General features: G+C 37.8%; 57 protein-coding genes and 1 riboswitch (2 of these 58 only partly in view). Of the genes, 41 read left to right on the top strand and 16 right to left on the bottom strand.

Going from position 1 to position 57,671, the window contains the following annotated elements; translation table 11 throughout:
* A protein-coding gene (locus DOK79_RS13530; RefSeq protein WP_206858951.1) for a GNAT family N-acetyltransferase crosses the window boundary here: on the top strand, positions 1–211 show its 3' portion. The gene continues 239 nt to the left of window position 1, outside the view; only the last 211 of its 450 coding nucleotides appear in the window; the start codon falls outside the window, past its left edge; it ends in the stop codon at positions 209–211.
* A 63-nt stretch (positions 212–274) separates the two neighbouring features.
* Here the strand turns inward: DOK79_RS13530 and DOK79_RS13525 are convergent, their stop codons facing one another.
* From DOK79_RS13525 to DOK79_RS13510, 4 genes are all read right to left on the bottom strand, one after another.
* Positions 275–637: a TIGR02328 family protein gene (locus DOK79_RS13525; protein ID WP_206858952.1), complete on the bottom strand. Its 363-nt coding sequence runs from the start codon at positions 635–637 to the stop codon at positions 275–277.
* Between the two features lie 35 nt (positions 638–672).
* On the bottom strand, positions 673–906 hold the full coding sequence (locus tag DOK79_RS13520) for a helix-turn-helix domain-containing protein (protein ID WP_206858954.1): 234 nt from the start codon (positions 904–906) through the stop codon (positions 673–675).
* A gap of 534 nt (positions 907–1,440) precedes the next feature.
* Positions 1,441–1,932, bottom strand: coding sequence for an isochorismatase family cysteine hydrolase (locus DOK79_RS13515; protein WP_206858956.1), 492 nt, complete (start codon positions 1,930–1,932; stop codon positions 1,441–1,443).
* A gap of 13 nt (positions 1,933–1,945) precedes the next feature.
* Entirely contained in the window at positions 1,946–2,758 is an 813-nt protein-coding gene (locus tag DOK79_RS13510; protein WP_206858957.1) for a Cof-type HAD-IIB family hydrolase, read from the bottom strand.
* A 325-nt stretch (positions 2,759–3,083) separates the two neighbouring features.
* Between DOK79_RS13510 and DOK79_RS13505 the strand changes: the two genes are divergently transcribed.
* The 11 genes from DOK79_RS13505 to DOK79_RS13455 all read left to right on the top strand — a co-directional run bounded on the left by DOK79_RS13505 (position 3,084) and on the right by DOK79_RS13455 (position 16,338).
* Positions 3,084–3,941, top strand: a complete 858-nt coding sequence (locus DOK79_RS13505; protein ID WP_206858958.1) for a glycosyltransferase family 8 protein — start codon at positions 3,084–3,086, stop codon at positions 3,939–3,941.
* The gene (locus tag DOK79_RS13500; RefSeq protein ID WP_206858959.1) at positions 3,934–4,836 is read left to right on the top strand and encodes a glycosyltransferase family 8 protein; all 903 of its coding nucleotides are present in this window, start codon (positions 3,934–3,936) and stop codon (positions 4,834–4,836) included. The genes DOK79_RS13505 and DOK79_RS13500 overlap by 8 nt, the downstream gene beginning before the upstream one ends.
* A 45-nt stretch (positions 4,837–4,881) precedes the next feature.
* The gene (locus tag DOK79_RS13495; RefSeq protein ID WP_206858960.1) at positions 4,882–5,232 is read left to right on the top strand and encodes an iron-sulfur cluster biosynthesis family protein; all 351 of its coding nucleotides are present in this window, start codon (positions 4,882–4,884) and stop codon (positions 5,230–5,232) included.
* Positions 5,233–5,258: 26 nt separating this feature from the next.
* Entirely contained in the window at positions 5,259–6,200 is a 942-nt protein-coding gene (locus DOK79_RS13490; RefSeq protein ID WP_206858961.1) for a magnesium transporter CorA family protein, read from the top strand.
* A 64-nt stretch (positions 6,201–6,264) separates the two neighbouring features.
* Positions 6,265–7,158 carry an SDR family oxidoreductase gene (locus DOK79_RS13485; RefSeq protein ID WP_206858963.1) on the top strand — a complete coding sequence of 298 codons (894 nt, stop codon included), beginning with the start codon at positions 6,265–6,267 and terminating at the stop codon, positions 7,156–7,158.
* Between the two features lie 30 nt (positions 7,159–7,188).
* Entirely contained in the window at positions 7,189–7,752 is a 564-nt protein-coding gene (amaP, locus tag DOK79_RS13480) for an alkaline shock response membrane anchor protein AmaP (protein WP_206858970.1), read from the top strand.
* A gap of 12 nt (positions 7,753–7,764) precedes the next feature.
* Positions 7,765–7,953, top strand: coding sequence for a DUF2273 domain-containing protein (locus tag DOK79_RS13475; protein WP_206858972.1), 189 nt, complete (start codon positions 7,765–7,767; stop codon positions 7,951–7,953).
* Positions 7,954–7,964: 11 nt separating this feature from the next.
* Entirely contained in the window at positions 7,965–8,735 is a 771-nt protein-coding gene (locus tag DOK79_RS13470; protein WP_206858974.1) for an Asp23/Gls24 family envelope stress response protein, read from the top strand.
* 83 nt (positions 8,736–8,818) lie between these two features.
* Positions 8,819–9,061, top strand: a complete 243-nt coding sequence (locus DOK79_RS13465) for a GlsB/YeaQ/YmgE family stress response membrane protein (protein WP_153829806.1) — start codon at positions 8,819–8,821, stop codon at positions 9,059–9,061.
* Between the two features lie 501 nt (positions 9,062–9,562).
* Positions 9,563–14,752 (top strand): putative mucin/carbohydrate-binding domain-containing protein, encoded by a 5,190-nt coding sequence (locus tag DOK79_RS13460; protein WP_242543340.1) that lies wholly within the window; start codon positions 9,563–9,565, stop codon positions 14,750–14,752.
* A gap of 149 nt (positions 14,753–14,901) precedes the next feature.
* Positions 14,902–16,338 carry a helix-turn-helix domain-containing protein gene (locus DOK79_RS13455; RefSeq protein WP_206858979.1) on the top strand — a complete coding sequence of 479 codons (1,437 nt, stop codon included), beginning with the start codon at positions 14,902–14,904 and terminating at the stop codon, positions 16,336–16,338.
* A gap of 78 nt (positions 16,339–16,416) precedes the next feature.
* Here DOK79_RS13455 and DOK79_RS13450 read toward each other — a convergent pair whose 3' ends face one another.
* Together DOK79_RS13450 and DOK79_RS13445 are read right to left on the bottom strand one after the other, a co-directional pair.
* The gene (locus tag DOK79_RS13450; RefSeq protein WP_206855186.1) at positions 16,417–16,632 is read right to left on the bottom strand and encodes a helix-turn-helix domain-containing protein; all 216 of its coding nucleotides are present in this window, start codon (positions 16,630–16,632) and stop codon (positions 16,417–16,419) included.
* A gap of 8 nt (positions 16,633–16,640) precedes the next feature.
* On the bottom strand, positions 16,641–17,114 hold the full coding sequence (locus tag DOK79_RS13445; protein ID WP_206855188.1) for a DUF2975 domain-containing protein: 474 nt from the start codon (positions 17,112–17,114) through the stop codon (positions 16,641–16,643).
* A gap of 580 nt (positions 17,115–17,694) precedes the next feature.
* On the opposite strand from DOK79_RS13445, the gene DOK79_RS13440 reads away from it, so the two are divergent.
* The 8 genes from DOK79_RS13440 to DOK79_RS13405 all read left to right on the top strand — a co-directional run bounded on the left by DOK79_RS13440 (position 17,695) and on the right by DOK79_RS13405 (position 22,883).
* The gene (locus DOK79_RS13440; protein WP_206855191.1) at positions 17,695–18,978 is read left to right on the top strand and encodes a GHKL domain-containing protein; all 1,284 of its coding nucleotides are present in this window, start codon (positions 17,695–17,697) and stop codon (positions 18,976–18,978) included.
* Between the two features lie 2 nt (positions 18,979–18,980).
* Complete coding sequence (locus tag DOK79_RS13435; RefSeq protein ID WP_206855193.1) at positions 18,981–19,733, top strand: LytR/AlgR family response regulator transcription factor; 753 nt, start codon at positions 18,981–18,983, stop codon at positions 19,731–19,733.
* Positions 19,734–19,835: 102 nt separating this feature from the next.
* Positions 19,836–20,402 (top strand): accessory gene regulator B family protein, encoded by a 567-nt coding sequence (locus DOK79_RS13430; protein WP_206855194.1) that lies wholly within the window; start codon positions 19,836–19,838, stop codon positions 20,400–20,402.
* A gap of 2 nt (positions 20,403–20,404) precedes the next feature.
* Complete coding sequence (locus tag DOK79_RS13425) at positions 20,405–20,569, top strand: cyclic lactone autoinducer peptide (RefSeq protein ID WP_206855197.1); 165 nt, start codon at positions 20,405–20,407, stop codon at positions 20,567–20,569.
* 701 nt (positions 20,570–21,270) lie between these two features.
* Positions 21,271–21,837, top strand: a complete 567-nt coding sequence (gene amaP / locus DOK79_RS13420; RefSeq protein WP_206855199.1) for an alkaline shock response membrane anchor protein AmaP — start codon at positions 21,271–21,273, stop codon at positions 21,835–21,837.
* A gap of 12 nt (positions 21,838–21,849) precedes the next feature.
* Complete coding sequence (locus DOK79_RS13415; RefSeq protein WP_065096371.1) at positions 21,850–22,038, top strand: DUF2273 domain-containing protein; 189 nt, start codon at positions 21,850–21,852, stop codon at positions 22,036–22,038.
* 12 nt (positions 22,039–22,050) lie between these two features.
* On the top strand, positions 22,051–22,605 hold the full coding sequence (locus DOK79_RS13410) for an Asp23/Gls24 family envelope stress response protein (protein WP_206855201.1): 555 nt from the start codon (positions 22,051–22,053) through the stop codon (positions 22,603–22,605).
* Between the two features lie 35 nt (positions 22,606–22,640).
* Positions 22,641–22,883 (top strand): GlsB/YeaQ/YmgE family stress response membrane protein, encoded by a 243-nt coding sequence (locus DOK79_RS13405; protein ID WP_010735387.1) that lies wholly within the window; start codon positions 22,641–22,643, stop codon positions 22,881–22,883.
* A 320-nt stretch (positions 22,884–23,203) separates the two neighbouring features.
* Here the strand turns inward: DOK79_RS13405 and DOK79_RS13400 are convergent, their stop codons facing one another.
* A complete protein-coding gene (locus tag DOK79_RS13400; protein WP_206855204.1) occupies positions 23,204–23,989 on the bottom strand; it encodes an ankyrin repeat domain-containing protein in 786 nt (261 codons plus the stop codon).
* A 453-nt stretch (positions 23,990–24,442) separates the two neighbouring features.
* Between DOK79_RS13400 and DOK79_RS13395 the strand changes: the two genes are divergently transcribed.
* The 5 genes from DOK79_RS13395 to DOK79_RS13375 all read left to right on the top strand — a co-directional run bounded on the left by DOK79_RS13395 (position 24,443) and on the right by DOK79_RS13375 (position 30,717).
* Complete coding sequence (locus DOK79_RS13395) at positions 24,443–25,789, top strand: lytic polysaccharide monooxygenase (RefSeq protein ID WP_206855207.1); 1,347 nt, start codon at positions 24,443–24,445, stop codon at positions 25,787–25,789.
* 149 nt (positions 25,790–25,938) lie between these two features.
* The gene (locus DOK79_RS13390; protein ID WP_206855210.1) at positions 25,939–26,553 is read left to right on the top strand and encodes a flavin reductase family protein; all 615 of its coding nucleotides are present in this window, start codon (positions 25,939–25,941) and stop codon (positions 26,551–26,553) included.
* A 164-nt stretch (positions 26,554–26,717) separates the two neighbouring features.
* A riboswitch (M-box (ykoK) riboswitch) is annotated at positions 26,718–26,884 on the top strand.
* A gap of 275 nt (positions 26,885–27,159) precedes the next feature.
* Positions 27,160–28,041, top strand: coding sequence for an LCP family protein (locus DOK79_RS13385; protein WP_206855211.1), 882 nt, complete (start codon positions 27,160–27,162; stop codon positions 28,039–28,041).
* Between the two features lie 256 nt (positions 28,042–28,297).
* Complete coding sequence (locus DOK79_RS13380; protein WP_206855214.1) at positions 28,298–30,331, top strand: penicillin-binding transpeptidase domain-containing protein; 2,034 nt, start codon at positions 28,298–28,300, stop codon at positions 30,329–30,331.
* A gap of 101 nt (positions 30,332–30,432) precedes the next feature.
* Entirely contained in the window at positions 30,433–30,717 is a 285-nt protein-coding gene (locus DOK79_RS13375) for a hypothetical protein (protein WP_206855216.1), read from the top strand.
* Between the two features lie 87 nt (positions 30,718–30,804).
* Here the strand turns inward: DOK79_RS13375 and DOK79_RS13370 are convergent, their stop codons facing one another.
* The 4 genes from DOK79_RS13370 to DOK79_RS13355 form a co-directional block, all read right to left on the bottom strand.
* Positions 30,805–31,956, bottom strand: coding sequence for a cation:proton antiporter (locus DOK79_RS13370; RefSeq protein WP_206855217.1), 1,152 nt, complete (start codon positions 31,954–31,956; stop codon positions 30,805–30,807).
* Positions 31,957–32,136: 180 nt separating this feature from the next.
* Entirely contained in the window at positions 32,137–32,664 is a 528-nt protein-coding gene (locus DOK79_RS13365; protein WP_206855219.1) for a DUF308 domain-containing protein, read from the bottom strand.
* Positions 32,665–32,733: 69 nt separating this feature from the next.
* A complete protein-coding gene (locus DOK79_RS13360; RefSeq protein ID WP_206855221.1) occupies positions 32,734–33,084 on the bottom strand; it encodes a DUF2200 domain-containing protein in 351 nt (116 codons plus the stop codon).
* Between the two features lie 102 nt (positions 33,085–33,186).
* Entirely contained in the window at positions 33,187–34,743 is a 1,557-nt protein-coding gene (locus DOK79_RS13355) for a helix-turn-helix domain-containing protein (RefSeq protein WP_206855223.1), read from the bottom strand.
* Positions 34,744–34,872: 129 nt separating this feature from the next.
* Between DOK79_RS13355 and DOK79_RS13350 the strand changes: the two genes are divergently transcribed.
* The gene (locus DOK79_RS13350; RefSeq protein WP_339092329.1) at positions 34,873–36,141 is read left to right on the top strand and encodes an LPXTG cell wall anchor domain-containing protein; all 1,269 of its coding nucleotides are present in this window, start codon (positions 34,873–34,875) and stop codon (positions 36,139–36,141) included.
* Positions 36,142–36,269: 128 nt separating this feature from the next.
* Here the strand turns inward: DOK79_RS13350 and bsh are convergent, their stop codons facing one another.
* The 5 genes from bsh to DOK79_RS13325 all read right to left on the bottom strand — a co-directional run bounded on the left by bsh (position 36,270) and on the right by DOK79_RS13325 (position 39,796).
* Positions 36,270–37,244 carry a choloylglycine hydrolase gene (gene bsh / locus DOK79_RS13345; protein ID WP_206854230.1) on the bottom strand — a complete coding sequence of 325 codons (975 nt, stop codon included), beginning with the start codon at positions 37,242–37,244 and terminating at the stop codon, positions 36,270–36,272.
* Between the two features lie 118 nt (positions 37,245–37,362).
* A complete protein-coding gene (locus tag DOK79_RS13340; RefSeq protein ID WP_206854220.1) occupies positions 37,363–37,803 on the bottom strand; it encodes a MarR family winged helix-turn-helix transcriptional regulator in 441 nt (146 codons plus the stop codon).
* Between the two features lie 56 nt (positions 37,804–37,859).
* Positions 37,860–38,270: an organic hydroperoxide resistance protein gene (locus DOK79_RS13335; RefSeq protein WP_206854218.1), complete on the bottom strand. Its 411-nt coding sequence runs from the start codon at positions 38,268–38,270 to the stop codon at positions 37,860–37,862.
* A 160-nt stretch (positions 38,271–38,430) separates the two neighbouring features.
* Positions 38,431–39,279 carry a YitT family protein gene (locus DOK79_RS13330; RefSeq protein ID WP_206854216.1) on the bottom strand — a complete coding sequence of 283 codons (849 nt, stop codon included), beginning with the start codon at positions 39,277–39,279 and terminating at the stop codon, positions 38,431–38,433.
* A gap of 157 nt (positions 39,280–39,436) precedes the next feature.
* Entirely contained in the window at positions 39,437–39,796 is a 360-nt protein-coding gene (locus DOK79_RS13325; RefSeq protein ID WP_206854214.1) for a PaaI family thioesterase, read from the bottom strand.
* 122 nt (positions 39,797–39,918) lie between these two features.
* Between DOK79_RS13325 and menB the strand changes: the two genes are divergently transcribed.
* The 15 genes from menB to DOK79_RS13250 all read left to right on the top strand — a co-directional run.
* A complete protein-coding gene (gene menB, locus DOK79_RS13320; protein ID WP_206854212.1) occupies positions 39,919–40,734 on the top strand; it encodes a 1,4-dihydroxy-2-naphthoyl-CoA synthase in 816 nt (271 codons plus the stop codon).
* 34 nt (positions 40,735–40,768) lie between these two features.
* Positions 40,769–42,193 (top strand): o-succinylbenzoate--CoA ligase, encoded by a 1,425-nt coding sequence (gene menE, locus DOK79_RS13315; protein ID WP_242543224.1) that lies wholly within the window; start codon positions 40,769–40,771, stop codon positions 42,191–42,193.
* On the top strand, positions 42,174–43,532 hold the full coding sequence (locus tag DOK79_RS13310; RefSeq protein WP_242543223.1) for an isochorismate synthase: 1,359 nt from the start codon (positions 42,174–42,176) through the stop codon (positions 43,530–43,532). The genes menE and DOK79_RS13310 overlap by 20 nt, the downstream gene beginning before the upstream one ends.
* Positions 43,529–45,241 carry a 2-succinyl-5-enolpyruvyl-6-hydroxy-3-cyclohexene-1-carboxylic-acid synthase gene (gene menD, locus DOK79_RS13305; RefSeq protein WP_206854207.1) on the top strand — a complete coding sequence of 571 codons (1,713 nt, stop codon included), beginning with the start codon at positions 43,529–43,531 and terminating at the stop codon, positions 45,239–45,241. Before DOK79_RS13310 ends, menD begins: the two co-directional genes overlap by 4 nt.
* Positions 45,241–46,071 carry a 2-succinyl-6-hydroxy-2,4-cyclohexadiene-1-carboxylate synthase gene (gene menH, locus DOK79_RS13300; RefSeq protein WP_206854205.1) on the top strand — a complete coding sequence of 277 codons (831 nt, stop codon included), beginning with the start codon at positions 45,241–45,243 and terminating at the stop codon, positions 46,069–46,071. Before menD ends, menH begins: the two co-directional genes overlap by 1 nt.
* Positions 46,068–47,180, top strand: coding sequence for an o-succinylbenzoate synthase (gene menC, locus DOK79_RS13295; RefSeq protein WP_206854240.1), 1,113 nt, complete (start codon positions 46,068–46,070; stop codon positions 47,178–47,180). Before menH ends, menC begins: the two co-directional genes overlap by 4 nt.
* Before the next feature lie 160 nt (positions 47,181–47,340).
* Positions 47,341–49,107 carry a glycoside hydrolase family 13 protein gene (locus tag DOK79_RS13290; RefSeq protein ID WP_206854202.1) on the top strand — a complete coding sequence of 589 codons (1,767 nt, stop codon included), beginning with the start codon at positions 47,341–47,343 and terminating at the stop codon, positions 49,105–49,107.
* Between the two features lie 99 nt (positions 49,108–49,206).
* A complete protein-coding gene (locus DOK79_RS13285) occupies positions 49,207–50,466 on the top strand; it encodes an extracellular solute-binding protein (protein WP_206854199.1) in 1,260 nt (419 codons plus the stop codon).
* Between the two features lie 149 nt (positions 50,467–50,615).
* Positions 50,616–51,914, top strand: coding sequence for a carbohydrate ABC transporter permease (locus tag DOK79_RS13280; protein ID WP_206854197.1), 1,299 nt, complete (start codon positions 50,616–50,618; stop codon positions 51,912–51,914).
* 2 nt (positions 51,915–51,916) lie between these two features.
* Entirely contained in the window at positions 51,917–52,768 is an 852-nt protein-coding gene (locus DOK79_RS13275) for a sugar ABC transporter permease (protein WP_206854194.1), read from the top strand.
* A gap of 12 nt (positions 52,769–52,780) precedes the next feature.
* Positions 52,781–53,602, top strand: a complete 822-nt coding sequence (locus DOK79_RS13270) for a maltodextrose utilization protein MalA (protein WP_206854191.1) — start codon at positions 52,781–52,783, stop codon at positions 53,600–53,602.
* 176 nt (positions 53,603–53,778) lie between these two features.
* The gene (locus tag DOK79_RS13265) at positions 53,779–54,945 is read left to right on the top strand and encodes a class I SAM-dependent methyltransferase (RefSeq protein ID WP_206854186.1); all 1,167 of its coding nucleotides are present in this window, start codon (positions 53,779–53,781) and stop codon (positions 54,943–54,945) included.
* A 182-nt stretch (positions 54,946–55,127) separates the two neighbouring features.
* Positions 55,128–55,781: a PepSY domain-containing protein gene (locus tag DOK79_RS13260; protein ID WP_206854184.1), complete on the top strand. Its 654-nt coding sequence runs from the start codon at positions 55,128–55,130 to the stop codon at positions 55,779–55,781.
* A gap of 83 nt (positions 55,782–55,864) precedes the next feature.
* Positions 55,865–56,806: a dihydroorotate oxidase gene (locus DOK79_RS13255; protein WP_206854181.1), complete on the top strand. Its 942-nt coding sequence runs from the start codon at positions 55,865–55,867 to the stop codon at positions 56,804–56,806.
* 145 nt (positions 56,807–56,951) lie between these two features.
* Positions 56,952–57,671, top strand: partial view of an amidase gene (locus DOK79_RS13250; RefSeq protein ID WP_206854178.1) — the beginning only. The gene runs 738 nt beyond the window's last position; 720 of the gene's 1,458 nt are visible here — the first part of the coding sequence; its start codon is at positions 56,952–56,954; its stop codon lies off the right edge, out of view.

Below are 57,671 nucleotides of genomic sequence, written 5' to 3'. Positions count from 1 at the left end.
TTGTATTGATGAATTCAATGTTGCCGCACAGCTCCAAAAGCAAGGTGTTGGTAAAAAATTAATGAAATTCACTGCGAATATTTTGGAAGAAGAAGGAATAAATAATCTATTTCTGATTACTGGAGGAAAACAAGCAGCTGAATTTTACAAAAAAACTGGATTTGTAAAATCTGATGATGGGACAATGATGGAGTACGTAATAGAGAATTGATTAAAAAAGCTCTCGATCCTTAGATCGAGAGCTTTTTGCTATAGTTTGATCGATAACGCTTTTTTACAAGACGATTCCTTTTTGTTCAAGATTCGCCACGCATTCTGCTAAATAGATTTGATCATGCTCGGGGTAGAGTGGAGAGGTCCATTCTACAGGTGATAAAGATGTATAAGGTTCACAAATTTTCCCGCGATACAAAGGATCGAACCATTCTTCACCCGGTTTATAATTTTGCTTCTTCATTTCTTCCATGACTAACAAATGGTATTGAAATAATTTATAAGGAGAATGGGTGAAAACATAATCTACAGTAGCGTGTTTTCGGCCCCAACCATTACCTCGTAATGCACAACACTCGCGATGTTGTCCTAGTAATTGTTGGCGTGGCAGAGAGCTTAGTAAGCTTTGGTGCCATAATCGCATAAAATTGTTCCTTCCTTCTAGACATGTTCGAACTGTTATGAGGCTTCTGTTCGACCAATCAGGTAGTCGACAGTCGTGTCATAAAAGTCTGCTATAAATACTAACTCGATGACGCTGGGAATGTGACTTCCTTCTTCGTATTTTTTATATCGTTCAATCGGTAAGTTTACTTTTTCGGCAACTTGCGGAGTAGTCAATTGTTGTTTTTCTTTTAGAAAGTTTAAACGGCAATGCAACGTGTCTAATAAAATTGCTTCTTCAATCGTCATTTTCCATCACCTTTCTCTGAATAATCGTCTAAAATCTTAGTGTTTATTTATTCGATTTAAATAAAATAAATATGCGATGATAAAAATTATGGAGAGAATAAATCCGACTAAATTAAAATAAAAATGCTGTGTTGGTTCAAAAAACTGGTAATTTAATATTTTGTACATAAAATAGATTGCAGGCAAACTAGCCAAAGCAATTTTTTTACGTTCCTTTGTCCATTTGATAAACGAAAAAACAATCGGTGCAAATATAAACACAGGAAAAATAAAGGCAAGTCGACTCAATTCTAACATAATAAATAAACTCCCATAGCTATATTTTATTGGTGCATTGATGATGTTTTGAGTTATTAAATTTGAGAATATACTGGATTTATATTCACTAAATAAAAGATAGCATGTTATGCGATTCTGAACAAATATTTTGATAAAAAACGTTATTAAAAATTTGACCTTTTATCAACGGAAATAAATACTCAAAAAAAAGATGGAATTTTCATTCCACCTTTTTTTGAGTATAGCTTGAAAAGCTTATTCTTTTACATAAACATTGAAATCTTTCAAAAGCTGCAAAGCGAGAGGCTCGTGATCTCGGCTACTTACCATCGATGAATCAATAATAAAATCAGCTTCTGGAAAGGCGCTTTGCAAAGCAATAGTGTTTGATAAGACGCATAGATTGGTTTCGATCCCCACGACTTCGATTATTTTTTGCTCATCTTTACTTTCGAATAAGGAATGTTTGATTTCTGTCAGTGTTTCTGGCGGCAAGGTGAAGTAATATTTTTTTATCTCTCGCTCATTCGGCAGAGGGGAGAGTTCAGAAATGATTTTGAGATCTTTGCTCTCTGATTCGTCTTTTCGATCGACAGGAATATCACGGGTAAATAGGACATATTCATTTGCTGAGCGAGCTTGCTTCAAACGCGTACTGATTCGTTCAACTAAAGTTTCTGCATCCTCTATATAAAATTCACTGTTCGGATCTAAAATATGGTTTTGCATATCGATTATGACTAACATCAGACATTTCTCCTTAGATAGAATGTTTGTTCAAAAAGTCGGCTACACCAGCTTCGTCATTGGTGGTAGTCACTTCATCGGCTAACGATTTGACATGTTCTTGGGCATTTCCCATAGCAATACTCAATCCACTGAATTCCAACATGGCTAGATCATTTTCTTGATCCCCAAATGCCATCACATCTTCTGCAGTCAAACCTAAGTATTCAGTTAAAAATAATAAAGAATGAGCTTTAGTAATATCTTTAGGCGTGATTTCCAAGAAATGTGGATCTGAAAAGACGGAATCAATGGATTCTTTCTTCAATTCAGCTTGGATATGTTGCAGTTTTTCCTCATTTTTATCCGTTAACGCTAATTTCAAATAGCTCAATGAAGGATCGTCCAGCTGAGCTGTAATCTCTTCGAAGGAATGGTTTTGTAAATTAAAATGTTGATAATAAGGATCATCTTTTACTAAAGCGGATTCGTCAAAAGTGATTTGATCATCTTGCGTTTCTCGACTTGCAATAATCGATATTTTTGCTTCTTTTGCTAAATAAAAGGCCTTTTTCAGTATAGGAACTTCTATTTTTGATCGTCTTAATACATGATCGATTTTTCCATCTTTCATTTCAGAGATCAATGCACCGTTTGAAGAAATCAAATATCCGCTAATACCTAGCTGTGCAAAGACATCCTTTGCGGAGATACTATTTCTTCCTGTGGCGATCGTAACGATTCCTCCATTAGATGCGAATGATTTCAATGCTCTGATATTTTCTTGTGGGACTAATCCTTGTGAATCAAGCAAGGTCCCGTCTAGATCGATTGCTGCTAATTTCATCTTTTTACGCTCCCTTAGTCTTTTTTCTCTCATCCTTAGATTAAATGAGAAACTTCTAAAATAAAAATAAAATGCTTTGGCGCTTTGAATTTTTTCAAAAAAGATTTTTCATGAAATGAGCAAAGTATATAGGTAAGAAAATGGTCAAGACCGCTGAATAAAAAAGCATAACAATTCAAATGTTTTCGTTTTCATTTTCATAAAAAAGGTCAATTTTTGGGTAATATTCATAAAAAACAAAGCATATCTTTTGCTTTCAGGAAAAAGTAGGCATATTGTAGATGTAGAACAGGTTAGAAAAAGATTAAAAAAAGGAGTGATTTTGATGGAGATTAAGTATGGAACTGTACCGGTTGTGACTGCTTCAGATGAAAATTATGCTCCTTATCTAAGCGTAATGATTGCAACGGCACTGGAAAATGCGAATAAGATGAGACATATATATTTCTACGTAATCGACGATGGAATATCAGAATATAGCAAAGAAGGATTGCGCCAGACAGTTGCACAGCATTCGGAGCATGCAAGTATTCAATTCTTGACTGTTGAGAAAGATGTCTATGAAGATTTCTTAGTCAGTGACCATATTACAACAACTGCGTATTTAAGAATTTCTCTACCTAAAATCTTAGCAAAATACAATTATAAAAAAGTGTTGTATCTAGACGCGGACGTTTTAGTGTTGGATGACATCGTTGCATTATATGACGAATCATTAAATGGTAAAACAATTGGGGCAGTAATCGATCCAGGACAAACAAAAGCATTGAGACGCTTAGGAATCGATTCAGATGAATATTATTTTAACTCAGGAGTCATGGTGATCGATATCGATCAATGGAATGAAAAAAATATTACAGATAAAACGATCCAATTCTTAAAAGAAAATGGCGATCAGATCATCTACCATGACCAAGACGCATTGAACGGCGTATTGTACGGAGATTGGGAACAGCTTCATCCAAAATGGAATATGCAATGTTCATTGATTTTTGAACGCCACCCAGCTCCAGATGAAAAATATGAAGAGCTATACAAAAGTGGGAATAAAGCTCCTTCAATCGTTCATTTCACAGGGCATGATAAGCCTTGGAATACATTGAAGGATCATCCTTATACACAGATCTATCTAAAAAATCTAGCGCATAGCGTGTTAATGAAAGTAGGCGAGGTAAATGAATAGAAGAAAAGAAGTAGCAGTCGTTTCAAGTTGCAATACAAAATTTGTGCCTCATCTAGCAGCACTATTTGTGTCGATTTTAGAAAATAGTGACCCGAAAGTGTTTGTACGTTTTTACGTAATTGATGATGACATTGATACGGAAAGCAAAAATCTTTTACGTTTTTCAGTAAAGAATTCACGAATGAATACAGATGTCGAATTTTTGAAAATCAATAAAAAATTCTTCAAAAACTTAGTAACAAGTGATCGTATCCCTGAAACAGCATACTATCGTATTGCGATCCCAGAATTATTTAGAGGGAAAAATGTGGAACGTATCCTTTACATGGATTGTGACATGATCACGTTGAACGATATCAGCAAATTATGGGATCTTGAGTTTAACGGTGCAATCATGGCGGCAGTTGAAGATGCTGGTTTCCACCAACGTCTTGAAAAAATGGAAATTGAAGCAGACTCTATGCGTTACTTTAACTCAGGGTTGATGCTGATCAATGTTGAAAAATGGTTAGAGCATAACATTACTAAAAAAGTGCTTAAATTCATCGAAGACAATCCAGAAAAACTTCGCTTCCATGACCAAGATGCCTTGAATGCGATTTTACATGATCAATGGATCGCGTTACATCCTAAATGGAATGCACAAGGCTACATCATGGCGAAAGCAAAACAACATCCAACTGCTCAAGGAGAAAAAGAGTACGAGGAAGCACGTCGCGACCCTTATATCATCCATTACTCTGGCCATGTCAAACCATGGAGCGAGGAGTTTAAGGGAGAAAGCAAAAAATACTATGAAAAGTATGCAAATATGACAGCTTTTCGATGTGTGAAAAACTTTCCGAAATATCCATTATATGCCCGTGTTCAACGTAACACAGAATTGAGTCGTTGATCGATAATAGAAAAAACTTACTATTATATAGAGGAGATGAGCGATATGGAAATTACATTGACTAGAAATGCGATGGATATCTTGAAAGAAAAAGCAGGGACGCATTCAAAATTAGCCCTTGCATTGATCGATAGTAAAGATCCTTTTCTTAGAGATAAGGGCGCCTGTGCGAAAGGAAGCTTTTTTCAAATCATTCCTTTTCTTACAGAATTTGGCCAATACGTAACAAGGATCGAACATCCTTCGCTTGATATCTATACGTCTCAAAACGAGCAATGCTATTTAGGAAAGTCTTTGATTATGGATTATGACCAGCGATTGAATAGTTTCTCACTAGAAAACGAAATTGCTGTGTTGGATCATAACATCAAATTGAACAATTGCTTCTTTAGTTGAGAGCATACTAGAAAGGACGATTCACCATGCTGGAATATTACTTGATTGATAAAAACAAGAAAGTAATAGCCGCAGATGAAAAACATTTTAATTGGCTTGTGATTGATACGAGCGATACTGAGGAAATCGAAAAGGTTACTCGAACGTATCAGCTTCCGGAGGATATATTTGTCGGGATGACTTATCCAGAAGAGGTCTCTCGTTTAGAACATCTTTCAGGAACGAGTTTGAACAACCCGATTTCCTTAGTACTGCTCAACCTTTCAAGTAAAAAAGAAAAAATCGAACATCGTCTGACGCCATTGTCTTTCGTCTTATCAAATGACTTATTGATTACTTGTCGGGATGAGAAAACCAATTTTATCGATCATTTGATTGACCATCATGGAGATAAAATCGATTCTTTCGAAAAGGTGATTGTTTATGCGGCATTAGACATTTATACACATTTTGTCAAAGAGCTTCGAGAAATGAAAACGCGTATTGATTCGTTGGATCAAGAAGCTCGAAAAACGACAGAAAATGAAGAACTCTATAAGCAAGCCGATTTAGAAAGAGATATTGTTTATATTGATCATACTTTGCGAGATCAGAAAGAGACGATGGATCTATTATGGGAAACAACCGAATTTAGAGAACGTGTGAATGACGAACAGTTACTTTATGATGTCCATCTGAGGCAACGTCAAACGGAGAAGATGATATTGATCTATCGTGATCTCTTAGAAAGTATTGGCGATCTTTTCAATGGGATGATGGACAATAATCTGAACCATCTCATGAAATATCTGGATTCTACGGCCTTGATCATCTCTGTTCCTGCAATGATTGCTGGTATCTGGGGGATGAATACCGGTGGTCTCCCAGGAGAAGACTCCGCGACTGGCTTTCTTTTAGTATTAGGCGGATCGATCTTAGCGGCTGCGGCTTTAGGTTATCATTTATTTAGAAAAGATTATACAAAGTAAATAGTATGGGTTTTTTTACCCAAATTTATAACGATAGTTATGACTAAAAAATAGGAGGATCATCATGACAGAACCAAATTTAATCGACCCAAGAAAACTTTATCATACGGAAGAATTTCCAAAACAAGACCAAGAAACACCTGCTTTACAAAAGGACATGAAACCAGTACCTGATTGTGGCGAAGAAAGCTACAAAGGGACAGAGCAATTAGAAAACCGTCGTGTCTTGATTACAGGAGCAGACTCTGGGATTGGGCGGGCAGCTGCCATTGCTTTTGCAAGAGAAGGGGCAGACGTTGCTATTCAATTTTTCCCAGGTGAAGAAGAAGATGCTGAGCAAGTGGCTCATTATATCGAAGAAGCTGGACGTAAAGCTTTACTATTACCTTATGACTTGCGTGATGAAGCAGCACCAAAAGAAATCATTGAAAAAACTGTAGCAGCATTTGGCGGATTAGATACTTTAGTTCTTAACGCTGCACAACAAATCTCTTCTCCATCCATTGCTGAAATTCCATTGGAACAAGTGAAAGATACGTTTACTGTAAATATCCTTGCGATGTTTGCTTTAGTAAAAGAAGCAATCCCACATATTCCTGCTGGAGGAGCAATCGTTACAACAACTTCTGTCCAAGCATTCAACCCAAGTGAACATTTATTAGACTATGCAGCAACAAAAGCATCGATTGCCAACTTTACAATCGGTTTAGCGAAACAATTAGCACCAAAAGGAATCCGCGTCAACGGTGTAGCGCCAGGACCAATCTGGACACCATTACAATTAGATGCAGGTCAACCAAAAGAAGATCTACCTGAATTTGGTCAACAAGCATTGTTGGAACGTGCGGGTCAACCAGCTGAATTAGCACCTGTCTATGTCTTTCTTGCATCAAACAAAGCAAGCTACGTCACTGCACAAATTTACGGTATTACAGGTGGAGAAGCCATCAATCTATAATCTGTGACAATATGCGAGGAGGGCGAAACAATGAACAAAGGAGCGAAAACGCTAGGGGCAATCTTATTGATCATTTTACTATCGGTATTAGTATTTGCTATGTTGCTGACTGCAGTATATCCATTGCCGTTTAATTTGGAAGAATTCCGCTTTTTGTCATTAACTAATTTTTATGTTCAGCAATATGTATTTTGGGTCACTGCGGCTTTTGCTGTATTGACACTGATACTCATTCTAATCTTACTGTTCTATCCCAAAACATACCGTTCATTTTTACTTAAAAAAGGTGACGGTGAATTGACTTTAGACAAAAAGGCGATTGAAGGAATGGTTCGTTCACGTTTGACGAAAGAAGATTTTGTTTCTTCCCCGAAAGTAACGATCAAAGCGACTAAAAATAAAATCGATGTAAAAGTAAAAGGTGAATTAAAACGCACGTCATCATTAATCGGTAAAACAGGAACATTAATGACAGACATTGAGCGTGAAGTAAAACAAATCATCGGTACAGACGAACCAGTGAACGTATTGGTCAATTATACAGGCTTTGACTCACCACAATCAAAAAGAGTCGAACAATCACGAGTACAGTAAGGGGGAGAGAAAATGAACGAGATCTTTTCGACATACAAGCTCCCAATTATTTGTGGCGCGCTTGGATTGATACTAGCTATTTTACTGATAGCTGTCGGTTTTTTCAAAACATTGCTGATCGTGATCATGGCTGCGATTGGCGTAGCCATCGGCATGTATTTGCAAAGAACCGGAATTTTAGAACATTACTTTAAATCCTAGGAGGCATTACCATGGAAAACAATCATACAAATACTAACGGAAATACACCAAAATCTGCGCATCCAGATCCAACAACACCAAACCAAGCGCAAGGAATCAAAGACGAAAAAAATAAAACAGCGCCAGTATCTGCACATCCAGATCCAGTCGTACCACATGCAGAAGAAAAGGTTGCTCATGATCAAAAAGAACATCATGATCATCCACATCATGACCCAAAACCTCATGATGGACACGTAACACCGAACGAATGCAATAAACAGGCAAATGAAGTGAAGGGCAGTGAAGAAACAATGAACGGTGAAGTAACTTATGATGATAAAGTCATTCAAAAAATTATTGCGATCGCATTAGAACGTATCGACGGACTATTAACAGTTGACGGAGGATTTTTCTCTAATGTAGCTGGTAAGTTAGTCAATACGGACAATGAAACAGCAGGAATCGAAACAGAAGTAGGGAAAAAACAAGTGGCTGTTGATATGTCGATCGTCGTTGAATATGGCAAAGACATTGAAGACATTTTTAAACAAATGAAAGAGATCATCAGTGAAGAAGTCGCAAATATGACACATTTAGATGTCATTGAAGTAAACGTCAATGTCACAGACATCAAATCAAAAGAAGAATTTGAACAAGATCAAGTGACTGTACAAGACAAAGTGACTGATGCTGCAAAAGCAACTGGAGAGTTTGCTTCAGAACAAACAGACAAAGCAAAACATGCAGTAAACAAAGGAACAGAAAAAGTAAAAGAAGACAACGAGCCAAGAGTACAATAAGAAAACTTAGCGAGTCAAAACTTTTAAAATAAAACTACTTGTCGCATTAGAAAATCGGCTAGACACTATAGGAGGAAATACAGATGGGATTTATTTGGTCATTAATCGTTGGTGGAGTTATCGGAGCAATTGCAGGAGCAATCACAAATAAAGGCTCTTCAATGGGCATCATCGCAAACGTCATTGCAGGACTTGTTGGTTCAGCAATCGGACAAGCGTTATTAGGAACTTGGGGACCAGTTATTGGTGGTATGGCAATCGTACCTTCATTGATTGGAGCGATCATTTTAGTATTGATCGTGTCGTTCTTTGCTCGTAAATTGTAATAATAGGAAGGGAAATTTGTAATAAATACAAAAATTCTTCTACTTTGAAATAATCGGTAACGTTTAAACTTAAGTAATTTAAAAGAAGGATCTTCTCAAATTGACACGTTCAATGTTGAGAAGATCCTTCTTTTTCGTTGTTATCTCGCGTTTTGTTAAGTTTGATGAATATAATTCATTTTCTTACAGATTTTTTTCTGTCAATTTCTCCAAGTTGATTGGGAAAAATTGACGTTTTAAGTCTTTTCTATGACCGATAAACTTGAATCAGTAAAGCTTTTCATTGCTTTTCTAAATGATTTGAAAAAGGAGTGAATAGTAAAAAGAAGATTAAGAAACGGAAAATACATAACGTTTTATACAAGGAACATTCATGATACTACGAACATCCTTTAAGTAAAAAAGTAACGATTATCATATGGAGAGAAAAAATGACAAAAAGAAATGATTCAAGAATAAACGTTTTTTCTCTTGTTGATTGATAAAGAGGGAGGAAATGATTTGAGAACAAGAAAAAAACTGTTGAACAGTGCCTTGATCCTGGGTTTGACCTTAGGAAATCTCAATGGCACAGTTGTACAGGCAGTGACGGCAATGAGTTCATTGAGGAATGAATCTATAATATCTGGAAATTCCAGTACAAATCAAGAAACTAGAAGAACTCGCAGAGCAAATAGAGCTGAAAAAACAAAAGAACAAGAAAAACGTAAACAACAAGAACGTGAACAACAAGAACTCGAAAAGAAAAAAACTAAGGAATTAGAAGAAAAAATTGCTAACTCAAGTTTAACTATGGATGATCTCCTAAAAGATGATTTGTTAAGCGAGTTATTATTTAGAAATAATAATCCAAGAACAAATATTCCAACAAGTGCTTCAGAAGAGCCTGTAGGTACAGAAAGATATAATCGAATGGTAAGATATATGGAACCAATAGCACAATGGCTAGCAATTCGTGATAATATTAATTTTACCGATTCAAATTTTTTTATTGGAGAAGAAATAACTTTTGTGACGAATGTTCCTGTGAGGTATTCGCGATCACATCCCTTTAACTCAAATGGCGATTATATCATGAGGGATCGGGGGGCAGGCAGGGACCACTGGGCAACAGTTACTTCGAATACAGGCAATTGGGATATGACTATTCGTGCGAACTTCACTCGTGATCGTATTGAAGTCGTTTTTAAACGATTAACCAAAGAATCTCTGTCAGCAGGGGAAAGCTTCGTGTTCCCAAGAATTCATTTCGATAATAATGGTACTCATCGGACAATTAGACAGATATATAGTGTTAATTTGCCTTCAGTGGAATCTGTGGTTGGTCAATTAACCACTTCTGTTAAATCTGGAAACCATAGTTTAATGCAGTTTGCAACGGATATACCTAATCCATTAACGTATATAAATGTTCAAAATAGTCGTGGTACTGTAACAGGCCGATGGACACAAGCTCCTAATACATCAATACCAGGATTACAAACTGTCAGAGCTGAGTTTAGTGATCAAACAGGTAGAGCAACTGAACGTAGCTTTGATATGATGATCGTTCCACATGCCGTTTCTATTACCCCTAGGCCAGGGAATTATGAAATATACCAGTTTGATCTAATGCCAGATCCTTCCGATTTTTTTGACGTAGATAACGGATATGGAACACATCGTATAGAATGGATTCATGGAGCGAATACAAATGTCTCCGGAACACATACTTGGGAAGCAAGAGTTACAACTGAAGACAATCGTACAGCAACAGCATCTATTCAAATGAATGTAAGGGCACATGAAGGTCTGAATGTTCAATTGAAGCCAATAGAAGATCGATTCGTTGGTAGACAATATACTAATTTTGCTTCAAACTTTAGAGATTATGTCGATAGAGTGACGATGCATGGCGTTGAAATCAACAAAAACAATTTAGAATTCATTCCAGCGGAATCAACTGATATCCAATCTGATGTTGCTGGTCAACAAACAGTTAGGATGACTGTTCAAACTAGACATCCGAATAGTGGTGTAATGATCAAAGGCTCTGCAGAAGCTACAGTAAACGTTTTGTGGGGAGAATCGATTGTCATGAAATCGACAAATGGTGAATCAGCTGGTACGTTCTCTTTATTATTAGACAACACAAACTCGCTCAATATTCCATTAGTTGTCTCTCGTGGATTACCATCAGGAATGAACACTCCTGTAGGACCTGCTACTTCGCCGTTTTCTCTTTACTACTCTTTTGAAGTCTTAAGAGACGATCAAGTAATTTATCAACAAGATGTCTTTAATCGAACGACGTTACAACAAATTAGGAATGAATTTGGAGACACGTCAAATACTGTTAATGTTCGAGCGAATGATATTATTAGAATCCACCATCCAGAAAGAACTGCGAATAGTTCAGTCGTGATGATCGAAGAAAGAGAACATGATTTTACTTACGGTTCTGCATACGCATATTACCGCGTCACTAACTCTGGATTTATTCCAGTTCCTCAGATGGAAGCAGAAGCAGCTCAAAAATCTTTTGTTCTGGGTGAAGATACTAAATCAATTGATTCTAATAGTCTGATTGGTCGTGTAACTATAAATGGGCAGACAATCGATAGTAACCAATATGATGTTGAGTCCTTAATTGATTTCGACACAAGTACGATCGGTACACGTAAGATGCGTTTAAGAATCAACATGAAAGATGGACTTGCCTCAAATGAAATCGAAGTAGAGTATGATGTGAAGTGGGGAGATACCTTTGTCTTAAGAGGATTAAATGAAGCCACAGTCGGGGCATTTAGTTTGCATAAAGAAAACGGTCAATTTGCACTCTATGCTTCACAAGGAGTAAGCGGCACGAATCTCGCCAACCCAGTCAACAACCATTTTGGTCGAGATACGTATTATTCGATCGAAGTTATGGGCGGATCTAGTACGAATTATACATACGAAGTAGCGGGTAATTCTACGATCAGGGATGCCATCAACGGTTTTAATAATGGACAGCCTCTTCCAGTTGAAAAAGGTAACGTGATCAAAGTATATCATGCAGATCCACGTGGTCCCTCACAAGGACGTAACCTTCTAATGCAAGATGAATTGGTTCGTGATTACACGATCGGTTCAAACTACGCCTATTACGAAATCACAGATAATGGGTTAGAACCGATTATTGCCGTAGCTGCAGATTCATCACCGCAAGAGTTTACTTTAGGGGATAGCACGGCAGGAATCAATGGAGCAAATCTGATCGATCATATCACAGTCAATGGTATCGAATTAGCTCCAAATCTATACAGAGTGACGCAATTAGAAGAGTTTGATACGTCAACTGCTGGCAAGAAAGATTTGCGCATTCAGTTTGAAACGACAGATGGCTTAGTTTCTAAGGAAATCACCGTTCCTTATGAAGTCAAATGGGGGAACACAATCGTTATGCGTTCGGCGAATGGCGGAGCAGCGGGTGCATTTTCTTTAAGAACAGGTAGTAATAACTCGGTACGTCAGTTAACCATGTTCCCTGGGATTGATTCGCCACTAAATGAGCAGTTAAGCCCTAACTCTTCCTTGTACTATTCAATGGAAATCATTCGTGGCGATCGAACAGTCTACTCTCAAGAAATGCCAGGCCGAGCAACTCTACAACAAGTCTTGGATAATTTTGGAACGAATCGTGCGGTAACCGTTCAATTTGGTGACGTGATCAAAATCTATCATCCGCAACGTTCAGAAGGAAGTTCAGTGCTGATGGTTAATGAAGAAGAACAAGACTTCACACATAATTCATCTTATGCTTACTATGAAGTGACTGCATACGGTTTTGAACCAATGGCAGTGATGGATGCTTATACAGCTAATAAAGAGCTAGTTTTAGCACAAGATACCACTAACTTTGAGTTGGAAGAGTTACTAGATAGAGTCACGATCAACGGTGAAGCTGTCGCTGAAGATACGTATACGATCGAACGTTTATCTGATTTCGATACTTCGACGGTCGGTGAAAGAGAAGTTCGTTTGAGAATGGAAATGAAAGATGGATTAGCTTCTGTGGAATTAGAGATTCCTTACGAAGTGAAATGGGGAAGTACATTCTTGTTGAAAGGTCTTGAAAATGCGACAGTTGGTGCTTTTAGTATCGTCGAACAAGATGGCGTATCAAAAATCCATGCGACTCAAGGGGAACAAGGCACGATTTTGAATAATGCGGTCAATAATGTTTTTGGACGAGATACGTATTATCGAATTGAGATTTTAGCTGATCCTGAACAACCTGAAAGCCACTTGTTCCCTAATAATGTCAAATACAGCTATGAAGTAACAGGACATATGACAATTAGGCAAGCGATCCAAGGCTTCAACAATGGGCAACCATTAGAAGTGAACGAAGGAGATATCTTCAAAGTGTATCATGCAGAAACGGAAAATCGTAACTTACTGATGCGAGATAACTTAGTCAGAAACTTTACGGCCGGGTCTAATTATGCACATTACCGTATCCAAAATGGTGAATTTGAGCCAATCACGATGATCCATGCGGAAAAACAAAATCAAAGTCTCGTTTTAGGTGAGGATGCTAGTGAATTGGATGCGACAAAACTGATCAATGAAGTTCGTTTCAACGGACACCAGTTGTCTAGTTCGTTATATAATGTAGAACAAATCGATGAATTTGATACACAAACTGCTGGGCATAAATCGGTGACAGTTCGAGTATCGACCGCAGATGGTGTCACAGCAACTGATATCGAAGTGCCTTATGAAGTGAAATGGGGAAGCACGATCCATCTGAAGAATCGCCAAAATGAAACAGTTGGCTCATTCGGATTAGTGAAAAGTGGCCGTCAAATCGAAATCCAGTCGATCCAAGGTTCAGATCGTACGATTTTAAATAATCGTGTGACACAAGTAGATGATAATAATGTCTACTATGGCATCGAGATCATTGGTCAAGATGGTCGTGCGAAATACCAATACGATGTTCGAGGAACACAAACGATCCAACAGGCAATCTCACGTTTTAATAGTGGCAATGCCTTCCCAGTTGTTGAGGGCGATGTGGTGAAAGTGTATCATCAAGATGCAAACAACAATATCTTGATGCACGAAGAACAGGAAAGAAACTTTACTTATGGCGGACAATTTGCTGTTTATAATGTGACTGAATATGGCTTTGAGCCGACAGGCGAATTAGATGTCAGAACAAGAGAAGCAGCGATTGCAATTGGCACAGAAAGAGTTGATCCGAAATCATTGATCGATACAGTCCGAGTGAATGGCCGTGAGATCTCCAATAATTCTTTCACCGTTCAATTACAAGAAGATTCACAGATCGATACTTCTCAACTTGGAAGTAATAATGTGGTAGGCTTAGATATCCAAGTGGATCAAGCACATGGCGGATTTACAACAAGTACGGAAGGAAGATACTCAGTTGTCGAACAAGGTCAAGAAGATACACCAGGAGCGGGTGACGAAAATTCTGGCGGAAATGCTGCTGGAGAAAACCCTGGAGAAAATAGTGGTGAAAATGAACTGAATGAAGAGGGCGCTCTTGGAGAAGATATGGGCAACTTGCCACAAACCAATGCGACTAGAAACACACTCCTTTCTGTATTAGGAACCATGCTACTCGCTCTAGTTGGCGGTATCTTCTTCTGGAAGAAACGATCAATTGAAGAAGTAGAAGAAGAATCGAAAGAATAAAGTGAGTTCATATCCACTTTTTATAAGTAACAGAAAAAATAGTTTTTAGAGAAGAACAAAGACCACTAAAATAGAATAAGGGAAACACTCAAAGGAGGGGAGACCCGAATTTGAGTGTTTTTTGCATTTGTTTGTGAGGTGAATAAAAAATGTTGAAGATTTTGTCGAAAAAGTTAAAAAGACAATTAAGATTACTGGAATACTTATTTGAAGGCGATAGCTATCGGTTTAATGATTTAGAAAATTTACTTGGCTGTTCAGCAAAAACTTTGCGCAACGACTTACTTGATATTCATTCTTACGCTAGTGATATCAAGATCAAAATGACCCGAGGAGAGGGAGTAAAGGCAACGATCTTACCTCATGTAACAGAAGATTATATTTATCATGTGATCAAGCAAGAATCCATGGAGTATCGCTATTTAGAAGCGATTTTATTACATAAGTTCAAAAATTATCTGGAGTTAGCCGACTATTTATTTATTTCTGAAAGTACTTTGCGACGAATTGTCGATAAAATCAACCCAACGTTGCATAGATATGGGATGAAAGTACAAGCATTGATCAAGCTTACTGGAAACGACCAAATCATCACTGAAATGACGGTCCAGTTTTTAATGGAGAAATATCATTATTTCGAGGACGCATTTCCTGAAAATTTTCGTTCACTTATTCTTCAACTCATTCAAGCATTTATTGAAGAAAATGGGCTGCAACCACAATTCACTCATTTAGAACCGCAAGAGGAAAAACTATTTTATTTTTGGGTCGCTAGCCGTATTCTGTTACTTCAAAATGAGGAAAGCATAAGTTCGATAAGTAAAAAACAAAAGAAATTTAGGTATGAACAACTATCTGTGGAGCGTTTGCGCCTGCCGAAAACGAACGACTTGATCAACGAACAGTTAGCAACTTACATATTTGACAAGCCATTTGTCCATCAGTTATTCGATATTGAGTCTGCAAGTATGAAAAATCCAATTATTCTTGCATTGAATAATTTTATAAAAGAGGTAGAAGAAAAGTACGGGATCATTTGTGAAGATAAGCAAAGGATTTTCCGGAAAGTGAGCATTTTATTACAACAAAATACAGTCCCATTTACTGTTTATTATAAAAAAAACTCTCTTTTTTTTAAAAATAATCACTCAGAAATGAAAGAAATCCAGCTTAGGTTTTGGAATAAGATGAAACATGCCATGCATAATCATTCGATTTTATTAAATGATTTTGAAGGATTTACTACAACGGTATTCACGGAAATATTATTATACTGGCCAGTTTTGTTAAAAATGTTCGAAGAAAATAAACAGGTTCGCGCATTAGTCGTAACTAATGCTACGCTAAAATATGATGACTATTTACTTAGTAATTTAGAGCATCAACTAGGTAATCGCTTTGAATTTATTCTCAGAAAAAACAAGACAATCTCTCAAGCGCTGATCAACTATGAGAATTATGATTGCATTATTTCAAACATTTCAATAGATAAAAGCTATAATATTCCTGTATTTGGTATATCCGTTTTCCCAAAAGCTAGAGAGATCAATAATCTGATCCACTTTTATCAAGAGTTGCTCGCATAAATAAGAGAACTGAAAAAGCCCACAAGACATAAAATGTTCACCATTTTATGTCTTGTGGGCTTTATAAAATAAAAATATTTAGTTTTCTATATCTTTCTCAAAACTAAGAAGATCACCGGGCTGACAATTTAATACTTCGCAGATTTTATCTAATGTGGTAAAGCGGATCGCTTTTGCTTTTCCGGTTTTTAAAATGGAAAGATTCGCCATAGTTATCCCAACTTTATCACTTAGTTCAGTCACTGACATTTTTCGTTTTGCTAACATCACATCTAGATTTACAATGATTGCCATCTTGCACCTCACACAGTCAATTCATCATTTTTCTTAAGACGAATCGCTTCTTCTAATATTTTGATCAAGACATTCATCAAGACAAGACCAGCAAATGGTAAGAAAACAAGTGCCAAGCCTAAAAGCATCAATCCGGGTGCATCATCTGCATCAGCTAATAGATAAAATTTTGGTAAAATGCCAAAAGAACTGATAGATAAGAAAATCATCACTTTCCGGATATAACTAACTAAGTGGTGAGAATCATCAGAAAATGTTTGGTCAGTAGAAATGTTGGTCAATAATTTGAAAATAATGCCACCGATTAGGATACCGGAAAATAGCGTAATGTAGATGACTGCGATGAAGAGAGCGGTTTGCCAATCGAATGGTCTAGTTCTTTCACTTGTTAACAGTTGTGTAGCAAACAAAAGGCCGAATAGAACGAATACAGCACATACGCCAATAGTAGTTGTTTTTAAAAATAGTGAATGACTTTTCATATGATTTCCTCCTATGTGGATATATTGAAAAACAAATATTTTTTATCGTTTATCGATAAATACGAAACTGAACGATTGCCTTTTCCGCAGAAAAGGCAATCTAACGAAGCATTGGTGTTACTTAAAACCTCTTACTTGAGAGGCGATTACTCTATATTAACTCTTTCTCATTTAAACAATGTATTCCCTAACCACTAATACATCCTTGTAACCCTTTAGTTACGCCAGTGGGATTAAATTTCATAAAAACAAATTAAGATGTCGCATAACATATGATTCGTAATAAAAATAATTATAACATATATAGTTACAAATGTAAACGAAATGGTAATTTTCATAAAAAAACATTGATACCGAAAAAATGATAAGTTCTACTCAGTATATTAATCAACATATAATCCAAATAACTAGTGAAATATGCTACAATCTTTTTTGGTGATAAGGTGGAAAATTTTTGATTAAAAATACATAAAATAATTTCGTTACGCTTCATCCAATAAAAGTTTTGCACGTAAAGCAAAACTTAACTGTTATTTTTACATTGTACACAAGAGGATTTACTCAAAATAGGGGGGTTTTTGTGAATTTAAACACGCTGGAAAGCTTGTTGATAGTCATCGTTCAAACGGCTTGTATCTTTTTTGTCACTAGCTTTTTGGATACGTATTTGAAAAGTTGGTATTATGTCATTATGTCGATCATTGGAATAGTTTGCTATATGGCACTTTATTTTGTGATCAATGTTTTTGCTACGATTGTTCTATGGATAGGGCTTTGTATGATCACTTTTTATTTTAGGAGAAATATTTATACAGCCTTATTTATCCCTTCTGTCACTTTCTGCTTATATATTTTTTCTGATTATCTCATCAATTTCAGCTATTCTATTCTACACTTAGATCTAAGTATAAGATTAACCGTCATTTTAGGAACTAGTCTTTTTTTCCTCTTTGCCTATATTTTCAAAACTTGGTTATTAGAAAAATGCTACAAGGATTTATTAACGATAAAAATCAGTGGGGTCATTGCTACAGCAACGATCTTGGTCTATTTTAGCCTGTTAGTCATGGAAAGGTTTTCTAATTTACGAGCCTACTTGATGGATGCGCATGAGCTATTTGTGATCCTCTATGGCCTGTTATCAACGGTCCTTTGTTTTTCTTTCATTTTCATAAAAAGGACGGAATATGAAAATAAAGAACAAAAACGACAAATGAATTATTTGATCGAATATAGTGAGCAAGCAGAAAAAAATTATCTAGAGATCCTGAAATTCAAACATGACTACAAAAATATTCTGATTTCTTTGGAAGAATATATTGAATCAGAAGATTTGTCAGGTCTAAAAGATTATTTTCGAAATAGTATCAAAGCTACTGGAACGATTTTTGATCAAGAAATTTTCAAGATGTCTTCGATTTCAAATATAAAAATAAGAGAAATCAAAAGTGTCATTTTGAGTAAGTTGTACATGGCTCACCAAGAAGGAATCCACGTAAACATATCTGTACCAAAAGTGGTGGAGAAGATCGAAATGCCCACGATGGTCCTAGTAAGAATGTTGGGAATCATTTTGGATAATGCCATTGAAGCTTCGAGAGAGATCGAACAGCCGGAGATCGAAATAGCGATCGTAGCTGATCACAAAGATTGTACTTTCATGTTGATCAATAAATGTAAAAGTAACTTACCTAAACTACATGATTTAAAAAAACCAAATTTTACGACAAAACCAGGGAATTCTGGTATCGGGTTAGCCAATTTAGATGATTTAGTCAAATTGAATACCAATGTCTTTTTAGATACGAAAATCCAATCGGATAAATTTATACAAATCATAACTATATGTGGAGTAGAGGGATAATTATGTTAAAAATTTTTATTTGTGATGATCAAGAGATCCATCGTAATCGAATCGCCAGCATTGTTAAGAATTACGTCATGATGATGGATTATGATGTTGAATTTCAATTAGCGACAGAAAATCCTTATGATATTTTGTCTTATCTATCGAAGAATAAAACAGAAGGTATCTATTTTTTAGATATCGATCTAAATTCAGATATCAATGGTGTGGAACTTGGAAAACAAATTCGTCAATATGATCCAACAGCTAAAATCATTTTTGTCACAACATATACGGATTTTGTTTATCTTACTTTTCTTTATAAGGTAGAGGCATTAGATTATATAATCAAAGATAACGAAGAACAATTGCAACAGAAAATCATCAGCTGTATTGATATTGCGATTGAACGATATATGAATACTGCATTGTCTACAAGAGAACAAATTTGGCTGAAAAGTGGGGCAGTCGATGTCAAACTGTATGTAGATGAGATTCTATTCTTTAGCTCAAGCCCAACTCCGCATAAATTGATCGTTCATTTAGACAATCGGATGATCGAATATGCTGGGAAAATCAAAGAAATCGAAAAACTAAGTGATTCTTTATGTCGGTGTCATCAATCTTTTGTCGTCAATTTAGCTAATATATCAGAAATCAATAAAAAAGAACGCAAAGTGATCATGACCAATGGGGAAGAATGCTTAGTTTCCACCAGATATTTAAAAAAACTAGTCACACGATTCGAAAATGATCTTTCAACGAGTGCATAAGCGCATGTTTTTTTGCACTTTTGCTAAGATTCTTTACACTTTTGAAAAAATAATCCATCAAATTATAAAATAGGTATAATAAACTGCGAAGGAGCGTGAGAAATGACTGAAGAGTATATTTCTATAGAGGAAAAATTATCGAAGAAAATAAGCGGACATTTTGCTGCACAATTAGGTCTTTCACCGATTGAACAAGCAAAGGTGGAGTATGGGTTATCAATTCTATTTGTGGATCTATTCAAAATGATGGTGATGTATGCGATTGCATTTCTACTACACATCATGGGCGCAGTATTCATCACACACCTTGTTTTCATCTCAGTTCGCTTTACAACAAAAGGGTTTCATGCAAGTAATAGTGCAGTTTGTACGATACTTAGTGTGCTTTTCTTGGTTGTGTTGCCATGGATCACCGCTTCCATTGGGTTTGAACTGACCCGTCCTTTGTTTAGTCTCGGTATTCTATTAGTTGGTCTGGGAGTATTCGTGAAAGAGCGAACGATCAACAAAACAAACGGACCATTCCAATTGAAAAAAACAGTTCTTATTATTCTGTTCATCACAACGATCGGTTTGCTTTTGCCTAGTGACAGTATCCGTACATATCTCTTATTAGGTTTAGCGATTGCTACATTGTTGATGTTTATAAAAAATAAAGGGGTAGATTAAATATGTTAACAAATCTAAAAACAAAAAAATTACAAATGATGCACGTCATCTCAACTATGGCGATTGCTATCGCAACATACGCAATGGGAACGATCGGAGCAGATTGTACATTCGTTATCTATGAGCCAAAAATGCCTGAAGCTTTAAAAAATGAAATGAATAAATAAAAACAAAAAAGCGATTTAGATTTTTTCTAAATCGCTTTTTTATTTTTACGAAAGAAGCAATTGTCCATTTATTTTTTTCGATAATTTTGTAGCAGAAGTATAAATAAAAAGAAAAATAGGGATTCCCATAACGTAGTCGTCCAACTAAATTCTTTCGACACTCCAAAAAATAGATTTCCAGCATTGGAAACAATCAGATATATAATCGTTATTATAAATGCATAAAGGGATTTCTTTAACATGCTGACACCTCTTTCTAAGAGTAATAGTTTCTTTGATTTGGATCACTTTTACTCTAACATTTCCTTCTCTTATTATAAAATATTTCCATGCTTTTTGAAAAGGGTATCATCCTTTCTATCAAAAGATTAATAGAATCCGTAGAATAGACAATCTTTTTAACTGTCAGATCTGTTTTGTCATTTATCCTTTTTGTTTTGTAATAATAAATGAGCATTATCTTTGCAATTTTTAATCTTGAATACTATTCTTGTAGTATAGCCAGCAAGAAACAATGGAAGTTATATAATAATTGTTTCTGTTATTTAAGAATTTAGCAGGGAATTAGGAATCGATGTTATTTTGAGGCTGTTCGCTTTGGTAGCGCTTTCTTATTTCGGTTGTCTTTCTAGTTTCCTCAAGGGAATTTCTTGTTGGTCAGGTGTTTAAAACAGAAAAATAAGATAATTAGGAGGTGGAAAATGAATAAGGGGGTAAAGATCATCGGTGTAATTGTAAGCATAGTGTTACTTTCAGTACTTTTGATCATCGCTCTAGTTAATGCACCATATGTCTTACCTGAACAATTGGAACGTTTTCGCTTTTTTACGATAACGAATTATTATATGCAACAATATATTTTCTGGGCTGCTGTCGTATTTGCAATTGTTGTCGTTCTCATCTTATTATTCGTTCTTTTCTATCCAAAATCGAAAGGAACTTTCGTATTAAAGCACAAAGATGGGAAATTGACCTTAGATAAAAAAGCAATTGAAGGACTCACTCGCTCGTATTTACACGAAGAAGAGTTCATTCAATCTCCTAAAGTCAAAGTACGATCAACAAAACAGAAAATCAATATTCATGTTAAAGGCGATTTAAAACGTACTTCTTCTCTGATTGGTAAAACAGAAATGTTGATGCAAGAAGTCAGAGATCAAGTTGCCAATGTCCTTGGTTCAGAACAAGAGATCAAAGTAGCTGTCAATTACAGTAGTTATCAAGAAGAAAAAGATCAAGAGGACAACCAGCATTCACGTGTAGAATAGGAGGGCAAACAAATGAAAGAATTCTTTTCACTCTATAAGCTCCCTATTATCTTTGGGGGTCTTGGGTTACTGTTAGCCGTTTTATGGTTGACAGTTGGATTTTTCAAAACTCTTTTAATACTGATCATGACTGCCATTGGGGTAGGGATTGGTTTTTATTTAAAAGAAACAAGATTGTTAGATGAATATTTTAAATCATAGGAGGAATTTATCATGGAAAACAAAGATTTCAAAAACGTAAACACTACTACAGGTACAAACCCGGTTGCTGATACTTCAGCTAAAGGTGAATTGACTTATGAAGACAAAGTGATTCAAAAAATCATTGGTTATGCATTGAAAGATGTCGATGGTTTATTGACTCTTGATGGTGGATTCTTCTCAAACATCGCTGAAAAACTTGTGAATACAGATAACGTAACAGCAGGAATCAACGCTGAAGTAGGTAAAAAACAAGTCGCAGTTGATTTAGATGTTGTTGTTGAATACGGTAAAGATATCGAAAATATCTATGACCAAATCAAAGAATTGATCAGCACAGAAGTGAACGAAATGACTCATCTTGATGTGATCGAAGTAAACGTTAATGTTGTTGATATCAAAACACAAGCAGAATACGAAAAAGATCAAGAAACAGTTCAAGATAAAGTAACAGATGCTGCAAAATCAACTGGTCAATTTGCTTCAAAACAAACAGATAAAGCAAAATCAGCTGTTGGTAAAGGTGCGCAAAAAGTAAAAGAAAACAATGAACCACGCGTACAATAAACTTAATTTTTTAGAATTTTTAGGAGGTAATTAATATGGGATTTATTTGGTCATTAATCGTTGGTGGTATTATCGGAGCAATTGCAGGAGCAATTACTAATAAAGGTTCTTCAATGGGAATCATTGCAAACGTGATTGCAGGTCTAGTTGGATCAGCTATTGGTCAAGCACTATTAGGTACATGGGGTCCAGTGATCGGTGGTATGGCGATCGTACCATCACTTATCGGAGCAATCATTTTAGTATTGATCGTTTCATTCTTTGCTCGTAAGCTGTAAGCTAAGTGCGTTCAAAGTAACATCTTTAAGTGAGAAATAAACAAATACCGTAAATCAACCTCAAAGAGTAGTTTATCAACTAACTCTTTGAGGTTGATTTATTTTATACATAGGCTTGAGGATACTTTTTAATATTATCAGTTTAAAATCATCATCTTAAATATAGGTAGTTTATAAATTAATTATGTAAACTTTATGTTTGTACCAACTACATCCTGGTTTATTCTGATCGATAACTAGATGTAATAAATGAAAGGGAACATCTTGCTGAAGTGTCTATTACACTTAGAAAGATGTTCTCTTAACCTACATATTTAAACCTACTTCGTTAACTGTGAGAGTAGTTGAGTGTAGCCCAATTCGCGTGCGTAATCTTCGGCGGTTTTCCCTTGATTGTCACGTAATGTTTTATCTGCACCATGATTCAACAATTCTTGAACGATTTGTTGGTAGATCTCAGAACCATCGCGTAAAGCGACTGCTTCGATCAACGCAGTATAGCCATAATTGTTTTGATGATCGATATCTACGCGAGCATCGGTCAAGAGAAGTTTTACATTCTCCAAATGACCTTTTTCGGCTGCTGGAATCAAAGCATTGCCACCAAAACGATTGACGATCTCTTGATTTGGTTCACGGTGTTCCAACATGTAGGCGAGAATCTCTGTTTTGCCTTGTGCACCAGCATAGAGGTAAGGGCTATCTTGGATCTCGTCTTGAATATCGATCGAAGCACCATGATCGATCAATAGCTTTGCAATGTCGACAAAATTATGATGTGTTGCAATCAACAACGGAGTTTCTCCTTTTTCATTTTGTTCATCGATTGAATAATCGGTTTGTAAAATCTCTTCCACTTGCTTTCGATCATTTCCTTCAACAGCGGTTAATAAACTTCCAGATGGGTAATTCACAAGCGATTCCTCCGTTTCTTCGATTACATGATTTGTTTGCTCAGTGGTCGTTTCCTCAGTAGTTGATTCCTCAATCATAGAGGTAGAGGTGGCCTTTTCCTGTTGCTCAGGATTAGGCATCTCCTGTGGATCTTCACAACCACTAAGCAAAAATAATGAAATAGTAAAGGGTAAGATCAGCCAAACTTTCATAAATAAAACCCCCTTTATATCATCATATGATGAAGCAATAGATACCGCAAATGAATAAACTTATAATAGACGAAAAGTTGTTAGACTACTTTGCAGACAATGAATGGAAAAATTTGTTTATCGTTTTTTTACATAGTTAAGAAATAACAAAAATTAATCATTTTTAGTTTATATAATTTATGGATATAACAACCGGGGATAAAAATACAATGTGGATGTAACGAGATGAAATTAATTTTTATAAAGCATAAAATATTATGAATGCAGCGTTTTGTACGGTATTTTAACATTTTTTTCAATTGATGATTATTACCGCGTTTTCGGTAATAATTGGTTCGATTTAATCTTTTTTATCTGATATTCTTAATTCAAGATAACAAAAGGAAAGAAATGAAATATCAAAAATATTTTGTAAATCGTTATCTATATTAATCGTTTATTACGGAGGGAATTATGAAGAAACAAATTTTAGGAACAATTTTATGCTCAAGTATTTTATTTGGAGCAAGCTTGGTAATCGGTGGAAATGAAGCATCCGCACATGGCTACGTGCAATCACCGATCAGCCGTGGGTATCAAGGTCATTTAGACAGAAATACAAACTGGAATGCAGCATTCCAAAAATATGGAGCTGTTATCAACGAGCCTCAATCTTTAGAAGCGCCAAAAGGGTTTCCAGCAGCAGGTCCTGCAGATGGACAAATCGCTTCAGCTGGTGGCTCATTAGGAGACTTCAATCTTGATCAACAAAACTCTACGATGTGGACAAAACAATCGATTTCTCAAGGAGCGAACGTATTTACATGGCGCTTTACTGCTTCACATGCGACATCAAAATGGCATTATTATATGACGAAAGCAGATTGGAATCCAAATGATAAACTAGACCGTGATGATTTTGAATTGATTGGTACGATCAACCACAATGGAACAACTGGATCAACAAATCCAAGTCATTCAATCAATATCCCAAGTGATCGCCTAGGTTACCATGTTGTATTAGCAGTTTGGGACGTAGCAGATACAGTAAATGCGTTTTATAATGTGATCGACTTGAACGTTACAGGCGATTCAACGATTCCAGTGAAGCCAGAAGCACCTCAAAATGTTCGTGTTCAAAACGTGACTTCATCAACAGTAAACTTAACATGGAACGGACAAGCAAATGCAGCTTCTTACAATGTTTATCGTGATGGTAAACTAGTTGGTACATCTGTTGATCCTGAATTTTCTGATAAAGATTTAACAGCAGAAACAACTTATACATATGAAATCGAAGCAGTTAGCCAAACAGGTATCAAATCAGATAAAACAGCAATCTCAGTAACAACTACAGCAATCAGTGCAGAAGAAAAACCAACTGCCCCTAAAAACTTACACTCAATGGGCGAAACATCTTCAAGTGTTTCATTGATGTGGGGAGCTTCAACACACACTCAAGGTATCAAACAGTATGACATTTACCGTAACGGCCAGTTAGTTGGTTCAACTTCAGAAACTTCATATATGGATGAAAATCTAATAGCAAATACAACTTATTCATACGTAGTACGTGCAATCAGTACAAATGGCGAAGTTTCATATGCAAGTAATACATTGAATGTTACAACAAAACAAGGCGAAATCATTGAAGGCGTTCGCGAATGGAAATTAGGTTCAATGTCTTCACCAGAACTTTATACTGCGAACGAAGAAGTAAGCTACAAAGGAAGAGTATATACAACATTAGTTACGCATTTTAACTATGGCGATGATACTTGGGCACCTGACCAAGCACCAACATTATTCCGTTTGAAATAATCAATTTGACACTCAGTGCATTTAATTGCACTGGGTGTTTTTGTGTCATAAGACTTAGGAATAAGAACGTTTAGTTGACAATGAATAAGATTGTCCGATACCATGACTATCATTAGGATGGATCATTCAACAAGAAAGTAGGAAAGCAAATGTTCAAACGAGTTCCTTCAGAGTTAACTGAAAGAGAAAACTATAAACTATTGATCGGTTCAGTAATTCCTCGACCGGTGGCTGTAGTAGCGACACGGTCGATCCAAGGAGTGACGAATATTGCGCCATTTAGTTACTTTAATATCGTCAGTTCCAATCCACCGATACTTTCCTTAGCCATTCAGCGAAAGAACGGAGAGTGGAAAGACACTGCTAGACATCTGATGCAAACGAAGGAAGCCGTGATCCATATTTTAGATGAGAATATTCTGGTAGATGCGAATCAAACAGCCGCTAGCTTATCCAGTGAGGAAAGTGAGTTGACGTTGACTTCGTTCACGATTTCCGAATTAGATACGATCGATGTTCCAAGGATCAATGAAGCTAGTATTGCCTTTGAGACCACACTTTATCAACACGTCCCGATCATGAAAGACCAAGAAATTACGGCTGATTTATTTTTATTACAGATAGCTGCTTATCAATTGAGTGAAACTGTCTATGATGAACAAACGGGCTATATCGATCCTACCAATTTACAGCCGATCAGTCGCTTAGCTGGAAATGACTATGGAAAACTTGGCGAGATCGTTTCGATGCTGCGCCCAAAATAATCACACGATGGAATGACTCTATTTCTAAAGATCAGTGGAAGTTAATTACTTATCATCTGTCCTTAAACTTTATTAAGTAAAGATTAATTTAGTTATTTTATTTTAGTTTTTATTGATTATCGATTCAAAGAGGAATAAGATGAGTTTTGTAAAAATCAAATAAGTACTAACCTTGTTAGGTGAGGCTCCTATACAAACATAGGCTATTGCCCAGAAACGTCGAAAGACGCCAATGGGTCAAACAGGAATTGTCGGATTAAGGCTTTTTCCAATAGCTAAGAATGCGTTCTTTACGTTGTATAGTGCTAAAACTCGGACGATGAGATGATGCCAGGTCAGAAATCTTGTTCGAAAAGGTTTCTGACCTTTTCTTAGTTTTCGCTTCTTTTTATGCTCGCTTCGCCTAACTTGTGTCTGGACGAGAAAGGGGAGTAATGGAACGAACTTTTTTTGATTTTATGAGAGAAATACACAAAAAAGGATCGACGAGTTGCAGCTCAATCGACCCAAAAGACATGAAAGAGAATACACTCTTTACTTGACTCATCATAAGGGACAATGTTCTATGTTGCAAGTAGAAGAGTTTGAAAGGAAGAGTCATTTAACATGAAACCATTTCAAAAAATCATCTTAAGTATCTTGCTCGTTCTTGCGATGGTCATCGGCTTTTTTTCTTTTGAATTTATCCAAGGTTTTTCATCAGTTAAGCAATCCGACACAGTGGACAAAGTCGATGCAAAAGATGTTCCGACGATCATCAATGTCGCATTGATTGGTTCTGATGCTCGATCAAAAGAAGAAAACGGGCGTTCAGATTCGTTGATGGTCGCTCAATATGATCAAAAGACAAAGCAAGCAAAATTGATTTCTATTATGAGGGATTCTTATGTACCTATACCGGGATATGGCATGAATAAAATCAATGCAGCCTATTCCTACGGTGGTATTGACTTATTGGACAAAACATTACAAGAGAATTTCAAGTTAGAAACGCCTTATTATGCCAGCATTACATTCCAAGATTTTATTGATTGTGTCGATGAATTATTTCCAGATGGCGTAACCATCGATGCGGAAAAAGATCTTGATTTAGATGGTGTAGATATCAAAAAGGGAGAACAAACAATGGACGGCAACACCTTACTTCAGTATGCGCGCTTTCGTGAAGACGAAGAAGGGGATTTTGGTCGCATCCGCAGACAGCAACAAGTCGTTGAAGCGGTAGCCAGTCAACTGAAAGATGTTACATCGATCATTAAACTACCAAAGGCAATCGGAAAACTTTTAGGCAGTATCCAGACAAATCTACCCGAAAGTGTCTTATTAGATTGTGGTTTGGATTTTCTAAACAATGACAAAAAAATCGATACGTTGTCAGTGCCAGTGGACAAAAGTTGGGATTTCAACGATAATACACCGGCAGGTAGCGTGTTAGAAATCGACTTAGCCAAAAATAAGCAAGCGATCAGTGAATTTTTGAATAAATAAGCCTTTGTTAAATCAGTGGTTATGAAGGAAATATTATTATCCAGAAATAAGTCGGAGACTCGGAAAATCAGAGATGATTCCGAATCTCCGGCTTATTTTGATAGGGTAGGGTGAACAGTGCGTACTTTTTTCGTTAAAAATTCATTAATATCATGACAGGAATCGTTAAGAATCATTTAGTTCATAACGCTACTTTTCCTGTCATATGTTAGAATATCTTTGATTCGAACTTTTTAATAAAGAGAGGTATTCAAACATGAAAAGGAGTGACAGACAAAAGAAAAAATCGACCGGTATCTATATTGGAGCGGGAATTGTCGTCTTGCTTGCAGCTGCTGGTGGTGGCTTCTTTTATTATCAACATGTCCAAGAACAACAAGCGGTAAAAGCTGGTGAGAAAACCATTGAAGGATTTATCGATTCACTGAACGATGAAAACTATGAAGAAGCGGTGAAATCACTTAAAGTTCAGGGGAATAATGATCTCACTGAACAAGATGTCTTAGAAAAATATCAAAATATCTATGGTGCAGCAGAAATCAGAGGCATCAAACTTTCAGATCTATCCGTGACAAAAAAAGAGAATGATACGTATGAATTTACGTATAAAGCAAAAATGAACACGACGCTGGGAGAGCTGAAAGACTTAGCTTATGAAGGTACATTGACAAAAGATGGCGACCAAACCAAAATCAACTGGCAACCGAATTTGATTTTCCCACAAATGGAAGGTCAAGATAAAGTCAGTTTGAGTACCGAAGTAGCGACGCGTGGTGAAATCTTAGACCGTAATAAACAACCTTTAGCTACTACTGGAAAATTGAAGCAATTAGGTGTTGTACCTGCAAAATTAGGTGAGGGTGAAGAAAAAACAAAAAATATCAAAGCAATCGCTGAAGGCTTTGATTTGACCGAAGACAGTATTGAACAGGCGATCTCTCAAGGATGGGTCCAACCGGATTACTTTGTGCCTTTAAAAATCATTGAAGGAGAAACACCAGAACTTCCAAGCGGAGCGACGATCCAAGAGGTTGACGGCCGTTATTATCCTCTAGGCGAAGCTGCTGCTCAGCTGATCGGTTACGTGGGCGATATTACAGCAGAAGACATCGAGAAGAATCCTGAGTTGAGCAGTACAGGAAAAATTGGTCGTTCAGGGCTAGAAATGGCTTATGACAAAGAATTAAGAGGAACAAATGGTGGGAAACTAAGTGTGACAGATGAAGAAGGAAATGAAAAAGCTGTCTTACTCCAACACGAAGTGAAAAATGGCCAGGATATCCAATTGACGATCGATGCTAACGCACAAAAAACAGCGTTTGACAGTTTAGAAGGTAAGCCGGGTTCTACTGTAGCGACAGCACCAAAAACTGGCGATTTATTAGCCCTTGTCAGTTCGCCAAGTTATGATCCGAATAAAATGACGAACGGCATCTCTCAAGCCGATTACAAAGCGTATGAAGAGGATCCGAATCGTCCGTTTATTAGTCGCTTTGCTACAGGATATGCGCCAGGTTCAACATTCAAAATGATCACCGCAGCGATTGGCTTAGATAACGGAACCTTGAATCCAGATGAAGTCTTGACGATCAATGGTTTAAAGTGGCAAAAAGACAGCTCTTGGGGTTCTTACCAAGTGACGCGTGTCAGCGACGTCCCTCAAGTGAACTTGAAAAATGCGTTAGTTTATTCTGATAATATCTATATGGCACAAGAAACATTGAAAATGGGAGAGGAAGCCTTTAGAAAAGGACTCGGTCAATTCATTTTTGGTGAAGATCTGGACTTACCGATCCAAATGAATCCTGCCCAAATCTCGAATGAAGATTCATTCAATTCAGAGATTTTATTAGCTGATACTGGGTATGGACAAGGGCAATTGTTGATCAATCCGATCCAACAAGCAGCGATGTATAGTGTTTTTGCGAATAATGGCAATTTGATTTATCCACGTCTAGTTATGGATCAGGAAACAAAAGATAAGAAAAATGTCATCAGTGAATCCAGCGTCCAAACGATCTTGCCAGATTTAGTCGATGTCGTGCAAGACCCGAATGGAACCGCACACTCTCTAGCTGCATTAGGCATTCCGCTTGCTGCAAAAACTGGGACAGCCGAAATCAAAGAAAAACAAGATGAAAAAGGACAAGAAAACAGCTTCTTGTATGCAATCAATCCTGAAACGAACGGCTATTTAGTGATCAGCATGTTAGAAAACAAAGAAGATGGCGATTCTGCGACTAATCGAGCGCCTGCGCTATTGCAGTATTTGAATCAAAACTATCAATAAATTAAGTATCTGAAATCGGATACAAAAACATTGGTTATTTTCTTCTGCTAGTGATACACTGGTGATGTAAGCTAGTGTAAATAACAAGAGGAGGAGATCAGATGACTGATGGGCCAAAAGCAGTAATAGCCGAAATGGCTGGAAGTATGTTGAAAATCCAATTTGATAATAGAGAAACGAGATATTTAAAATCACACTTAGCAAAAGAACATGCAGAAGCTTTTTCGATGAAAAAGGATAAAAAGAAGAATATCCTATTAGCTTCACAAACTACTTGGATTGGGTCGACGATCACGATCCAACCAGACGGTACACTGGTGTTGAATGAAAATGATGTTTACTCGCCAGAAGAATGTTGGAACGAAAGTAAAGCACATCTGAATTGAGAAAGAAACCCTTCCGTTGGATTCAAAATCATCGAATCCAGCAGAAGGGCTTTTTTGATTTACGCAAGAAAAGTAGGTGTGGATCACTCAATTAGGATACACTTTTCTAGTAAAATATTTCAAGATAAGCGGTGAAATCAATGTACTCAATAAAATCACAATGACTAGAGGTGAATAGTATTTGGCTTCGATCAATTGGCTCTGTTGACCAATCTGTAAAATGATCAACGCCATTTCACCACGAGAGATCATACCAGCTCCAACCATAAATGAACTATTCGTCGAAAAGCCGGCTACTTTTGCACCTAGATACCCGCCACCAAGTTTTGTTAAGACAGCGACAACGGTTAGAATCAAGATGAAGATCAGTTGTTCGCCGAAGTTTGAAAAATCGACTTCTAGTCCGACACTAACAAAGAATACGGGGATAAAGACTGCATAACCTAATGCTTCAACATTGTGATACACTTCTTCCTTCACTGTTGTTTGGCTGACAGCGATCCCTGCAAAAAAGGCACCGATAACAGAACTTAAGCCAATTAAATCAGCAATATAGGACATACCTAAACATAATACTAATGAAACGATGATAATCGCAGAGTTCGCATAGATTTTTTCAGCGAATGACATTAAAAACGGAGCGATCCATTTAACTAACAAGAAAATAAAAATAAAGTAGATGAGTTGTTCAAACAAGACCAGAGGTATAGGGAGGGTACTCCCAGATTCTCCTGTTAGAAAAGATAAACTGAAACTTAATACTAGAACGACGAGAATATCATCTACGACTGAGGCGCCTAAAATCGTTGAGCCTTCTTTAGTATTGACGACATGGAGTTCTTTGAGAACCTCGACGGAGATGCTCACGGAGGTTGCTGCTAAAATGATCCCAAAGAAAATCGCTTCGTTCATTGAAACTTGAAACATTTCGCCAGTTAACCAGCCAAACAAAACAGGAAACAAAATCCCTAATAATGCTACGAACATCCCTGGACGAAAGTATTTTTTCAATAGTGAAAGATCACTTTCCAGCCCTGCTAAAAACATCAATAAAATGACACCGATCTCAGAAAAATCATGTACGAGGATATTCGGGTGGACCCATCCGAGACCAGCGCCTCCGAGCAACACACCCACAAGCAATTGACCAATCACGGCAGGGATACCAAATCTTCGAGAAAGGTGAGAGCCGAGGGTTGTTGCTATCAAAATCAGACATAGAATACCTATGAATTCCATTCTTTTCATCCTTTCTTTCTCAAAAAGAATTTATTTGAATTATCGTCAAATGACTTCATTAAAAGAATAACATAAAATGCGTTATTTTTGTTCTTTTACCAATTGTTTGTCACACAAAGGAATAGAGCAAAAGCAAAAAGGTTGAGCGAAAATTCGCCCAACCTTGATCTTTAATAGCTATCAATCGATATACATTTTTCTAACTTTTGAATAGTTGATGATTTCAGAGATACCCATGAATATCAAGATACCGCCGAAAATTTGAAAGAGAACCATCAAACTTTTGAATGGGTTGAAAAGCAAGATCAACCCACCGATCAATAAAACCACACTATATATAGACCAGCCTTTTGATTTTGTATTCAAACTGATAAACAATTGGAACGCACCATTTGCTAAGATCATCAAGCCTAATAGAATCGGCAAGATCGAAACAATGGCAGAAGCAAATAAGAACACGATCAATGCAAATACCAGAAAAGCAATTGCACTGAACAGTCCGAAGCCCCAAACTCCTGTTTTTTGTTTGTTTTTATAAGCTTCAAATAAATTGATCAGCCCCAGCAAAACAAAATAAGCAGTAATGAGATAGCCTACAAAATTAAAAACAGCAGTCGGGCTGATAACAATTGCGATGCCGGCAATAATATAAATGGCAGCTCGTAAAAAAGCATATCTTTGAAAATTTCTTCGAATAAGTTCAAACATTATTATAACCTCCTTTTTTTTATTTTAACGGTTATTGCGGTTTAAACCAACTAATAACTAATGATCCACTTATTTTCTTAGGATTTTTTCCATTTTCTTGCCTTTAGCTAACTCATCGATCAGTTTATCCAAATAACGAATTTCCTGCATTAAAGGCTCTTCGATCGTTTCTACTCGAACACCACAAATAACACCAGTGATTAATTTTCTTTCGGGATTTAATTTCGGCGCCTGTTCAAAGAAAGTTTTAAAATCATTTTCCGATTGGATTTGATCATCTAGTTCAGCTTGTTCATAACCAGTCAACCAATGAATAATCTGGTCAACTTCTTCTTTTGTCCGATTTTTTCTTTCCGCTTTTTTGATATAAAGAGGATAGACAGAGGAAAAAGACATAGTAAAAATACGATGTTCAGTCATAGTAATTCTCCTTTTTTCATTAGTATATAACGGATCGGTGGAAAAGAATATGTGTTAGCTTACTGAAACAAAAAAATAGATCCAGTGGTCACTAGCTAAAGACTATTCATCCATATCAATAAGTTTAGCTGGTAAATCTGCATAGTCACGTTCTTGTTTGATTTCAAAGATATATTCGGCTAACTGTGAAATCATTTTTTTCCAATCATTTGGGCGAACGATTCCGTTCAATAGGTAGATTTTTTTGATCTTCTCAGGTAAATGTTTCAGCGGACAATCACTAATAACGATGTCGCATTGCTCCATATAATAGCGCTGGATAGTGATTGCTTCTTTTGAAAATATTTGTTCGATCTTAACGATTAGATCTTTGCTGATGTAGAAATCTTTTGTGTGATTCACACCAATAACGATCGGCGGCTGCTTTTTGAATCGGTCATAGAAATGCAGTAATTCTTCGATGACCCAAGAAACATTCTCTCTTTCTAAGAACTCTGGGAGATAATGCCAATTTTCCTCTCGGAAGCGCTCATAAAAATCTGCTACGCTCGCTCTTAACTGTTGATAATTCGCTTGATCTTGGTAAAGCAAAAATGTCGGTAAAGGTGTATTTGGCTGCTCACTATCTAAAAAGGTATTATGCAGTTTATTGATCGTAAAAGAGAGTGCATATAGTCTTTTTTGTTTTTCATGAAGTTCTAAATGAAAGTACTGACTGAACGATTCGACTAGTCTTTTGGAATAAAGCAAATAAGGAAAATCAAGTTCAAGTAATCGTTGATAATGAGTCAAGCTTTGTTCTTCACTATCCAATTGAGAGATGGTTAAGCGAGCTAATAAATTGAGGAGGATTCGCTGTTCCCTACAAATAGGTAGATCAGGTTTTAAAATATCGACATCCGGCTGGATCAAAAGATCGATGTAAGTAAATTGACTCAATTCTTTTTGGACATTTTCTAAAGAAGTCATCGGGAAATTATCTTGACAGAGGTTTAGGAGAAGGTACAACTTATCCAAAACTCCGCCGTTCATGCCTTCTAACACCTCTTTTTTGAAATACATATAAAGTGTAGCGTTGATTTGTTCCGGTTCTTCCTGGTGGTAGGGAAGGGAAGTATTAGCAAAAATCGTCCAATAAACATCCAAAAAACAATATTGTATTTGAATCTCACTTCCAGTAATGATTTTTTTTCCTTTGCTCGAAAATTTGAAAGATATCCCATAAAGCGCTAAAAACTGATTGATTGCTTTCATTTTTGAATAAAGGTAGGAAGGGCTATAATTCGTCATTTGGCTGATCGTGACCATCGAGTTGACTTTATGGCGAAGTAATGCTGCGATAATTTGAAAATTGGTTGAGTCGAAACAGTACTTACCAAATAATTCATAGTAACAAGTAGCTGGATCAGCTTCCTCTAGAGAAATTTTGACAAACTTCTTATTTTTCACGATTTTGACATTTTGGATGTCCAATGCCTTAAAATCCTGTTCGAGTTCTTGAAGATATAATAGAAAATTTGAATCAGACATCCTGAAATAATCTGCAAGGTAATGAGTAGTAATAAAGAACTGATGCTCTGTTAAGAAAAGAAAAATCTCAAGTTTCGTTACATTTTTCTTCTTTAGTAGAAACTTTTTGATTGCTTCTTGTGTTTGCATTTGAATTCCTCCGATTGAAAATTTTACTGAAAATTTCTTGATTTTGCACAAAAAAACAGTAAATCTCTCGTATCAATCTATATTATCTTATGTTTAACATAATAATGATATCAAACAGGAGGAATTCTCATGAAATATTTAAGTCTTCTATTTGCTTCCGCTGTACTCACTAGTTTTGCAGTACCTGTAGAAGCTGCACAAGCAGAAGAGCAGCCAAGAAACGAAGTAGCTCAGCTCGCTTCACGATCAGGTTGGGCTAATGTCAATCAAATCAAATTTTTAGAAGAACATGCTTCAGCTAACTCTGGGATTATGAAAATCAGCTTAGGCGAAACAGTCACAGTGAAAGCTTTAGTGACCTATTCAGGAGACATTCAACCAATCTTACAATCCGTCGTCCAATTTGAAAACGTCGATCCAGCGTTGAAGATCGAACATGATCCAACGACACTCGTATTTAACAATAAAGTGGCTACTTTTACGTTTCACATCACGTTGACTCAACCAATCAATCGACCAGCGTTGTTTACTGTAAAAGTCGCAGATGGCCAACCTGGGGATCGCCAATTCTTAACACCATATAGTCAACGTCAAACAGTTGAACAAAAAGCAGGTGGCTCTGGGGGCGTCAGTGAACCCGATCCTATACCAGAGAACCCAGATGAAAACCCAGATGTAACACCAGAGAATCCAGACGAAAATCCAGATGTAACACCTGAGAACCCAGACGAAAACCCAGATGTGACACCAGAGAACCCAGATGAAAATCCAGATGTAACACCAGAAAACCCAGACGAAAATCCGGATGTAACACCAGAGAATCCAGATGAAAACCCAGATGTGACACCAGAGAACCCAGATGAGAATCCGGATGTAACACCAGAGAATCCAGACGAAAATCCAGATGTAACACCGGAGAATCCAGATGAAAACCCAGATGTAACACCAGAGAACCCAGACGAAAATCCTAGTATCAAACCAGAAAAACCAGAGGGGAATAGTGGCAATTATGAAGGGGAAGGGGAAGAGGATAAAAAAGAAGTCATTGAACCGCAACCCGATATTGATCATAAAAAGACACCAATCACAAAACCTGATAAAGTAGTAACAGATAATAAACTGGTGGATCAAATCAAAAAGCAACCAGTTTCATTGATTGAAACAAAACACATTTCAGTCGCTAAAGAAAACTCTGCTATTGTAAAAGAGAGCCAACCAAGCGTAAATGAAAATCGCACGTTGAAACAAGAGTCAAACCACATAATTCCTATGAAACAAGCTGTAGAATCAACGAAAGAACTACCTAAGACTAGTGAAAATAAAACTAGTTCAATGTGGATCTTAGGTCTTTTGATTTTAGGAATGAGTTTCTTTTCATTTAGAAAAATCAATGAGTAATTAGAGAACTCCAATTTCAAAAAATAGCGATCAAATCCGAAAATGCAAAATGGCATATTGGATTTGATCGCTTTTATTTTTCTAAAAAATACTTCTAGTATGACTTCTTTTCTTTAGAAGTGTACTTACTAATTGACATAGTGGATCTGCTCTTCTTCAATTAGTGGATAGGTTAGTAATTCTTTACTATCTAAATCTTCTTTTGTCATATCGACTGCATTTATCTGGCTATTTGAATAAGTGGTGTAGTAATAGATTCCTTTATCCATGTTACAGCAAGAAGAATAGATCGTATATTCAAATTGACCATTGCCGACATCACAAAGGCCTTTTTGTTGTTCAACAGATTTTAGGATATGGAAGAATTGACTCACACTTTCCTGTTCCGTACTTGCTTTAACCGAATTCAATTTTGTAAAAGCTACTTTGACAAAACGAGAGGCAGAAGATAGATCCCCAGGCAAACCTAAGCCACCCATCCCACGAGAATAGACCGACAAATCAAGTTGATCTGAGAAATGATTTTTAGGCGTAGTTGTCGACACGGATCGATAGTTATTCAAATTGAATAATTGATAATCAAAAGTCGGATTATTCGTCAATACACCAATCGGGTTATCATAGATCTTTAATCCTTCGGCAACGGATTCAATGACAATGGATTTTTCTTGATCTGCTAATAGCCAATGTAGGGGAGATAAAGGTAGTTCTTCACTAAAATTGATGTTGACTAAATTGATATCTGCTAGTAATGCACGAGCTTCTTCCACGTTTTTACATTGACTCAGTATCCAAGGAATAAATTCAAACGGGGAAATATTTGTCTTTTCAGGATCTTCATCAAAGAAATGAGCATTTCCAGGGAAATTTAAGCCAGCCATGCTCAAGCCTTTTTCATTTGTTGCATCATAATAGAGAGGGTAGTTGTCAACAACTGCTGCCATACCGATGATTGCATAATGCGATGTTTGTTTTGGGACTTTCCGATAAACAAAAGGGAAATTTCTGGGAGTGATCGTCACCTGTTCATTATAAGAAATCTCTAAATCCAAATTACGTCCAAAATAATGATCATTTGTTGTGTAAGTAATAGATGTACACATTATAATAACCTCCTTTGTTTAATTCTATATTAAGACGAATTAAGAAAAATTTCTAACAATACGATTATTCACCGTTATAAATATATAAACGAGCAGACAAAAAAACTCGGTAATTAGCTTACCGAGCATGTTGTTCTTTATTAAAGTTTTTTAGCATTTTTTTAGTCAAATAAAGTAGCATCGCTAATTCTTCTTCCTCTAAAGGTAAGAAATCAAGAATTTTTTCAGGGATGTCTTTTGCTTGATCTTGTAATGCTTGACCGGCGTCTGTCAAAGAAAGGATAGTCACCCGTTCATCGGAATCGTCTCTTTTACGATTGATATACTGCTTGCTAGCTAATTTCTTTACAACAGGCGTCAAAGTTCCTGAATCTAAACATAATATCTGTCCCAACTCTTTCATAGTGATTTGTTTTCTCTCCCATAAAACAAGTAGAACAAGATATTGTGTATACGTTAGATCCAGTGGCTTTAACAAAGGCGCATAGTAACGTGTAATTTCTTTAGAGGTGGCATATAAGGGAAAGCATAATTGATTTTTTAATAATAACTCCTCCAAAATAGACCACCTCCTAATGTGCTACTTCATAGCATACTTGTTTTTTCTAAAAAAATCTAGCCCTCAACAGCTGTTAAAGTGACTTCGATATTGCCAGCTGTCGCTTTTGAATAAGGACAAACTTTGTGTGCAGCTTCTAGCAATTCTTGAGTTTCTTCAAGTGATAGACCTTCCACAGAACCTTCGATCTCAACGCCTAAAACAAAGCTCATTTCGCTTTCTGCGTATAAAGATACTTGTGCACTGATCGTTGATGCACCTTCGATATTTTTTTGTGTTTTGATCAAGTCTAATGCGCTGTTGAAACAAGCACTAAAACCTGCAGCAAATAATTGTTCTGGATTTGTTGCATTTTCAACGCGTTTACCAGGAGCTGCAATATTTAACTCAAATGAGTTGTCTGGGCTGTGCACTTCCCCAGAACGTCCGCCAGTATTGATCATTTTTGTTGAGTACATTTTTTTCATTAAAAACACTCCTTGCTTTTTATATTTGATACAATTAGATTGTACACAATTTAATTGAAGGGAGCAACTAAGTTGTTTATAAAAAAAGCTATTTCTGGTTTTAACATTAAACCAGAAATAGCTTTTTAAAGAAGTATTCACATCTGTTTAGTTTCTAGCATCATTCAATCGGGTGATAAGTAAAGCCTCTACCCATAACTTCCGCTACACTGTTGACGATGACAAAAGCATTCGGATCGATCTCTTCGATCAATGGTTTGACTTTGGAGAACTCTTGGTCTGTCACTACCATCAATAAGATTTCTTTTGGCAATTGGCTATAGCCACCTTGCGCTTCGATAATCGTCAATGTCCGACCAATTTCACTGATCAGGCGTGTTTGGATCTCAGCTAGATGGTTCTCGCTGAAAATCATGATTGATTTTTGACGGTTCGTTCCGGTCTCAATATAGTTCATCACGATCGAAGTGATCACGATTGATAGAATCGCATAAAGGAATTCATCGAATCCGAAGACAAACAAGGTCAATGAAACAACTACGGCATCGGTCATCAAAAGTCCAATCGAGGGACTCAAGTTGAAATATTTTTTGAAGATAAGGGGAGGGATGGTGGTACCACCACTGGATGAGTTGTTTTTGTATAAAATGGCTACACCTAAAGCGAAGATCGCACTACCAAAAATGACAGATAATAAACGATCTGAAGTGATCATATACTCTGGAACGATCTCAACGATCGTGGGAAAGACGATACTACCAAATAAGACTTTGAAGAAAGGTTTTTTTCCTAAAAAAATCAATGCTAAGATCAGCATGATGACATTTAACACGAGGATGACGGTGGCACGATTAAATCCTAAAGCGAACTCAAGTAAGATCCCGAGACCGCTGACTCCACCAGCTGCGATATGATGTGGGCCTAAAAACATATTGATACTGATGGCTAAAATAGTTAATGCAAATACTATTTTGATATATGTCCAAATTATATTTCTACTTTTTTTCATTCATTCACTTCCTACTATTCATTTATTTCTAACTATCTTTATTATACCTTAATTTTGTGTAAAAGTTAACATGAATGAAAAAGAAAGTTAGCTAAACCTAACTTTATAAGGTTGTTATCTATTCTATAATCAATCATGCGAATAAAAATGGATAAATTTAGTTGACCATCAACGTGCATTGGCCAATGGCGATTTTTAAATCGTTATCCAAATAGACAGTTGCTCGCCAAAAATGCAGATTCTTCCCAATCTTTTCAGGATGTGCTACTACTCGTAACGTACCAGAAGAGGCTTTGTTCAAATGCTGGACATGAAGATCGACGCCAACAGCAAAATGGGGAGCTGATAAGTGTTGATTTGCCCCAATACTACAAGCCGTTTCGATCAACACTCCGCTGATTCCTCCATGCAAATAGCCAAAGGGTTGGTGATGCGTGTCAGCAATCGTCAAAGCCAGCTGGACTTTTTCTGGCGTGACAGATAATGTTTCAATTCCTAAGTGTTGTAATAGATCCATAGCGACTCTCCTAACTTGTTTTTTTTTAGTATAACAGAAATTCTAAATTTATTTTAAGATTTTCAAACGTTTTCTTTATTCTTGTGTATAATAAATTTAATGAATTTTAGGAGGAGATAGAGATGAGAGAATGGAAGACAATTAAGGAATATGATGAGATCCTATTTGAACAATATGGGAAAATCGCGAAGATAACGATCAACCGACCAGAAGTCCATAACGCTTTTACGCCGAAAACAGTTTTTGAAATGATCGAAGCTTTTACAATCAGCCGTGATCGCCAAGATATCGGAGTGATTATTTTAACAGGTGCAGGAGACAAAGCCTTCTGTTCAGGTGGTGACCAAAAGGTTCGAGGAAATGGTGGTTATGTTGGTGAAGACCAGATTCCGCGTTTAAATGTGTTAGATTTGCAACGGTTGATCCGTGTGATCCCTAAACCGGTGATCGCGATGGTCAAAGGTTGGTCGATCGGCGGTGGAAATGTCTTACAACTTGTGTGTGATCTCACAATTGCTGCTGAAAATGCGAAATTTGGTCAAACAGGCCCTAACGTTGGGAGCTTCGATGGTGGATATGGTTCTGGCTATTTAGCACGTGTTGTCGGTCATAAAAAAGCCAAAGAAGTTTGGTTCATGACGAAGCAATATAGTGCGGAAGAAGCGCTAGCGATGAATTGGATCAATACAGTCGTTCCAATCGAGCAAGTAGAAGACGTGACGATCGAATGGGCGGAAGAGATGTTGAAGAAAAGCCCATTAGCTTTACGAATGATCAAAGCAGCGATGAATGCCGATACAGATGGACTAGCTGGTATCCAGCAACTAGCTGGCGATGCAACGCTTTTATATTACACGATGGATGAAGCACAAGAAGGGCGCGACGCATTTAAAGAAAAAAGAGAACCTGATTTTGATCAATTCCCTAAATTCCCTTAATCGAAACCCAAAAAGCTGGTTGCAACAACAAGCAATGCTTCATCCTGATGCACCAGCTTGTCAGTGGAATGATGAATGTTGGACTTTTGGTGAGTTGTCATCAAAAGTCCAGAGTTATGCGGACTATTATCACCGAACATTACCTGAATCTAGCAAGCGAGTTGCCTTATACAGTGAGAATGACCTGACTGCTTATTTATCGATCTTAGCATTATGGGAGTTAGGAAAAGAGATCCAATTTGTCAACACACGCTTAACAGCAAATGAAATCAATGAACAGTTAGCAGATGCCGAGACTTCCATTCTGATTTCTGCCAAAAAAATCATGATCAACGAGCAAGTCACTATACACCCGTTTCCTGATTCTTCTGAATTACGCGAGTTGCTGTCAGAAGAGTGGTTTGATAATGGGTACCAAGAACAAGAGGTCGCTTCGATCATGTATACATCTGGCACGACAGGAAAACCAAAAGGCGTACCGCAAACATTTGCCAATCACTTTGCCAGTGCCCAAGCAACTTCATTAAGTTTAGGTGTTGAAGCGTCAGATAGCTGGGTTTGTTGTGTCCCACTCTATCATATCAGTGGTCTCTCTATTTTGTTACGCTCCCTCGTTTTAGCTATCCAAGTCATTTTACTACCGGGATTCGCTCCTCAGCAAGTGCATCAACTACTGATGAATGGAAAAGGTACCTATATTTCTTTAGTCACAAAAATGTTAAAAGATCTTGAACCATTGATTCCAGATCGTGGCTATTCTCCCTCATTTAAACACGTATTATTGGGGGGCGGACCAGGAGAAGAACGTGTGATCCATTCTTGTCTAAAAAAACAGGTACCTGTGATGCTTTCTTATGGAATGACGGAGACTTGCTCCCAGATCGTCGCGTTGCTTCCTGAAGCAGTCCTGACAAAAATAGGCTCTTCTGGCAAAGCTTTGTCTGGAGTATCGATCCATATCCAAAAGAATACAAAAACAGAGCAAATGGGTGAAATTTTAGTTAAAGGACCTTCAATCGTCCAATGTTACTTGAATCAAGTCAGCCCAGAGTCATGGACAGAAGATGGCTGGTTCCATACCGGTGATTGGGGATACCTCGATAAGGAAGGGTACCTTTACATTGTCAGCCGAATGAGTGAACGGATTATTTCGGGCGGAGAGAATATTTTTCCAGTCGAAATTGAGCGGGTACTTTTAGCTAGCGATAAAATTGCTGAAGCTATCGTTGTTGGTTGTCCTGATGACACATGGGGACAAACGCCCGTTGCATATGTCAAACTGCGGGAACCGCTAGTTGATGGTGAGCTTAATGATGCGTTGACCTCCTTAGCACGCTACAAACACCCGACTCAAATCTATTCTGTTTCTGAAATACCGAAAACAGCAACGGGTAAACCAATCAAACGTCTTTTTATGACAAAAGAAAGAGTGAAATATATTGAATATCAAATTAGATAGCTCAATGGATGATCAACTTTTAAAAAAATACCGCTATTTTACTTATAGCTATCAATTAGCAAATCAAACTTCAAAAAAACTTTTTCGTTTTCTACCTTCTGATGGCGAACGATTTTATTGGTCTACTCCGGACAGGGAATTTGAACTATTAGGAATGGGCGAGAATTTATTTGATCACACAAAGATCTATACACCAATGGCCATTCAAGATTTTTCTAAAGAGTTTTGCAAAAGTTTTTTAAACGTCTCTAAAAACGGAGCAACGCCTTTGTTGTTTGGCGGTTTTCCTTTTGACCAATCGAACCAAAAAGAAAACATCTGGGGAGAGCTTGAAAGAGGTCTGTTTATCCTCCCAAGTATTTTGCTTAGAAAAGTTAATTCTACCATCGAAGTAGTGTTGACCGTTGCATCAGATGGGGTATCTCGAGAGGAACTTTTAAAAGACTTTGAGAGTTTGGCAGAAATAATCAAGGGTTTATTTGATGATAAGAAACAAGAACCTGTTACTAATCAACTGACTTCAGCGGAAGAGTTAGATGTTTCGATTTTTTTGGAAAATGTCCAGAAAGCGAAGCAAAGTATAGGATTCAAAGAGACCTTACTGAAAAAAGTAGTGTTAGCTCGACAAATGAAGATTCAAGGTTCTTTTGGTTCAGTTCCTAATATTCTCCAAAACTTAACCGAACAACAACCGCATACGTATCTGTTTCTTGTAGCTTCTAATCAACATGCGTTTGTTGGGGCTACCCCTGAGCGTTTGATCCAAGCGACAGAAAAACAATTTAGGACCGCAGGGATTGCCGGTTCCGCGCCTAGAGGGTCGACGCCACAAAAAGATGATGAAATCGGCAAAGAACTTTTAAAAGACTTTAAAAATACACAAGAACATGGGATTGTTACCGACAGATTAGCGGGTCAATTAGCGGAGATCGTAACTGGGGAAGTGTCGGTCTCTTCACGCCAATTATTGAAAAATCGCGACATCCAACATTTGTCGATGACTTTTTCTGGGGATCGAAAAGAAGGTGTTTCATTGATTGATGCTGTCGAAATGATTCATCCTTCGCCAGCATTAGGTGGAGAACCTAAAGAATTAGCACTGGAATGGATCAAAGAACATGAGCATTTTGGCAGAGGACTTTATGGCGCACCAATTGGCTGGTTAGACCTGATCAATGATGTGGGTGAATTTGCTGTAGGAATCCGCTCGGGAATCTTAAATGAAACCGAAGGAATGTTGTATGCAGGGTGTGGCGTCGTCGCAGATTCTGACCCTGAGACTGAAAGACAGGAAACTTTGCTAAAATTCCAACCAATGCTTAGAGGGGTGAAGGGATGAATCAACAACAAGAAATGACTGCGTATTTATTGGCTTTCATCAAAGGGATGAAAGATGGTGGACTTAATCATGTGGTGATCAGTCCTGGCTCACGGTCGACACCACTTGCATTATTACTTCATAGAGACCCTGAGATCAAAACAATGGTCAACGTTGATGAGCGCTCCGCTGCGTTTTTTGCACTAGGCATGGCGAAAGCATTGAAGCAACCAGTCGGTGTTCTTTGTACCTCGGGAACTGCCGCTGCGAATTTCTTTCCAGCTGTTTGTGAAGCAAAAGCTACAAACGTTCCCTTGTTGTTGTTGACAGCGGATCGGCCACCAGAAGCCAGAGGTGTAGGGTCACCACAAACGATGGATCAACAAAAATTGTTTGGTTCGTATATCAAGAAGTTTATCGAAATGGCACTTCCTGAAGGTACTCCAGAAATGTTGCGGTATAGCCACTGGCACGGTGCAAATTGTGCGAGTGAAGCAATGCGGGTGCCGGCAGGACCTATCCAGATCAATTTTCCTTTTAGAGAACCTTTGTTGCCTGACTTGGCTTATTCCCTAGATGACTCTTTTCACACAAAACAAGCGATTGCTCAAACTGCATCAAAGCAAGCACCAGAGCTCGCCGATTGGCTATCAAAAAAAGGTTTGATGATCGTTGGTAAAGAGTTATCACCAGATGAAGCAAAAGAGTTAGTTTCTTTAGCGACGTATTTACAATGGCCGATCATAGGGGATCCATTGGCGAATCTCGCTGCTTGTCAGCAAGTGAGTGGTGCTTACATGCCACATGCGGACTTGATTTTTGCTGGCTCTGTTCCTGAAACACCCGAAGTCATTTGGCAATTTGGGAATTTACCAGTTGCTAAAAACGTGATGCTTTATTTAAAAAAATATCATCAAACAATCTCTGACTATGTCTTGATCGATGACGAGGAATGGCGCGATCCTTTACACTTAGGAACGAGTTTTATCCAACGCGATATTACTGGTTTTTGTAAACAGGTATTCGCTTCTGCGACTTCTGTGAACTTTTCTCCTGAGAATAACGAGTGGTTGGATAAGTGGAAAAAAGTCCGAGAAAACGCGAGTCAAGTTATTGCTGAAGAACTAGCCTTGGAACAGTGGAGCGAAAGTAATGCCAGCTGTCAGTTGTTTCAACTGATACATTCAGAAGAAGCCTTGTTTTTGTCTAATAGTAACGCCATTCGATTTGTCGATCGCTTTGCTTCACCTGTGGCAAAATCATTTTCAATCTATGGCAATCGAGGAATCAATGGGATCGATGGATTGATTTCAACAGCTGCGGGCATTGTTGCAGTAAAGAACAAGCGGATCTTTGTGTTGATCGGTGATCTAGCGTTGTTCCATGACATGAATGCCCTTGAACTCATTCGACGTTATCATTTACCAATCACTTTAGTTGTATTGAATAACAATGGGGGCGGAATCTTTTCGTTCCTTCCTCAAAACAAGTTGGAGGAAGCCGATTTTGAGCCATTGTTTGGCACACCGCTAAACTTGGAATTAGAAAAAGTCACAAGTTTATATAATGGCTATTACGAACAACCAACTTCTCCTGAAGAGTTTAAACAAGCGATTGAAGAAAGTCGCAAGCATATGGAGTGGACTTTGATCGAAATCAAAGGGGAACAGCAAGAGCCTGTCCAACTATGGGAGAAGGTCAAGCGTCGTTATCAGGAGGCACTGGACTGATGCCATTTAAAACTATTCGTGGAGCAACCTATCATTACCGTTGGTTGCACCAACCTGATCCAAAGAAACCAACGGTCGTTTGTTTGCATGGATTTACCGGAAGTACACAAACGTTTCTATTTGAGAATCCTACGTCGAATTACTTAGCGATCGATCTGATCGGACATGGAAAAACTGCAGTGTACCTTCACCCTTATCGCTATCAACTGTCAGCATTAGTGGAGGATCTGTCACTTCTTCTTGCGGAACTAGAAATCCCGTCATTTTATGTATTAGGTTACTCGATGGGCGCACGTGTCGCTCTTGCTTGGGCGATCGAGCGCCCACAAGGGATCAAAGGGTTGATTTTAGAAGGCGGAACTGCTGGTATTGCAGATGAGCAGCAACGACATCACCGTAAAATCGCTGATCGAAAGCTTGCTTTACGCCTATTGAAAGAACCTTTAGTTGAGTTTGTGAACTATTGGGAGAAACTCCCGCTCTTTGCTTCACAACAGGCATTATCACCTGAACAAAAAACGAAAGTAAGGAATGAACGCCTTGGTCAAAATAAATTTGGTTTAGCCATGAGTTTATATTCTATGGGGACAGGGGCTCAAAAAAACTATTGGCCAATGGTAACGACTATTGAATGTCCGGTATTGTACCTTGTTGGTCAAAAAGATACGAAGTTTCAAGAAATCGGTAAACAGCTAACAGCCACCAAAGAGACGTTTCACTACCAAATGCTTGCTGATTGTGGGCATTGTTGCCACATCGAGCAACCTTGCTTATTTGAAGCATCTGTAGTTGCTTGGATCAATGAGATCGAAAGGGGGCGCACATCATAAAAATCGTAAACATCCACCAATACTGTTTGAGATTACCCTTAGTCACGCCTTTTAAAACGAGCTATGGTCAGTTGGAAACAAAAGCTTTTGATTTGTTGATCTTGGAAGATGAATTAGGCAATCAGGGGATTGGTGAGTTAGTTTCTTTTGAACGAGCGGACTATATTGAAGAAACGATTGACATGAGTCGTTCGGTGATTCAAAACGAACTGATTCCTCGTTTATTTGATCTAGAATTTTCACATCCTGCGGAAATATGGTCTGCTTTTAAACACACTCAAGGGAATTTTATGGCAAAATCGGCGGTAGAAACGGCGGTTTGGGATCTCTATGCTCGTCGCTTGAATGTGCCACTGCAAAAGATTTTTTCAGCTGAGAGATCAAGCATTCCTGTTGGTGTGAGTATCGGCGTCCACGAGAATGTCGGTGATCTGCTGGCTACGGCAAAATCTTATGTTGAACAAGGGTATCAACGAATCAAGTTAAAAATTACTCCGGGGAATGATTTGGTTCCATTGCAAGCGTTGCGCAAGGAATATCCAGAGATCCAATTGATGGCAGATGCAAATTCTGCTTATACTTTGAGGGATTTGCCACTGTTCAAGCAAATGGATACGTTGGCGCTTGCGATGATCGAGCAACCGTTTCATCCCCGCGACTATGTCGATCATGCAATGCTTCAAAAGCAAATCAAGACAGCCGTTTGTCTTGATGAGAACATCCGAACATTGGAAGATGTTAGAACAGCTCACGCATTAGGAAGTTGTCGCGCAATCAATCTGAAGATTCCAAGGGTTGGTGGAATTACTGAAGCGTTAAAGATCGTCGAGTTTTGTCAGAAGAATGAGTTGCTGGTTTGGTTAGGCGGAATGTTTGAATCTGGAGTCGGTCGCGCACTCAATCTGCATTTTGCTAGTCAAGATTGTTTTACTTTTCCAGGAGATCTATCCGCCTTTGATCGTTATTTCCATGATGATATCGTTGAACCAAAGGCAACAATCAACAATGGCCAATTGGCAGTTCCTGATCAACCTGGGATTGGTGTAATCTGGCAGGAAGAACAGTTGCTAAACTATTCGTATGATAAGAAAACATATGTTAAAAAATAAAATCAAGAAGGTGAAGAACACCCGTTTACGAGGTGATGTTTCTTCATCTTCTTTTTTTAACCAAAAATCTTGTTACCGATAACATAAATGTAAGCGTTGTCTTTCGGTGATTTATCTTTTATAGTTATTTTTGTTAACTGAAAGACAAGGGAGGAGTAACATGAATACTGCATCAATTTATCATCGACCAGAAAGTGAATTTGCCTATTTATATAGCGACACGACTATGCGGATTCGCCTACGTACCAGTAAAGACGATGTCAAACAGGTCTATGTGATCAGCGGTGATCCGTATACGATTTTTTCAAAAAATTGGTATTTAGAAGAAGTTCCCATGAAAAAAGGGCTTAGTACACTTCTTCATGATTATTGGGAAATCGAGTTGACGAGTGATACTAGAAGATTACAATACGGATTCCATATCGTCGGAATCGATGGAATGGACTGTTTTTACGGAGATCAAGGGATATTTCCTTATCAAAAGGAAACATTGGCAAACGCAAACTACTATTTCCGTATGCCATATTTCCAACAAATCGATCTCTTCATGGTTCCTGAATGGGCAAAACAAACGATTTGGTACCAAATATTTCCTGAACGGTTTGCCAATGGCGATCCTGCAAATGATCCTAAAGATACGTTGCCTTGGGGAAGTAAAGATCCAGATCGCGAAGATTTCTTTGGTGGCGATCTTCAAGGGGTGATCGATCATCTCGACTATTTAGCCGACCTAGGAATCACAGGGATATACTTCTGTCCTGTTTTTGAAGCAACATCTAATCACAAATACGATACGATCGATTATTATGCGGTCGATCCACAGTTTGGCGATAAAGAACTTTTAAAAGAGTTGATCACAAAAGCACACGAAAAAGGAATCCGCATCATGTTGGATGCTGTTTTCAATCATATGGGCAGCCATTCACCACAATGGCAAGATGTGATCGAACATGGGGAAGAATCACGCTACAAAGACTGGTTCCATATCCATTCCTTCCCAGTAGATTCTTATGAACTGACTGATGTTCCTGATACAGCTGAAAACTTAGCGTATGATACTTTCGCTTTTACGCCATTTATGCCAAAACTCAATACAGCGAATCAAGAAGTCCAAGAGTACCTATTGGATATTGCTACGTATTGGGTCAAGGAATTTGATATCGATGGCTGGCGATTAGATGTTGCCAATGAAGTCGACCATCATTTTTGGAAAAAATTCAGAGAAGCAGTTACCTCAATCAAACCAGATATCTATATCTTAGGTGAGATCTGGCATTCTTCTCAAGCTTGGTTACAAGGAGATGAATTCCATGCGGTGATGAATTACGCCTTTATGGATTCCATCAAAGATTATTTTGTCCATAAAAAAATCACGCCAACGCAAATGGTCAGCGGCATGAACCATCAGCAAATGCTGTATCGCGACCAAGTCAATGAAGGAACATTCAACCTTTTGGATTCCCACGATACAGCAAGAATCTTGACCTTGTGTAAAGAGGACAAAGAGTTGATGAAATCCGTTTTAGCCTTTATGTTCTTACAAAAAGGGGCACCTTGTATCTACTACGGAACTGAAATTGGTATGACTGGTCATGATGATCCAGATTGCCGAAAATGTATGATTTGGGAAAAAGATCAACAAGATCTTGAACTAAAAGGATTCGTGAAAGAATTGATCTGTGTACGGAAACAGATTCAAGAAATATTGATTCAAGGAGACATGACTTGGCAATCAGTCGATGATAAAAATGAACAGCTTTATTTAACTCGTCATTTCAATCAGCAAACGATCCATGCTTACTTCAATCAAGGGACGGAAGCATACATGGTCGATTTGGAAAATGATGTGTTGTTCAGTCAAAATTGCGACATCTTAAAAGATGGCAAAGCAGAAATCCACCCGAATGGATTTTTGATCCTTTGTTAACTTGTTATCGGTAACATAGAGAAAGCGTTTGCAAATAGAACTTTTATCGACTTATAATCAAATTGTAAAGAGTAACAGAATAGAATCGGAGGAAAGAAAATGAGTAAACAGTTGCTTAAAAAATTAGGGTTAGGTGCTTTATCTTTAGGTTTTATCGGTGGACTTGCTGCATGTGGCAATGGCGGATCATCCACTAGCTCAAGCGAAGAAGATAGCAAAACATTGACGATCTCAGTTGATGCCGGTTATACAGACTATGTCAATGAGATCAAAACAAAGTTCGAAGAAGATAACGACGTAGAAATCAAATTAGTTGAAAAAGACATGTTTGAACAATTGGAATCGCTCGCGCTTGATGGCCCCGCTGGAAAAGCGCCAGATGTTATGATGGCTGCTTATGACCGTATCGGTGCATTAGGTCAACAAGGGCACTTGGCAGAAGTTCAATTGGGTAATGAAGCAGATTACGATGATACAGATAAAGCGCAAGTGACTTTTGAAGATAAAATCTACGGCGCACCGGCTGTTATTGAAACCTTGCTTTTATACTACAACAAAGATTTGGTTGATACAGCACCAACAACTTTCGAAGATTTGGAAGCGTTAGCAAAAGATGAACGCTTTAATTTTGAATCAGAAGAAGGTAAAAATACTGGTTTCTTAGCAAAATGGACTGATTTTTATTATTCATATGGCTTGATTTCAGGTTATGGCGGTTATGTCTTCGGTGAAGATGGAACAGACCCATCTGAAATCGGTTTGAACAATGCAGGGGCGGTTGAAGGAATCACTTATGCAACAGATTGGTTCCAAAACGTTTGGCCTAAAGGAATGCAAGATATCAAGAGTGCTGGCGACTTTGTCAACCAACAGTTCATGTCAAATAAGGCAGCAGCAATCATCGATGGTCCATGGCAAGCGCAAACATACCAAGAAAATGACATCAATTATGGCGTATCAAAAATTCCAACATTGAATAATGGTGAACCTTATCAACCATTTGGTGGGGGTAAAGGTTGGGTCGTAAGTAACTACTCTAAGAATAAAGAAGTTGCTCAAAAATGGTTAGACTATGTGACTAATACTGAAAACCAAGAGAAATTCTTTGAAATGGTCAACGAAGTACCAGCAAACCAAGCCGCGCGTGAAACAGCAAAAGGAACAAATGACGAGTTGACTACTGCAGTGATCGAACAATACGAAACAGCACAAGCAATGCCAAACATCCCAGAAATGGCAGAAGTTTGGACAGGTGCCGAAAACTTGATGTTCGATGCAGGTTCAGGTAGAAAAACACCGAAAGAATCTGCGGATGATGCGGTGAAAACGATCAGTGAAGCAATCGAGCAAAAATACTAATTAAATCATAACGATTATCAAAAAGGTTGGAGCTGTGAAGGAAATTGCTTCTCAGCTCCATGTTTTACCTTTGTTGAAAGAGGAAATTTTTACAAAAAGGGGCGCTTCAATACTTAGCACCTGTTTAAGTAACAAGAGGGGGGAACACCATGCAACAAGAAGATACAGCTGTCAACGTCAAAGGTACGATGCTCCGTTCCATCATTCCAGGACTAGGTCAATTTGCAAATGGGCAAACGTTCAAAGGGATCATCTTTTTAGCACTATTTATCGGATTTATCATCCAAATGGTTTTAGGCGGTTTTCAATCCTTAGTTGGGTTAGTGACATTAGGTAGCGTGCCAATGGAAGACCATTCATTATTTATTTTGATCCAAGGAACTTTGCAATTGATTTTGACTGCTTTGTTTTTACTTTTTTATTTCATTAATATTTTAGACGCAAAGCGTGTCGCAATTATGAGAAAAGAAGGGAAAAAGATCAATCGGACAATGAAGGAAGTCATACATAATGTAGGTGATGAAGGCTTTCCTTATCTCTTGACACTTCCAGCATATTTACTGATGATCTTCACGATCATCTTCCCAGTTTTAGTGACATTATTTACTGCATTTACAAACTACGATTTCAAACACATTCCACCAGCAAGCTTGATCGACTGGGTAGGTGCCGAAAACTTTTTCAGTATTTTCTTCTTGAGTTCTTATCGTAATACGTTTGTAGCGGTTTTCTCTTGGACAGTTATCTGGACGCTTTGTGCGACTACTCTACAAATCACGCTAGGCGTATTCACAGCAGTGATCGCCCATCAGAAATTCATCAAGTTCAAGCGTATTTTTGGTATCATTTTCCTTTTACCATGGGCAGTTCCAGCATTTATCACAATCATGAGTTTTTCGAATATTTTCAATGACAGTGTTGGAGCAATCAACACTCAAGTCATCCCATTCTTGAATAATCTCCCCTTTGTTGACATTGCTTCTGTTCCTTGGAAGACTGATCCGAATTGGACAAAAGTTGCGATCATCTTGATCCAAGGTTGGTTAGGTTTCCCATATATCTATGTAATGGTCACAGGGATCTTACAATCGATTTCGGAAGATCTGTACGAAGCAGCAAAAATCGATGGTGCGAATGCCTGGCAGCGTTTCTCAAGCATTACACTTCCAGCGATTTTTCTTGTCGCAGCACCAACGTTCATCACACAATATACAGGGAACTTCAACAATTTCTCCATGATTTATCTCTTCAATAATGGTGGACCAGGAAGTGTCGGTGGTGGCGCAGGCTCAACGGATATTTTGATTTCATGGATCTATAAATTGACCACAGGGACGTCTCCGCAATATTCGATGGCCTCAGCTATCACTTTGATCATTTCAATGATCGTGATTGCCGTTTCTCTGTTGGTATTCAAGAAAACTAATGCGTTCAAAATGGAGGACTAGTCATGAAAAAATTTAGTACAAGTGCTAAGTTCCAACGGAGACTTTCGCATTTTTTCACTTATGTATTTTTGATCCTATTATCGATCATTATCATCTATCCGTTATTGATCACGGCAAGTACTGCCTTCAAATCAGGAAATATCGCAGCCTTTAGTTTAGATCTAACCGGTGATTGGACGTTGGATAACTTTTCTCGATTATTCAACGAAACACTTTATGGTACTTGGTATAAGAACACCTTGATCATTTCTGTGTTGACAATGGTCATTCAAGTAACGGTCGTCACACTTGCCGGCTACACGTATAGTCGTTACCGTTTCATCGGACGAAAATCGAGCTTGATGTTCTTTCTAGTGATCCAAATGGTGCCAACAATGGCAGCATTGACCGCCTTTTACGTGATGGCCTTTCTACTAGGTGCCTTAGACCGTTACTGGTTCTTGACGATGATTTATATCGGTGGCGGGATCCCGATGAATACATGGTTAATGAAAGGGTACTTCGATACAGTACCAATCGATTTAGATGAATCAGCAAAACTAGATGGTGCTGGTCATTTTAGGATTTTCGGACAGATCGTCTTGCCATTAGTGAAGCCAATGATCGCCGTTCAAGCGCTTTGGGCATTCATGGGACCATTCGGTGACTTCATGTTGGCACGTTTCCTCCTTCGTACACCAGAAAACCAAACAGTTGCTGTTGGGTTACAAACGTTTATCTCTGATGTGACCAACCAACGTGTTTCACTGTTTGCGGCAGGAGCGATTTTGATTGCTGTTCCAATTTGTTTATTGTTCTTCTTTTTACAAAAAAACTTTGTGACCGGACTGACATCAGGCGGTACCAAAGGTTAGGAGTCGTTTGCTATGGATAAATTTCCACTCAATTACTTTTCAAGCTTAAGAAGTCCAAAACAGTTGTTTTTAGGCAGAAAACAGCTCACTTGGCCAAAATTTATCGTGATCTTCCTTTTTTTGATTTCTTTTATGGTCATGCCAGTCACTTTATTTTATGCGAATCAAGTCTCTGCGATCCCGATGGAACAATTTTTATCGGTGAATACATTGATCGACCAAAAAGGCGTTGACCGTCTGCGAGAGCTTCAACTGTCGAATGGGCAATTATCTGCCGAATCAGAGATCATCAGCGTGACCAATGATGTCATCATCGGCACAGCGTTGACTACTGAAGAAACGGTAGAAAGAGGAGCATCGATCAACTTTGAAGATACCCGTTGGACGATCCGTCAAGAAGAGGACGGGCGAATAAGAGAATATTCCATGTCGTATCCTTCCTCATTTGATTTCGCAAGAATCACGAGTCCGCAAGAGTTTGAACAGTTTTTAGAGAATGAATTTTATGCGAGCAATCGTCCGATGATCATTTTATCTTACAGCTTGACCCTAGGTATTCTATTGTTTATCATGACCGCCTTGATTTTGTTCGGCGCGGCCTTCTTCTTATGGCTAACAAGAAAAAGTAAATTTTCTTCTATTAGTACCTTCAAAGAGAGTGCAAATCTAATGTTGAATGTTTTAGGTGTGAGTTCAATCATTGCTGGCTTGGTCGGTTTCATTCATTTTGACTTTATATGGATGATGGGGATCCAGTCGACAGTAGCAGTTCTCTTGTTACTATGGATCTTTGCTAAAACAGGATTCAAAGATTCGAAAGCAATCCAAGTATGATCGAATAAAAAAAAGATGAATGTCAATGGCTTAAACAGAGATGTGGGGGCCGTTACATTCTTCTTTTTTGTTTCTGAAATTTTCAAAAAGCTTTTATTTATTACATGTAATCTGTTGATTCTTTGACAAAATAGGTATAACGTAATAGTGTACTTTTTGTTTTTAGGAGGATCATTATGTTAGAAAAAACAATCTATCATCAACTATTTTCACACTCTTTTTCACTTCCAGTAGAAGTCGTGTATTGGGATGGAACAACGAAACAGTATGGAGATACCGATAACCCTCCACAAATCAAAATCACTTTCAATGAAGAAATCCCAATCAAAGAGTTGACTAAAAATGCCTCACTTTCTTTAGGTGAAGCATATATGGATCAACGAATCGAAATCGAGGGCAGCATCCAAGCCTTGATCAACGATGCCTATCAACATGCGGATAGTTTCTTGCGGAGCAAAGATTATCTGAAATGGCTGCCTAAAAAAGAAAAACACACGAAGCAACAAAATAAAGCGGACATCCACGCCCACTATGATCTGGGCAATGATTTCTATCGGTTATGGCTTGATCCAACATTGACGTATTCGTGTGCTTATTTCAATACACCGGAAGATAGCCTTGAACAAGCGCAAATCAATAAGGTGCATCATATTTTAGATAAGTTATTCCTCAAAGAAGGGGAAACGCTGTTGGACATTGGTTGTGGTTGGGGAACATTGCTATTTACTGCTGCAAAAGAATACCATGTCAAAGCAACAGGCATTACATTAAGCGAAGAGCAATACAACTTTATTACCAATAAGATCAAAGAAGAGCACCTAGAAGACCAATGTCGTGTTTTTCTAATGGATTATCGTGACATGAAAGAGGAGACATTTGATCATATCACGAGTGTCGGGATGTTTGAACATGTCGGATCAGATAATCTGCCAGAATATTTCAAAGTAGTCAAAGATCTGTTAAAACCGAAAGGAACTGCCTTGATCCACGGAATCAGCCGACAACAAGGTGGCGCAACGAATGCTTGGATCAACAAATATATTTTCCCAGGAGGATATGTGCCTGGTGTGGCGGAATTGATCGAGGATATCACGGAAAATGATTTACAAGTGATCGATCTTGAAAGTTTACGTCGTGACTATCAGTGGACTTTACAACATTGGACGAAAAATTTCCATGACGTACAGCAACAAGTGACAGAAGAAATGGGCGAGCGTTTCTATCGCATGTGGGATCTTTACTTACAAGCATGTGCCGCATCATTTGAATCAAGTAACATCGATGTGATCCAATACTTGTTAGTTCATCCTGGAAACAATGAGATGCCAATGCATCGAAATTAACCAAGCAGTATGTTGTTTTTTTATATAAAAGTGAAGAACTTGTTTTTACGATGATAAGTAAAAACAGGTTCTTTTTTTGATAGAAAATCAGACTGGAGACTGATTTTCTAGGGTATTGGCTGACAGTATCTACTCTTTTAGGTATACTGATTAGTAGTTACCAAATAAAAAGGAGAATCGTTATGAAATCAAAAGTTATTTTTACAGGTTTATTTTCTTTACTATTTTTGGCAGGCTGCCAGCAGAACCAAACAACTACACCAACAAGTACGACTACCCAAACTTCAGAAACAACAGTTGTTTCTTCTACAAACAAGTCAGAAGACAGTTCAACAGCTAACTCAGTGACTAGCTCAAGTGAGGCTTCTTCTTCACAATCTACAAATCCAGAGATCAAAGTTTCTGTAGAACGAGCAATCGAGTTATTCCAAAATAAATACCCTGACGCAGCAGTTACTAGTTTAGAATTAGACAGTGATTGGGGCAGCTATTTCTACAAAATCGAAGGTGTCGATGACGAAAACGAATATTCAGTAAGGATCAATGCAAACGATGAACAACTTGATGCAGAAAATCCAGAAAGATTAGATCGTGACGAGCAAAATGGTCAGAAAAAATCTGAAGATGCTTTAGATGTAAGTAACCTGATCTCAATTGAAGAAGCCGGAAAAATCGCAGTTGAAAAAGTTGGCGGAGGCACAGCGACAGATTGGGACCTTGATAAAGAGCTAGGAACTACTTATTGGGATGTAAAAGTCAAAAACGGCAACCAAACGACAAATGTAAAAATCAATAGTCAAACAGGAGAAATTTTGTCTACTGAAATCGATGATTAAGCTTCATTTGAAAAAATTTTTATTGATTTTGTTCGCTTAAATGATACACTAGAAAAAACGCTTTATTAAAAGGAGAGAAAAACTTGAGCTTAACGACTACTTTCTTAAATCATTCTTTTGAAAATCCCTTAATGAACGCTTCTGGTGTCCATTGCATGACTACAACAGAGCTAGATGAACTTGCGCAATCAAGTGCAGGTGCTTTTATCACTAAAAGTTGTACGATCAATGAGCGAGCTGGCAATCCTGAACCACGCTATTATGATGTGCCACTTGGTAGTATCAACTCGATGGGCTTACCAAACTTAGGTTTTTCTTATTATTTAGATTATGCATTGGCTTATCAGAAAGAACACGGCGAAGAACAACCATTGTTTTTCTCGATTGCTGGTATGAGTGCAGAAGAAAATTTGGAGATGTTGAAGCTGATCGAAGAAAGTGATTATCAAGGAATCACTGAGTTGAATCTTTCATGCCCGAACGTTCCTGGAAAACCACAATTAGCGTATGATTTCGAGGCAACTGCCACTTTATTGAAAGAAGTCTTTCAGGTTTTCTCAAAACCATTGGGAATCAAACTACCTCCTTATTTTGATTTTGCACACTTTGATCAAATGGCGGAGATCTTGAACCAATATCCGATCGCTTATGTCAATTCGATCAACAGTGTTGGGAATGGTCTTTATATCGATACGGATACTGAGACAGCTGTTATCAAACCAAAAGATGGGTTTGGTGGATTAGGTGGCGAGTATATCAAACCGACAGCATTAGCAAATGTACGTGCGTTTTACACACGCTTAAAACCAGAAATCAAAATCATCGGTACCGGTGGTATTCGCAATGGACAAGATGCATTTGAACATTTGTTGTGTGGTGCAAGTATGCTACAGATCGGAACAGAACTTCACAAAGAAGGCGTTGCTATTTTCGACCGTATCACAAAAGAACTGGAAGCGATCATGGCTGACAAAGGCTATCGTTCAATCGATGAATTTCGTGGAAAATTACGTTCGATGTCGTAATCTCTCTTTAATCCATAGAACAAGACAAACACTTGGAGCAGTCATTTGCTTCAAGTGTTTTTTCTATCATAGGAATAAAATAAGCGTAAACATTGTTGCTTTTTCCAGCATATGAGAAAATAGCAACAAAAGAGGAGGAGACGACATGAAAGATGCGACGTATCTTGCGAATGGTTTAAAAACAAAGCAATTCAGCTCAGAAGAACTTTATCAAGAAACAAAGAAAAAAATCGAAAAACTCAATCCAGAGATCAATGCGTTCGTCACAGAGGAATCAAGCGAAGCCCAAACAAATAAGGCGCATGTGCAAGGAGACAATCATTCGTTACTCTCTGGCATACCTTTTCCATTGAAAATGCTAGGACAGGAAAAAAAAGGCTGGTTGGCAACTTCTGGTTCACGGATTTTTGAACAGCATCGAGCATCAAAAAACTCGAATTATGTCCAAGCAGTAGAAAAGGCCGGTTTAGTACCTTTTGGGCAAACCAATGCACCAGAGTTTGGCTTTAAAAATATCACTGATCCACAGTTATACGGTCCGGCACGGAATCCTTGGAATCTTGATTATTCTCCGGGAGGATCAAGTGGTGGGGCGGCGGCAGCGGTTGCCGCAGGAATCGTGCCAATGGCTGGGGCAAGTGACGGTGGCGGATCCATTCGTATCCCTGCCTCATTTACTGGCTTGATTGGCTTGAAGCCATCAAGAGGAACGATGCCTGTGGGGCCAAATGCTTGGCGTGGTTGGCAAGGAGCGGCAATCGATTTCGGACTTACTGTGTCGATGAGAGACACGAAAGCGTTGTTCCAAGCTTTAAAAGGAACAAACAGTGGTGCACCTTATCAAGTAGCACCCGCATTTTGGCAA

Origin of the sequence: Enterococcus sp. DIV1094, assembly GCF_017316305.2 — a bacterium.
GTDB classification, from domain to species: domain Bacteria; phylum Bacillota; class Bacilli; order Lactobacillales; family Enterococcaceae; genus Enterococcus_B; species Enterococcus_B mangumiae.
This window is presented reverse-complemented; position numbering and strand designations above follow the sequence as displayed.

What these genes read in the sequence shown, in the direction of transcription:
- DOK79_RS13525 (WP_206858952.1), bottom strand. Translation starts at nt 637, where the DNA reads ATGCGATTATGGCACCAAAGCTTACTAAGCTCTCTGCCACGCCAACAA.
- DOK79_RS13520 (WP_206858954.1), bottom strand. Translation starts at nt 906, where the DNA reads ATGACGATTGAAGAAGCAATTTTATTAGACACGTTGCATTGCCGTTTA.
- DOK79_RS13515 (WP_206858956.1), bottom strand. Translation starts at nt 1,932, where the DNA reads ATGTTAGTCATAATCGATATGCAAAACCATATTTTAGATCCGAACAGT.
- DOK79_RS13510 (WP_206858957.1), bottom strand. Translation starts at nt 2,758, where the DNA reads ATGAAATTAGCAGCAATCGATCTAGACGGGACCTTGCTTGATTCACAA.
- DOK79_RS13505 (WP_206858958.1), top strand. Translation starts at nt 3,084, where the DNA reads ATGGAGATTAAGTATGGAACTGTACCGGTTGTGACTGCTTCAGATGAA.
- DOK79_RS13500 (WP_206858959.1), top strand. Translation starts at nt 3,934, where the DNA reads ATGAATAGAAGAAAAGAAGTAGCAGTCGTTTCAAGTTGCAATACAAAA.
- DOK79_RS13495 (WP_206858960.1), top strand. Translation starts at nt 4,882, where the DNA reads ATGGAAATTACATTGACTAGAAATGCGATGGATATCTTGAAAGAAAAA.
- DOK79_RS13490 (WP_206858961.1), top strand. Translation starts at nt 5,259, where the DNA reads ATGCTGGAATATTACTTGATTGATAAAAACAAGAAAGTAATAGCCGCA.
- DOK79_RS13485 (WP_206858963.1), top strand. Translation starts at nt 6,265, where the DNA reads ATGACAGAACCAAATTTAATCGACCCAAGAAAACTTTATCATACGGAA.
- amaP (WP_206858970.1), top strand. Translation starts at nt 7,189, where the DNA reads ATGAACAAAGGAGCGAAAACGCTAGGGGCAATCTTATTGATCATTTTA.
- DOK79_RS13475 (WP_206858972.1), top strand. Translation starts at nt 7,765, where the DNA reads ATGAACGAGATCTTTTCGACATACAAGCTCCCAATTATTTGTGGCGCG.
- DOK79_RS13470 (WP_206858974.1), top strand. Translation starts at nt 7,965, where the DNA reads ATGGAAAACAATCATACAAATACTAACGGAAATACACCAAAATCTGCG.
- DOK79_RS13465 (WP_153829806.1), top strand. Translation starts at nt 8,819, where the DNA reads ATGGGATTTATTTGGTCATTAATCGTTGGTGGAGTTATCGGAGCAATT.
- DOK79_RS13455 (WP_206858979.1), top strand. Translation starts at nt 14,902, where the DNA reads ATGTTGAAGATTTTGTCGAAAAAGTTAAAAAGACAATTAAGATTACTG.
- DOK79_RS13450 (WP_206855186.1), bottom strand. Translation starts at nt 16,632, where the DNA reads ATGGCAATCATTGTAAATCTAGATGTGATGTTAGCAAAACGAAAAATG.
- DOK79_RS13445 (WP_206855188.1), bottom strand. Translation starts at nt 17,114, where the DNA reads ATGAAAAGTCATTCACTATTTTTAAAAACAACTACTATTGGCGTATGT.
- DOK79_RS13435 (WP_206855193.1), top strand. Translation starts at nt 18,981, where the DNA reads ATGTTAAAAATTTTTATTTGTGATGATCAAGAGATCCATCGTAATCGA.
- DOK79_RS13430 (WP_206855194.1), top strand. Translation starts at nt 19,836, where the DNA reads ATGACTGAAGAGTATATTTCTATAGAGGAAAAATTATCGAAGAAAATA.
- DOK79_RS13425 (WP_206855197.1), top strand. Translation starts at nt 20,405, where the DNA reads ATGTTAACAAATCTAAAAACAAAAAAATTACAAATGATGCACGTCATC.
- amaP (WP_206855199.1), top strand. Translation starts at nt 21,271, where the DNA reads ATGAATAAGGGGGTAAAGATCATCGGTGTAATTGTAAGCATAGTGTTA.
- DOK79_RS13415 (WP_065096371.1), top strand. Translation starts at nt 21,850, where the DNA reads ATGAAAGAATTCTTTTCACTCTATAAGCTCCCTATTATCTTTGGGGGT.
- DOK79_RS13410 (WP_206855201.1), top strand. Translation starts at nt 22,051, where the DNA reads ATGGAAAACAAAGATTTCAAAAACGTAAACACTACTACAGGTACAAAC.
- DOK79_RS13405 (WP_010735387.1), top strand. Translation starts at nt 22,641, where the DNA reads ATGGGATTTATTTGGTCATTAATCGTTGGTGGTATTATCGGAGCAATT.
- DOK79_RS13400 (WP_206855204.1), bottom strand. Translation starts at nt 23,989, where the DNA reads ATGAAAGTTTGGCTGATCTTACCCTTTACTATTTCATTATTTTTGCTT.
- DOK79_RS13395 (WP_206855207.1), top strand. Translation starts at nt 24,443, where the DNA reads ATGAAGAAACAAATTTTAGGAACAATTTTATGCTCAAGTATTTTATTT.
- DOK79_RS13390 (WP_206855210.1), top strand. Translation starts at nt 25,939, where the DNA reads ATGTTCAAACGAGTTCCTTCAGAGTTAACTGAAAGAGAAAACTATAAA.
- DOK79_RS13385 (WP_206855211.1), top strand. Translation starts at nt 27,160, where the DNA reads ATGAAACCATTTCAAAAAATCATCTTAAGTATCTTGCTCGTTCTTGCG.
- DOK79_RS13380 (WP_206855214.1), top strand. Translation starts at nt 28,298, where the DNA reads ATGAAAAGGAGTGACAGACAAAAGAAAAAATCGACCGGTATCTATATT.
- DOK79_RS13375 (WP_206855216.1), top strand. Translation starts at nt 30,433, where the DNA reads ATGACTGATGGGCCAAAAGCAGTAATAGCCGAAATGGCTGGAAGTATG.
- DOK79_RS13370 (WP_206855217.1), bottom strand. Translation starts at nt 31,956, where the DNA reads ATGGAATTCATAGGTATTCTATGTCTGATTTTGATAGCAACAACCCTC.
- DOK79_RS13365 (WP_206855219.1), bottom strand. Translation starts at nt 32,664, where the DNA reads ATGTTTGAACTTATTCGAAGAAATTTTCAAAGATATGCTTTTTTACGA.
- DOK79_RS13360 (WP_206855221.1), bottom strand. Translation starts at nt 33,084, where the DNA reads ATGACTGAACATCGTATTTTTACTATGTCTTTTTCCTCTGTCTATCCT.
- DOK79_RS13355 (WP_206855223.1), bottom strand. Translation starts at nt 34,743, where the DNA reads ATGCAAACACAAGAAGCAATCAAAAAGTTTCTACTAAAGAAGAAAAAT.
- DOK79_RS13350 (WP_339092329.1), top strand. Translation starts at nt 34,873, where the DNA reads ATGAAATATTTAAGTCTTCTATTTGCTTCCGCTGTACTCACTAGTTTT.
- bsh (WP_206854230.1), bottom strand. Translation starts at nt 37,244, where the DNA reads ATGTGTACATCTATTACTTACACAACAAATGATCATTATTTTGGACGT.
- DOK79_RS13335 (WP_206854218.1), bottom strand. Translation starts at nt 38,270, where the DNA reads ATGAAAAAAATGTACTCAACAAAAATGATCAATACTGGCGGACGTTCT.
- DOK79_RS13330 (WP_206854216.1), bottom strand. Translation starts at nt 39,279, where the DNA reads ATGAAAAAAAGTAGAAATATAATTTGGACATATATCAAAATAGTATTT.
- DOK79_RS13325 (WP_206854214.1), bottom strand. Translation starts at nt 39,796, where the DNA reads ATGGATCTATTACAACACTTAGGAATTGAAACATTATCTGTCACGCCA.
- menB (WP_206854212.1), top strand. Translation starts at nt 39,919, where the DNA reads ATGAGAGAATGGAAGACAATTAAGGAATATGATGAGATCCTATTTGAA.
- menE (WP_242543224.1), top strand. Translation starts at nt 40,769, where the DNA reads ATGCTTCATCCTGATGCACCAGCTTGTCAGTGGAATGATGAATGTTGG.
- menD (WP_206854207.1), top strand. Translation starts at nt 43,529, where the DNA reads ATGAATCAACAACAAGAAATGACTGCGTATTTATTGGCTTTCATCAAA.
- menH (WP_206854205.1), top strand. Translation starts at nt 45,241, where the DNA reads ATGCCATTTAAAACTATTCGTGGAGCAACCTATCATTACCGTTGGTTG.
- DOK79_RS13290 (WP_206854202.1), top strand. Translation starts at nt 47,341, where the DNA reads ATGAATACTGCATCAATTTATCATCGACCAGAAAGTGAATTTGCCTAT.
- DOK79_RS13285 (WP_206854199.1), top strand. Translation starts at nt 49,207, where the DNA reads ATGAGTAAACAGTTGCTTAAAAAATTAGGGTTAGGTGCTTTATCTTTA.
- DOK79_RS13280 (WP_206854197.1), top strand. Translation starts at nt 50,616, where the DNA reads ATGCAACAAGAAGATACAGCTGTCAACGTCAAAGGTACGATGCTCCGT.
- DOK79_RS13275 (WP_206854194.1), top strand. Translation starts at nt 51,917, where the DNA reads ATGAAAAAATTTAGTACAAGTGCTAAGTTCCAACGGAGACTTTCGCAT.
- DOK79_RS13270 (WP_206854191.1), top strand. Translation starts at nt 52,781, where the DNA reads ATGGATAAATTTCCACTCAATTACTTTTCAAGCTTAAGAAGTCCAAAA.
- DOK79_RS13265 (WP_206854186.1), top strand. Translation starts at nt 53,779, where the DNA reads ATGTTAGAAAAAACAATCTATCATCAACTATTTTCACACTCTTTTTCA.
- DOK79_RS13260 (WP_206854184.1), top strand. Translation starts at nt 55,128, where the DNA reads ATGAAATCAAAAGTTATTTTTACAGGTTTATTTTCTTTACTATTTTTG.